We start from the raw sequence: 42475 nt of genomic DNA, 5'->3' as shown, positions 1-42475 counted from the left end.
ATTTTCGTACGTCTTCATGCAGATCGTCACGTACTCGTTCTTTGAGCAGGGGTAAGGTATCAGGATCATCTTTCCAATATTGGGAGATTGCCCACACTGCTAATGTTCGTACATTCTCATGCTGATCGTTACGTACCCGTTCTTTGACCATGGATACCGTATCAGGATCATCTTTCCAATTTTGAGTAATTGCTGTTACTGCGGCTCCCCTCACCTGACCATCCTGATCATTATTTACCCATTGTTTGAGCAGGGGTAAAGTATCAGGATCATCTTTCCAATTTTGAGCAATCGCTGTTACTGCGGCTCCCCGCACTTGACTATCCTGATCATTATTTACCCATTGTTTGAGCAGGGGTAAAGTATCAGGATCATCTTTCCAATTTTCAGCAATCGCTTCCACTGCAGCTCTCTGCACCTGACTATCCCGACCATTGTGCGCCCATTGTTTGAGTAGGGGTAAGGTCTCGGGATCATCTTTCCAACCCTGTGCCAACTCTCCCACTGCTACTTGCCTCACAATCCAGTTCTTGTCTGATCGCACTCGATCTTTGAGCCAGGGCAAGGTGCTGGGGGCATCTTTCCAAGTTTGGGCAATGGTCGTCACTGCGGATGCAGGAAAACAGGATTGCATCTTTCTCCCTAAGAGTGATTCAAACCAAGATTGGAGATTATCAGTATCTTGCCAAATTGCTGCAATTCGACTCAGTAAACTCTCGCCTGCTTCTCGATGAAAGTATCGATCATTTTGTTCGTTCGTTTCGGCTTGTAAGCGCTGCAAGAGATTCGCAAACACAGGTTCATTGAGATTAGGTTTGCGAATTTCCATTAAGCAATCAGCAGCCAATAAGAGGTTAACAATCGCTTCTTTAGTCAACCCTCTATTTTTCCAGCATTGCTGTCGATCGACCTCTACCGACAACAAAAACTCGATAATTTGCTCCACAAACTTTTGATCCAACTCCGACGCAATCAGCCGCAACACCTCATGCCACGACTCCTCCGCCCAATGCTTACCAAAGGTCTCCGCAATTAATGCCTCAATCGTCAGGGTTTGCGTTTCCTTGAAATCCCACAAAAACGACCCCGCACAGAAATATTCCAAAAACGTGCGATGCACAAAGGCATAGAGACCCGGCCCCACCAAACAGAGAATGAAATTGCGCTCCCGTAGTTGGCGGATCAGGCGCTTGGCGATCGCCCCAGCATTGTCCCGATCATTCGTTTTCAAATAGTCGCGAAATTCCCGCTCCAAATCCTCCTCGCGGATCAGGTTGCCGCGCAAACCATCGGGGCTGTCTTGCATCACCCGCGCCACCCGCCGCAACATCGCTTGCTTGTCGCGCAAATCTAGGGCCGCCTTGGCTAATTCCGGGTCACTTTCGAGCGCCCGTTCCACATCCCATTGATGCAACAACACCCGCGCCGCTTGTTCATACAGCGCAAATCGATCGCGCGGCAATTCCTGATGCAAATTCAAAATCGCCATCATCGTGAGCAACAACGGATTCCCGGCTAATTCGCGAATTTGCTTCGATTGTTGGACGGCACGGGCAAGGCGATCGTGCCGTAATTTCAAAAATTGTGCGTCCTTGCGCTTCACCAGTTGATGCCACTGGCTAATGAATTGATTGATCTGAGGTTCATCCAGATCTTGCAGCAGGAAATGGCGAAATTCTGCACCGCTGAGATCGTAGGGTTTGTAGCCAATCACGCGAGATGTGACGACGATTTTGGCTTGGGGATATTGTTCTGCCAGTCGGGCAATTTCGACCGTGATGGCTTGTCGTTCAGCCGGTTCAAACACCTCATCCAAACCATCTAAAAACAGCCAAGTACGACCCGTTTTTAAGCGCTGATCGATCGCCGATCGCGACAAATGCCCACAGAAACTGCCGGTTTCCATGAAGTCCAACAGGGTGTTACAGCGGCCATCCTGCCGATCATTGGCATATTGCTGTAACTCCACCACCAGGGGCACGATCGCCGCCTCCAACTCAGCGGGCGATCGCGTGTAGCCCTGCTCAAAGACCTCTTCCTCGGCCCATTCCAAGGCCAAGTAGCGCAACAGGGTGGACTTGCCCGCCCCCGGATCGCCCAAAATCACCAAATGCCGATCGTCCAGGCGATCGCTCCGTACCCACTCCAGCACTGGGCGCGGCGTTTGGTCTAAGTAGGCTTGGCGCAAACGTTCCAGCCGTTGTAAATCGCGCTCTGGCTCCTCCTCACCCAGTTCCGCCAGCCATTCCTTGGGCAGCTCCGCCTGTTGGGGCAAATAGTCCCGACATTCCCGCGCCGACGGCTCCACAAACACCGACCACAGCCGCAACCGATCTTCCTCGTAGGCGCGATCGTCCAGGGAAGTCAGGTTCAGGTGGCTGTAGCGATCGCGCAGTCGCTCGGCATAGGTGGCCAAGTCGCAACCCACGGCGGGCCCCAGGAGATCGACCAGCAAATCCGCCGTGGCCTGTTGCCCCTCCAGTAGTTGCGCTGTCAGTTCAAATTGGGCGATCGCCCGCAACTCAGGGGATTCCCGCACGATCGCTTGCACTGCCGATCGATATGCCGCCGCCACCGCCGCCCAGTCGAATCCCTCAGGCAGCGATCGCACGCCCAGCTCATCCCACAACGATTCCAGGGCGATCGGGTCGGGAGCCGTTTGCCGCAAGTTTAGCGCCATGCCCAGCAGCGCCACCCCGTCGCGATCCTTGATGAAGGTTTTCAGGGGCTTCACGTACTGCTCTGGCTGGCCACCCAGGCGATCGAGTTCCTGTTCCATGGCCGCCACAAAGGCCGCGAGCGATCGCCCCACGGTGCGCCCTTGGGCAGTAAAGGGCAACCGCTGCCAAGTGCTGAGGATCAGGTCGTCTTTGACGAAATCCTTCAGTAGGTCTTGAGCGATGTCCTGAGAAAAGTTGCCCAGCCACTCCCACAGGGGTTTCATCGCTGGACTCGTGGCTAAACTGACCAATCCCCACAACTCGATCGCCATGGCTCACATAACCCGTTTGTTGCCCTTGCTCGATTATGCGCGATCGCCCTGCAAGGAAACAGATGCGCGCCGCAGCCGATCGACCGTCAGGCCAAAAGGTTGGGGGATGGGTGGGTTTTGCAAGATTTTTGGACAGGGCAACATCAGCCCGATCGTTCCCAGCGGAACTTGCGATCGGCCTCGGCGATCGGCACATCGTTAATGCTGGCTTCCCGGCGCTGCATCAAGCCGTTGGGCGCAAATTCCCATTGCTCGTTGCCATAGGCGCGATACCACTGCCCCGAGTCCGTGTGGTACTCATACTCAAACTTCACGGAGATTCGGTTATCGGTGAAGCTCCAAAGTTCCTTCTTGAGGCGATAGTCCAGCTCATGACTCCACTTGCGGGTCAGGAACTCGCGGATTTTGTCCCGTCCCGCAAAGAATTCCGATCGATTGCGCCAAACTGAATCTTCCGTGTAAGCCAGCGATACGCGCTCCGGGTCGCGGGTGTTCCAAGCATCTTCGGCGGCTTGCACCTTGGCGATCGCGGTTTCGCGGGTAAACGGCGGCAGGGGCGGACGACTTTCCATGGCTGGAACCCTTATATGGTCACTTCGTAACGACAGTGGGAGCGGGTAGCGGCTCAAAAAATTCCCAAAAAAAATGCAGAGATCCGGCAGACGAATCTGCCAGGTCTCCGCAGCGGTGACACATCTCTCCACTACTCTTGCCTATATTGTTGCCTTGAAAGGGGAAAAAGTTCCAGCTTTTCTAAAAAATTTTTTTGCCCTGTCGAATTGCCCTGCCGAATTGCTCTGCCCGATCGCGCTGTGCATCACCCTTGATAGCCACTGAGAACGATTGTGCTTGGTATGATTTGCTTCATTGAGCAATCAAGCGCTTTTGACTGCTGATGCGAGAAAATGTTGTTTTAGCTTGAATTTTCCGTATTTTAGAGATTCTTTGCTGCTTCAAGCGATATGTATCTCTTGTTACTTGTGCCAGCAAAACACATTGATTGTTGCCGGATTTTTAACCGTCACATTTCCGGAATCAGAATTGAACAATCACGCTAAGGCTCTATTTCTCAGTGGAGGTTTCAGCGCAATTCTCCATGGGGTTGTTGCTAGCTGGGTGGGGCAAGATGGAGATGGGGATGAGAATTGGCCAGAATTTTGATCAAGATTGGCTCTAGCTGGTTTCCGGCCCTACGCTACGATTTGGGATCCCGGAATAGATTGCGACAGATGGGGGGGGAGCAACCATCGGGGAGCGATCGGGTGGCTTCGTTTGCAGGTTAGGTCATTTTTGGGCAACTTTAGGCGGATCGAATCCCGGATTGCTTGCAGTCTTGATTGCTTGCGGTGAAGTTTGCGGTGAAGTTTGTGGACAAGGGAAACTCTGGATTGCTATGGACAACTCAACTCGTCGATCGGATGCGTTAGGAACCAATGGGGCGGGAACGGCTCCCCTGTCGTTGCTGGAAGCCCAAAAGGTTTTGGCGGTGTTTAACTGTTTGGAAGAAGCGCCCAGTCTCTCGGAGAGTCAGCAGGCGATTATTCGATCGGCTCTGCGGACGGTGGTTCAGGAGGCGGACTGCGTGATTTTTGGAGTTTGTGCGGATTCGATCGCCCAAGGGTTGGCGGCCGTGCGGGCCTATGGGGCCGGTTTGGATCGTGAAGTGCCGCCGGAGCCGGAACGGCGGGGGGTGGCCAATCCGGAACAGCCGATTTATATCAAGTGCAACACCAACTCCCTGTTGTTTTATGCGGAACCCTACCAGGGTGAAAATCGAGGGGTTTTGGTGTCCTGTCAGTCCCATGTGGATGAGGAATTGAATGCGATGTATGGCCACCTACCCTTAGATTTGTTTGCCTAGGGCGATGGGGCGACGAAGGGGACGGTGGTTGAGCGATCGCGCCCGGGGGCTTGGCCGGTGGCAACGGATCCGGCAACTCCCGAAAATGGCGCGGGGCGGTGGCGTTTGGGGGCTGCTGTTGGTGTTGCTGGCGATCGGGGGGATGTTGGCGCTGAAAATGCCGCCCGTTCTGGGATCCGCAGCCCTGCACCCGCTTTCCCAGTGGTCGGCCCAGTTATCCGAGGGGGATGCTATGGAGCTTTTGACGGATCCGTTTTTGCAGTTGCCGGGGCCGGACTCGGTGCATGTGGTTTGGTTCACGGAATGGCCGGGCGATCGCCATTGGGTGGATTGGGGCGATCGGCTCGATCGGCAGGCCTTGGCTCAAACTCGCCGCTTGACTCGTACCCGTGAAGATGGCCAATCGCGACTGCCGGAGCGGGTGGCGGCCCAGCGGCCCGAGGGGGTGAAGGTTTGGGAGCGGCCCATTTGGCGACATGAGGCGATCGTTTCGGGGTTGCTGCCGGGCCAGTCGGTTCCCTATCGGGTGACGAGTCAAGGGGGCGATCGCGCCGTCAGTAGCGGAGTGTTTCGCCTGTCGCCCCAACCGCTGCCGGGCCAACCACTGCAACTGCTGTTGACTTCGGATCATCAACTGAAGCCAATGGTGGCGGCCAACTTGCAACAGGTGGTGGCCACGGTGGGCCGGGTGGATGGGGTGTTGTTTGCGGGGGACTTGGTGAATGTGCCCGATCGCGCTTCGGAATGGTTTGACGATGGGGGCGGTGGGGCGTTTTTTCCCTGTTTGCAAGGACGAGCCAATCGATCGCTCCAAGGTCACACCTACCAAGGCGGGGCTATTTTGCAGGAGGCTCCCCTGTTCGCGGCCCTAGGCAACCACGAGGTGATGGGTCGGGTGGGGCGGGCCCGAGATCTCAACCGGGAATTTTATGACACCGTGCCTCGCTGGGTCGCGCAACAGGGGGCCGCGCAAGCGCAACGGGGAGCGGGCGATCGGGTCTTAGATCCGGCCTCCGGCGAAGTTTCAGGGGCAACGTCGGGGGAAACACCAGGGGCTGCAATCAGCCTGGCCGCCTTGGCGGATCAATCGTTCAACACGCGCACCTATGAGGAAATTTGGACGTTGCCGACTAACGATCGGGGCGAGGGCAATTACTACGCCGTCAGCTTTGGGGATTTGCGGTTGGTGGTGTTGAACGTGACCCAAGCTTGGCGATCGCCCATTTTGACGGCGAAGTTTGGCGGCCGCTTCCACGAAGGCCAGCCCCAAAGTCCGATCGATTGGGGTTGGGGTCAGCATATTTTTGAATCGATCGCCCCGGGGAGTCCGCAATTTCAATGGCTCCAGGCGGAATTGGCCGGCGAGCCATTTCGCCAAGCCAAGTATCGCGTGGTTATGTTTCACCACCCGCCCCATACCTTGGGGGATAACAGCGTGCCGCCTTTCACGGATCCCATCCAGACGATCGAGCGGGATGACCTGGGCCAGGTGATGGCGGTGAAATATGCCTATCCGCGCGATCAAGATGTGATTGCCCAATATTTGTCCCCTCTGCTGGAATCGGCGGAGGTGGACTTGGTGTTGTATGGCCACTCGCACCTGTGGAATCGGTTCCGCCGTGGCCGCACCCACTACCTGGAAACGTCGAACGTGGGTAATAGCTATGGGGCGGCCTGGGGTGATCGGGGGCGATCGGGCATTCCGCCGGAGGGTAGCGGGTTTGAGCGATCGGACTATGTGGCGATCGGGGATCCCAATGGCTTGCCCCCAATTGTGCCCTCGATCGCTCCTTTGATTGATCCCTTGGATCAAACCCCTCAGCCCTACTTGGCCAGCAACGAAATCACCGCCTTCAGCATTTTGGATACGGCTGCCGGAACGGTCACTAGCTATGTTTTTGACCCCAGAAAGCCGGAGCAGCCCGCTCAACCGTTCGATCGGTTCACGATTGGGGCCCCGGCCAACGAGGGAGACCGTTGAGGAGCGAGTTGCTGCTCACGGGATCAACTTGATTCGCTCAGTCTGATTAATTCAACCTGATTAATTCAACCTGATTCGCTCAACCTGATTAACTCAGTCCGGTTAGCTCAGGTTGACTGGCTCAGTCCGGTTAGCGAGTACCAAACACCCGTTGCACACAGGTACGCGCAATTTGCATCATTTCCGGCGGCAGCTCATTGCTGTTCGATTGCTGCATCCGTTGGTAGAGATTCATGGTTTGCTGCAAGGTATAGCGCGACTGGAATTCCGCCAAGGAGCATTGGCAATATTGCGTAGCCTGCTGTTGGTTAAACTGGCCCGATTGTTGAGCCGATCGGGTGCAGCTTTGCAAAAAGGCGCGCGAAAATTCTGGCGGGTAAGCATTGCGCTGGGTCAGGCTCCCGATCGACTGGCGATCGGTCTCGATCGGCTCTGCGGCTTGGGCGCTCAAACCGGACGCAAGGCCCAGGGCCACAAAGCTTCCTACGATGGTCAACGATTGCAGCGCCTGGGTCGGAAAGTTACGTTTCATAGTGTCGTGGTTGTTTGAAATCAGCAGCCCACAGCCCACACCGTCAGCCCATCTCGCAAGACGGCACTAACGGGCCTGAGCAAAGCTACCCTCAGTCGATTTCAACCTTTGCATAGGTCAAGCCGAACGATCGGGAAAGTTGCGGGATCGTGATTGATCGCTCAAGCTCTCCAAATCAGTTCGGCTCATAATGGGAGCGGCGATCGCCCCCATGTGTTGATTGGCCCATGCACGGGTTGAGTTAACTGATTGAATTAAAAGACTCATCCCCGCACCCTTGGGTTGCAAGCTTTGAATGATTCAAGTCCTGGATGATTGCGAAGGCCCATCTGGAGTGCAGGTTGCAATTGACATCACAAACCCGCATAACCAACCCGCATAACCGGCCCGCACAACCAACCCGCACTCCGAACCTGCTTTGCAATCCCGATCGGGGATGGCGGTCTGTTTAATTCCTAGCTCAGTTCCTTAACGCTGGCCACCAGCTCAGACACTTTTTCTTTTGCGCTGCCAAACAGCATCATCGTTTTGTCTTCATAGAAGAGCGCATTATCCAAACCGGCAAATCCGGGGTTCATGCTGCGTTTAATCACGATCGTGTGTTTGGCGCGATCGACCTCCAGAATCGGCATTCCGTAGATCGGGCTTTGGGGATTGTCCCGGGCATCCGGGTTCACCACATCATTGGCCCCAATCACCAGCGCCACATCCACCCGTTCAAAGTCCGGGTTAATGTCGTCCAGGTCGCACAGTTGGGAATAGGGCACGTTGGCTTCCGCCAGCAACACGTTCATGTGGCCCGGCATCCGACCCGCCACCGGGTGAATGGCATAGCGCACATCAACACCCAACCGTTCGAGCTGATCGGCCAATTCCCGCACGGCGTGCTGGGCTTGGGCCACCGCCATGCCATAGCCGGGCACAATCGCCACCGATCGGGCATAGCCCAACATCATGGCGCATTCTTCCGGGTCGATCGAGCGCACCGTGTGGGAACCCGCATCGCTGCTGCCGCCGTCGCCCGTGGCCGTGCTGACGCTGCCAAATGCCCCAAAGAGCACATTGGTCAGCGATCGGTTCATGGCCTTGCACATGATTTGGGTCAAGATCAGCCCCGAAGCGCCCACCAGCGCCCCGGCAATCACCAGCATTTCATTGCCCAACACAAAACCCGCCGCACTGGCCGCCAGCCCGGACAGGGAGTTCAGCAGCGAAATCACGACCGGCGTATCAGCACCCCCGATCGGCAACACCACCAACACCCCCTGCACCAGGGAAATGCCCGTCAGCAGCCACAAAACCGTCAAATCGCCCGGGTGAATCAGCAAATAAGCACCGCTGGCCACAAAGCCCAGCAGCAAGCCGAAATTCACCGGTTGTTGCAGGGGGAAAGTGATGGGTGCGCCGGTTACCAGTCCCTGCAACTTGGCAAAGGCCATGAAACTGCCCGTGAGGGTCACGCCCCCAATCAGCAGCCCGGCAATGACGGTCACGGCCGTGTCGGTGGGAACCGGTGCGCCCGTGTTCACAATCCGCCAATATTCCGCCGCTGCCACCAGGGCCGAGGCCGCGCCGCCCAACCCGTTCAACAAGCCCACCATCTGGGGCATGTCGGTCATGGCAACGCGCTTGGCGGCAATCAGACCAATCACCGATCCCGCCACCAGGGTGGCCAACAGTGCGCCGTAGTTTACGGCGGAGCGATCGAGCAGGGTCACCCCGATCGCCATGGCCATGCCCACGGCCGCCAGCCAGTTGCCCCGGCGAGCGGTGGCGGGCGATCCCAACATTTTGATCCCCACAATGAACAGGGCCGCAGCGGCCAAGTTGCTTAGCCGGGCGATCGTTGTCCACCATTCAGCGGGCAAAACACCCGATACAAGTCCATCGATCATTCCTTATGTCCTCGCCCTTTGGTCTCAGGATGCTTCAAAATTCCAGCCTTTCATTGAGCCAAGCGTTGAATGAAGCGTTGAACGAACATTGAGTTAAGTCTTGAATCGAACCCCGAAATTGAACCCCGGAATTCAACCCCGGAATTCAACCTTTGGTGATCCCCTGCATCAAACCCTCAATTACATCCTGAATTTGTATCGGCTGACTTCGATTGGCCTTTGCTCCCGATCGCTTGCCCATTTTGAAGATGAAAAATAGCCATTGGGCGATGGAACAGTTGGACAATCGAGTCAGGCGATCGGTTTAGGAAAGGGTCATTGCTGGGGAATTTGGAGGTTGCTTCTCAGGTTGTTTTCAAGCCTTTTCAAGTTCAAGCCTTTTCAAGTTCAGGCCTTTTCAAGTTCAAGCCTTTTTCAGACCTTTTCAAGTGGCTGCTTCAAGTGGCTGCTTCAAGTGGCTGTCAGGCTATTTCTTAAACATTTGCAGCATTCGATCGGTCACCCAAAAGCCACCAACCACATTCACCATAGCCAGCACAATGGCCACCAAGCCCAGAATGGTGGGGCCGCTGAGTTGTGCTGCGCCGCCGGCCAAAATTGCCCCCACCACGGCAATTCCAGAAATGGCATTCGCACCGGACATCAAAGGGGTATGGAGCGTGGGAGGCACTTTGTTGATGATTTCAAACCCCACAAAGGAGGCCAAAACAAACACCACCAAACCCGTTACCAAGGTTTCACTCATGAGGCCAACACCATTGATTCAGCCGAAGGGGTTTCTGAGAGTGTGGCGACCAAATTTCGCACCCGATCGTTGCGAATTTCACCGCCGTGGGTGATGCAAACCGCATCCAAAATGTCATCGGCAAAGTTGAACACCGGTTGCCCATCTTTGATTAACCAGTCCAACAGGGCCGAACAGTTTTTGGCGTATTGCATACTGGTGTGGGTGGTGACCGTGCTGGCCAAGTGCATCGGGGCCAAAATTTGCACCCCATTCACCACATGGTCATGGCCCGGTTGACTGCATTCACAGTTACCGCCCTGTTCTGCGGCCAAGTCCACAATCACGGAACCGGGCTTCATTTGGGCCACGGTGTCGGCGGTGACCATGATCGGGGCACGGCGGCCGGGAATTTTGGCGGTGGTGATCACCACGTCAGCCCCGATCGCCCGTTCAGCCACGGTGGCTTGAATCCGAGCTTGCAAATTATCGGAAACCGCTTTGGCATAACCGTTTTGCCCGCTGGTTTCTTCCTCGATCATCATTTCCACAAACCGGGCCCCGAGGCTTTGCACCTCGTCGCGGGTTTCCGGGCGGATGTCAAAGGCTTCCACCACGGCCCCCAATCGGCGGGCGGTGGCAATCGCCTGCAACCCGGCCACACCCACACCCAACACCAGCACCTTGGCCGGCGGAATGGTTCCCGCCGCTGTGGTCAACATGGGGAAATATTTGGGCAGGGCCGCCGCCGCCAACAGCACAGCCTTGTAGCCGGCTGCGTTGGCCTGAGACGAAAGGGCATCCGCCACCTGAGCACGGGTGCTGCGGGGCACGAATTCTAGGGAAATCGCTGTGATGCCCCGTTCTGCCAGGGTTTTGATGGACTGAGGGCGATCGAGCGGCTCCAAAAAGCCCATCAACATCGATCCCGATTTCAGCCAACCCAGTTCCTCATCGGTGGGGGGCAAAACCTTCGTCACCAAATCCGACGTTTGCCACAGTTGAGCGCGATCGCTCGTCACTGTTGCGCCCGCCGCTTCATAGGCCGAATCCGTAAATCCTGCGCGTTCTCCCGCGCCGGTTTCCACGGCAATCGCTAGCCCTTTTTTGACCCAACGAGCTACCACGTCGGGAACCAGGGCCACGCGCCGTTCATCCAGCGCCACTTCTTTCACAACCGCAACTTTCATACGCGTTCGCTTCCGCGCAACTGCTTGCATCCTAGGCCGATCCCCCGGTTGCGATCGGAATTTTCAACTTGTCTTATCGATCGCGCGATCGAGTGATGACATTTATAACAACTTGCCTAAAGGAATTTGTTGCAATTTCACGAGCTTTCTCAAGAACGCTCATCGCCTTGAGAGATAAGCTTTTCCCTTTCTTTGAAGAAAAACAATCATCGTCAAAACCACTTCATTAGAGGAAAGGATTTTGCAGTGACTTTATTCCAGCAATTCTTAAGAACATCTTTAGGGAATTACTAGGTAAAAATAGGGATCAAATGCTCAAGGTGTTTGATTATACTGGAACTTGATTTTGAAAAACTCAAAATGAAGACAGAGCCGCTTTTTGATCCCATAGAAAACTTGATGAAGTTTCTGGGTTTCTTCATGAAGTTCTGCAACTAGCTTGTAACGAGCCAGGGAAAGTAACCCAGCCATCAGGGAGAGAATGGGTTGCCGACTGGCCCCAAATCGCCCCCGATCGCCTCGAATTCCCTCCAATTCACTCTGCCCTAACACGACTGAAGGGGAAATTCCCTGATCGCCCCGGGATCCGCCTTTGCGCGGTGGGAACGACCCGATCGGCTGTAAATTAAGGGGAGTCAGCGTTTAGCGCCGCCTTGCCATGACCTCCAAACCCAACCCCAAAACCAGCAAAACTACCCCCGAGACTCCCGCCAAGAAAATGCCCTCACCCCTGGATTGCCTGGGGGGGGCCGGGATTTCGGCGGCGATCGCGGTGGGAGCCGGCGCACTGACCTATAAAATTGCCCAAACCTTTGCCGCCCACCCCATCACCAGCACCAACCGCCTCACCCTCAGCATTGGCGGTGCGGTGCGTACCTTGGTGGTCGGGGTGGGAACCCTGGGAACCTTTGTCTTTAGCTTTGTGGCCCTGGGGTTGTTGGCGCTGATGGTGCAGCTTTGGGTGCAGGGGAACCGGGGCGATCGGCCCACCGATGCTTAGGAGCACTGGCTTAGGCGCACAAGCAGTAGAAATCGGTCGAGAATCCGTCAGAAATCGGTAGGGCGTAATGGGTGCGGAACTCCAGCAATTGAGCATCCCCATGAAAACGGGGGTGTGGATTTTGGGCGATCAACTGTGGCACGAGCAGGCGGCGTTGGTGGCCTGTGCGGGCGATCGGGCGCGGGTTCCGGTAATCGCGATCGAGTCCCTGGCCCACGTGCGCCAACGGCCCTACCATGCCCAAAAGTTGGTGTTGGTTTGGTCGGCCATGCGCCACTTTGTGCGGGAGTTGCAGGATATGGGCTGGCCCGCCACCTGGGCCGAGGCAGAAGATTTCGCCACGCCCCTGCGGGCCTGGGTGAGCAAACACCAAATCGATCGGCTGCTGGTGATGGCTCCGGTCGATCAGCCCTTTCAGCAAATTCTGAATCAGCTCGATTTGCCCTGCAAACTGGAGCAAATCCCCAATAACCAATTCCTCTGGAGCGAAGAAGAGCTAGCGGACTGGTTTGGCAGTCGCAAACGCTTCCTGATGGAAGATTTCTATCGGGAAGGGCGCAAACGATTCCAAATTTTGATGGAGGGTTCCAAGCCCGTCGGCGGCCAGTGGAACTTCGACAAAGACAACCGCCAACCACCCAAGGGGCCGCTACATCCACCCGCGCCGCTGGAATTTGCGCCCAATGAAATTGTGTTGACGGTGATCGAAAAGGTGCGATCGCTCGATTTGCCCACCTACGGATCGATCGACTCCTTCCGTTGGGCCACCACTCGATCGCGGGCCCTCGACGTACTCGACCACTTCATCGCCCACCGGCTCCGCACCTTTGGCCCCTACCAAGACGCGATGGTGACGGGCCAGGACACCCTGTGGCACGCCCTGCTCTCGCCCTACCTCAACATCGGGTTGCTGCACCCGCGTGAGGTGATCTTTGCCGCCGAAAAGGCCTGGCGCGATCGGGGTCTGCCGATCGCCAGCGTTGAAGGCTTCATTCGCCAAGTGCTGGGCTGGCGGGAATATATGCGCGGCATTTACCTGCAAGTGCTGAAGGCTGACGAGGAACCGCCCTACCCCGATCGCAACTGGTTTAACCACCAACATGCTCTGCCCCAGTGGTTTTGGAGCGGCAACACCGATTTGAACTGTCTGCGCCAGGTGCTGCAACAGGTCGATCGCACCGGCTATGCTCACCACATTCAGCGGTTGATGGTGTTGTCAAATTTTGCCTTGATTGCGGGTCTGAATCCCCAGGAAGTTGAGAACTGGTTCCACGCGGTTTTCATCGATGCTTACGATTGGGTGATGCAAACCAATGTGCTGGGGATGGGGCTATTTGCCGATGGTGGGGTGCTAGCTTCCAAGCCCTACGCCGCTTCAGCGAACTACATCAACCGCATGAGCGACTATTGCAAAGGTTGTCGCTATAATCCGCGCGATCGCACCGGCCCGAAAGCTTGCCCATTTAACTTTTTCTATTGGGATTTCCTGGCACGGCACGAGACCAAATTGCGATCGCAGGGGCGCATGAGCCTGATTTTGAAGCATCTGGAAAAAATCCCCGCCGAAGAAATGGCCGCAATCCGCGCCCTCTCCGTGGCCTGGCATCGCCAACAGCAATTATTGAATGAGTAGAGTATTGATATTGTTGATCTCCAAAGCTGGAAACTTGAGTTGAATGAAAGGTTAATCAGTCAACCATGACCGAACCAATATTGACCTTACCTAACAGCCCTCCCGATCGCGATCGCATCCTCGCCACGCTGCGGCAACTCGCTCCCGATCTTCACCAAAGATATGGTGTAACCCGGCTTGGTATTTTTGGTTCAGTGGCCCGCAACGAAGCCAAGCCTGATAGCGATATCGATATCGTCTTGGAATTGACCGTGCCTGACCTATTCACAATGGTGGATATCAAAGCAGATTTAGAGCAAATTTTCCAACGTTCGATCGACCTAATTCGTTATCGCCCGCGCATGAATCCCTATCTCAAACGCCGGATCGATCGCGATGCAATTTATATCTGAGGCTTAGGATATCAAGGCTCCAAGATCTTGACCAAAATTCGGAGCAAGCTCTCCAAATCATCAGGCACACGATAAAGAATTAGGCTTTGCTCCACTTGCTTCTGCGATCGATTCAAGCGGCCAAATTGCCAAACATCACCCGTAGACACCGCACCCAACAAATAATCTTGATCGCTATCTGTCCATTGATCCAGCGCAATTAACTCCACCGCCAACTGCGTAAACCCACGCGCTAAATCAGCATTCTTCGCCTCAATCACCAGCAGCTTTTGTGCCGCATAAAGATAATAATCAAGAGAGCCTTTCAGTTGCTCATTAACCATTAAGGGATATTCAATTCGCAGTTGCGCCCGCGTGTAATGCACCACATCCAACAACAATGGTGCAATTAACAATTCCCGCCGAGCCGCTTCACTGCTGAGGCTAATGTAAGGCAAGCTCTCTTGAATGCGTGTTTTTAGATCTTCCAGGCGATCGAGCGGTGCATTGCTGTGGGGCAAGACCAGGCGCGATCGCTGCAACGTATAACCAAACTCCGCCAAAATATCGTCTGGCTCATAGGCCATCTCAAAATATTCCTGGAAGTGATAGGACTGACCCGGACGCAGAATGCTTGGTCTAGTCATCGCAAGTCATCTCCAACCACAGCACTAAAAATGAAAAAGCCTTGCTCCTTCATGCAAACAAGCTGTTACCTGGGCCGAAACGCCTAAATTACGCATTCGCTCCAATGAACGGTAATTGTCATGTTGGCCGGAAGTAAAGTCCAGTGAAAATGACAACTCAGTGACACGACCGTTAGGGTTAATCAAAAATTGACGAGCGCTAGACATCTCACCAGACAAAAAAGATATATCACCCCAACCCCGATAAATTGTTGGGTCAGACATGTGCTCCAAACTATCAGCAGTTGCGCCAAGATAGCGTCGAACCGCTTCTTTCATAGATGCCGCTTGAGCCGCTGAACCCACATAAGCTTGGGAATTTTGGGGACAAGCTCGCCGCAATTGCTCCCAATTAACTGTTTGCGCTGACGTGGGAGTTGCAACCAAGGCTAATCCAACTAGAGCGATCGCCGATTGACGAAGGATGAATAATCCCAGCATAAATGACTGACTTCAAAATTATTTCTAGTGTATTTCTGGAAGCGATAGGATTGCCCTAAACGCAGGCTCTAACATTAGGCTAACTCTGATCCTATTAACCATGCTCATATAGATCGAATTTGGGATCTAGCCAAATTACATGAAACACGTCCCGAATACGGTATCCCACCATCGGCACTTTGCCAGAGAAACGCAGGGCAATGAAGAAATCCACATCTTCAGTGATGTGGTTGGGAATAGGAGCTCTGATGCTCTCTCGGGCAATTTTTTCGGCCCCTAAACCATGACGATCAGCTGCCCAAATGTCTCGCCAAGTCATTTGACTGTGTTTCCATAAGGCTTTGGCAAAGTCCGCTTGTTCACGCCGATCGCAAGCATCCAAATCAAACTCGGCTTGTAAGTGGCGCAGGCAGAAGATGGGGTGAGTCTGATCATAGTTCAGAATCTTTTCAACAGAGGGTTCAGCAATTCTCCCCCGTCCTGGTGATGATGGGATGGTGGGTGACTGGATGCGTTTTCTCTTACCCATTACCCTGCTACAAGCTGACTTTTAAAATAGTCGCGCATGAGATCGTGGGCGATCGCGCAATCTTTTTCTGTGCTTGTCCAGGGTTTTTCCTGGTGCGTTAAATTGGCCAGCACTGTTCCTGTGTACTTACCAAAAACACTATAAACTTCATCAATCAAATCACGAGTATCACTGTCAATTTTTTCAGGATTAAAGTCCTTATTTTCAGGTAGTGAATTGCGCCCAAAATCTTTGTACTGGACGTAAATTTCTGGAATCACTGGTCCATATTGCCAAGCCCTGATTTCGTCTGTGAAAAGTGGGCAATCTAGCAAGGCTAGGTGAAACCCCTGTGCGTAGTAGAGTAATTTTTGGAGTTTCATATTGGTAATGTTGCCATCCTCTTCAAGGTTGGCAAGATGAATAAAATAGCTTGCAATATCGGCAGCTTTATACATATGTTTACTCCAAACTCGTAACCAATTTTATTGATTACTATTGTCAATTACAGTATAGCAAATTCAGATTGCACTGATTGCTCGGGAATAGAGCACCACCCAAAAAAATCGGGCTAGTGGGACACACTAACCCGATCGCCCGGCCGCTCAAGTAGAGCAAGCAACTCTTAGGAAGGAAACTTAGCGGTAATCGCGATTTTGGATGTCGCGCAGGCGAGCTTCGGGGCGCTTGAAGCGATCCATTTGCGCCTCAAAGAATTTGCGGTTGGCCATCAGGTGTTCCGGGTTTTCGTCATCCAGCGGATAGAGCAGGGCTGCCCGCAGTGCTTGGATGACGGCGGAGGTGACACAATACATCGATCGCTGGAAGGTAATTCCAAGCTGGATCAACATATCGTCCTCGCCCCGGCAATGTTGGTGATAGTAATCCAACAGGTATTGCGGCAGGAAATGCAACATATCCTGCATCAACTGTGTGGGCGGAATTCCGGCGGTTCCGACGGGGAACACGTCGGCGTACAGAATGCCGTAATGGAAGTCCGCTTGCTCGCTGGGTACTTGACCTGCCTGGGCGTTGTAGGACTTAGTTCCCCGGAACGGAGCCGTGCGATAAAACACCGCTTCCACGTAGGGCAATGCGGCATCGTAGAGCCACATGAAGCCCTTATCTTTGGGAACCAAATCAAACCATTCACCGCGAATATTTACCCGGTGATAGATGGGACGACCGGAAATCGCAAAGATGCCATTAATCAGGAAGTTCATGGCATCGGGCACGCCCTTGAAGCCACCTTCATCGTAGATGTCCGACATTTCAAAGAACACCGGAGCCATGATTTCCCAGAACAGCCCCAAGTTGCTGTAGTAGGACATCATTCGGCATTGTTCAATGAAGGCTTCGGGGAAGAGTTTATACATCCCCAACATGATCGGATTGCCTTTGAAGTAGGCTTTGATGGCGCGATCGCAATTTTGGCGATATTCCTCGGTGTTCAGGAAGTCATCAAACCGATTCACGCCCGCATACATTTTGCGATGCCAGAGCATGGCCTGCATACAGGCTTCCGCGAATTCCATGTTCACCCGATCGTGCCACAGGTGATGGAACAGCTTCGGCATTTTGACCGTTTCACCCTTGCTCATGAATTCGAGCAATTCTGGGTGGGCTGTAGCAATGCCGCGCCAAATTCGCAGGTCGGCGGTGTCGCCTGCGTAGTGGTTCGGCAGGTCTAAATATTTCTGGGGTAGGAAATATTTAAAGAAGGGAAATGGATTCAGGAAAACTTCTTCGGCGATGTAGAGCAAGTCCCGCCAATAGAAGTCCATCGGCACCGCATAGGCCTTGTAGATCCCGATGATTTGCATCAGGTTTTCCGGCGTGTCGGGCAACATTGCGCCGCCCGCTTCCAGACGATGGATTACTTCCGCAAATTCATGCTGCGACGGGGGAATTTTGGGGGCGGTGTCCGGTTTGATTGGGGTCTGAACCATGATGTTGTGGGGAAATTTCCAAGGTTTCAGAGAAGTCTGGAGAGGGGCAATTACACCCGATCGATCGCTTAACGGTGGGTCAACCTGTGGGGGGCGCACGGCTGTGCGCCCCCACCCGGATCTGTCCTTAATCGATCGCGGGGGCCGACCGGGCTGGTTTGGTGGGGGCGATCGCCACCGGTTGGTTCACCGTGGGAATCGCGGCGATCATTGCGTCCGTGGTCGGCTCGATCCACTTCACCAGCCAGGTGGGTTGAATGCCCAGCCAGACGATCAGCGCGGTCAAAATCAGACCCGGCAAGTGCTCATCAAACCGCACGGCGGGATAGTAGGCGGTGGCGTTGTCCAGGCGGCCAAAGCAGGTGCGATTCAGCAAAATCACGAAGTACACTGCCGTCAGCCCGGAAGCCAGGATACAGAGCAGCGAAATCACGGGGTAGGTGGTGAAGCTGCCTTGGAACACCATGTATTCCGCCACGAAGCCGACCATGCCGGGGATGCCGGCGCTGGCCATGCCCGCCAGCACCAACAGGCCGCTGGTCAGGGGCAAGCCGCGAATCGGACTCATCAACCCGTTCAGCTTGTCCAGGTCGCGGGTGCCGACTTTCTTTTCAATCACACCCACCAGGTAGAACAGAATCGCCAGGATCAAGCCGTGGCTGACCATTTGGGCCACAGAACCCAGCAACGAGAGGGGGTTGAGGGCGGCGGCGGCCACGATGATGTAGCCCATGTGCCCGATCGAGCTGTAGGCCACCATCCGTTTGATGTCCTTTTGGGCGATCGCGGTTAATGCGCCATACATAACGCTGACCACACCCACCAGCGCCAGACCCGGGGCGATCGTCCCCCAAGCATCGGGCAGCAGACCCAAGCCGTAGCGCAACAGCCCGTAAGTACCCAACTTAGCCAGCACACCGCCCAGCAACACCGTGGTGGCCGGCGACGATTCCACGTAGGCATCGGGCAGCCAGGTATGCAGCGGCACGAGGGGAATCTTGATGCCGAAGCCAACGACCAACAGCAGCAGGCAAATCAGTTGAGCACTGTCAGACAGCTTTTTGATGTCGATTTGCCCAATGTCAAAGCTGGTGGAGCCACTGAGCCAGGTCAGGGCCAGGAAGCCTGCCAGGACAAGAATCCCGGAAATGGCGGTGTAGATCAGAAACTTGGTGGCCGCATAGCCGCGTTTCTGTTCGCTACCCCAAATCGCGATCAGCAGATAGAAAGGAATCAGCTCCAGTTCGTAGAACAGGATAAACAGCAGCAGGTTTTGGGCCAGGAATGCGCCGTTAATCCCGGCGATCGCCAGCAAAATCATGGCGTAGTAGAGCCGGGGCCGCTGCAAGTCCCGATCGCTGCTGCAAATGGCGATCCAAGCCAGCAGGGCGGTCAAGCCCACCAACGGCAGGGACAAGCCATCCACACCCAGGCTGTAGCTCAAGCCCAGTTGCGGAACCCAGGGCAAATATTCGGTCATTTGCGCCCCGATCGCATTCACATCGACCTGGGCAAATAAATACAACGTCCACAGGGCGATCGCGCTGGCCACGGCCAGGCTCACCTTTTTCAGTAGGGCGGAGTTGGGCTGACCGGGCCACAGACCCACCAGGGCCGCCCCGATCGCCGGAATTAAAATCAATGCGCTCAACATAGGCTTTTACTGTGACATTGCTGTGATTTACGGCTGTAGTCAAACGACGCGCTAACGCTGAATCACTGGGGTAGCAAGGGGCTTAAGCCCCTTGTCTGGTCTGGGTTCCGGGTAGGGGCGCACCGCCGTGCGCCCTTACGAGTTGACCCCATGACAATCGAGAACGATCGGAACCTAGGGAACCGCCGGGGCCAAAATCGGCCAAGCGACCAGCGCCCCAAACAGCACCACCCCCAACAGAATCGACAGGGCATAGAACTGCACTTGGCCCGTGGTGTTGTAGCGCAAGCCTTGGCCACCCACCACCGTCAGCGCCCCGACCGCATTCACAAAGCCATCGACAATGAACCGATCGATCCAGAACAGCACGCCGGACACAGCGCCCACCACCAGCACGATCGTGTTGCGATAGAGCTTCGCCGTATAGAGGTCATAGGCAAAGAAATCGCGAATCGGAGCCGGAATCGAATGCACCGGCTTGGCCACCTGCGGATTCAGGTACAGGGCCGCCGCTGAACCCAAGCCCACCAGGGACGAGGTTGCCAGGGCGATCGCCTCCGTGGCCCCTAGGCTCGGCAACACCTGCCATTGAATCAACAGCAACGGCAGGTGCAATACCACGCCCACCATCACCAGCGTTGAGAAACTCATGGGCCAGAGCACTTCCGGGGCCCGCTCGGTCATGGGGGACTCGGAGCCAAAGAACACCAATCCAAAGGTACGCATCAGGCTAAAGCCCGTCATGCCGTTGATCAGCAGCAGGGCCGCAAAGATCAACGGTTGATTGGCATCCAGCAGCGCACCGCCCAAGGCCGCCAACGACCAGAAGCAGCCCAGGGGCGGCACGGCCACCAAGCCCAGCATCCCTACCAGGAAACCGGGGCCCGCTGCCGGGCGCTTGGGCCACAGGCCGCCCAACTGAGTGATGTCTTGGGTGACGCAGTTGGCAATCACGCAACCGGCGCTCATGGTCAACAGCACCATGGCCACGGAATAGGTCAAGCAGAGCAGCAGAGCCAAATTCAACTGACCAAAGCCGATCGCCACGAACACCAAGCCCATGTAGGCACTGGTGGCGTAGGACAGCACGCGCTTAATGTCGATTTGGGCGATCGCGATCGCGCTGCACAGCAGGGCCGTCACCAAGCCCACTGACCATTCCACCGTCACCGCCACGGGCGACAGGGCAATCACCGGCTGGAATTTCACCAACACCCAAGCCCCGATCGGAACAACCACCGCATTTCGCAAAATCGATGCGGGCAGCGGCCCTTCCATCGCTTCATCCAGCCACAGGTGCAGCGGAATTTGGGCGCATTTCCCGATCGGCCCAGCCACCAGGGCCAAGCCCAGCAGAGTCGCCACGGTGGGGTCAAGTTCCGCCGTCTTGGCCCACTCGGTCAAGTCCGTAAAGTTCCAAGTCCCGGCGATCGGCAGCAGGGCCACCACGCCCATCAGCAACACCAAGTCCCCCACCCGCTTGGTCAAGAACGCATCGCGCGCCCCCGTCACCACCAGCGGCTGGCTGAACCACAGGCCCACCAGTAGGTAAGTGCCCAGGGTCAGGATTTCTAGAACGATGTAGCTGAAGAATGCCGAGTCGCACAGCACCAGCAGGCACATGCCGCCTTCAAACAAGCCCAGCAAGGAATAGAACCGGGCCCAACCCCAGTCCATTTCCATGTAGCCCACGGCGAACAATTGCGCCAGGAAGGTAATCCCGGAAATCAGGGCCATCGTGCCCACGTTCACCACGGAAGCCTTGAGGTCAAGATCCACATTCAGCCCCGCCGCATCCAGCCAGTTAAAGGAAATGGTGGCTTCCGGCTGGTTCCAAATCAGGGGCAGGGCGATCGCGCTATGTAAAAACGCTAGGCCCGTAGACAGAATGTTGAAATAGCCCGCCGGTCGCGGGCCGGTGCGCCGAATGAAGGCCGGCGACCAAAGCAGGGCCAACAGCCCGCCAAAGAGGGCGTAGGTCGGCACCAGCCAAAGGTTATCGATAATCCAGCGATCCATAGGCGGTTTCCATGGGAATCAGGGTACGAATAGCAGGTTTCGGGCGCAGAATTTTGGGCCGCAGAGTCTGAAACAGACAATGCAGCAACGCAGTCCTGTTATGCAAGTTTAAGAATGCTTTAGTTGTTTTTAAGATTACTGGGTTCAAAAGGGAAAATCTATAAGCAAATGCTTGGAAACTCCGATGAAGGGTCTAAGTGTGGCTTATTGCTAATCCCTGACATTTAGGATCCCTGTGAGGGCCGATCGCCAGGGCCAATCAAGAGTTTTGGGTCAATGATCCGGATGACGATCGCGCTGTGGGGCTGTAAAGGACTATGAGACGGACGGCAACGGGCGATCGTGACTGATCAGAACTGATCAAAATAGTTGATCAGCAATCTGACATTGCTAAGTATTTATTACTAAGTATTGATCGCTAGACCATGATCCTGGATCTGAGCCACAGATTCGATTAATGGATTTAACTGAAGGATTCGATTTGAAGATTCGATATCCCATTCCCTCAAAATTCAATCCCCTCAAATCCCAAGTGATTGAATAGGCATCAACTGGGCAACGAATCTCATCAGCATTGAACAAGTCAGCAAATATGGGGATTGAATCATGGTGCACCACCCACTGGCGCAATCATCGGTAAAAACTGGTTCGCAAATGAGTTCGCAGATGGACTCAGAGATGAATTCAGAGATGAATTCGCACAATCATTCCCCAACTTGGATCCAGCAGCGAATCCAACGATCGGCCCCCGGATGGTTGGGGCTATGGCTCTTGGGGGCGATCGCTGGGATGGGAATGGTTGTTGGGGTGGGGGTTTTGCCCGCTGCGGCCCAGGCTCAGGATTGCCGGGATCCGCAAGATCAAACCACCATGAACCGCTGCGCCTATGAAAGCTGGGAACGGGTCGATCGCACCTTAAATCAAACCTACCAACGGGCGATCGTCCGGCTCAGTGCCCCCCAACAGCAACAACTGGTGAGTGCCCAGCAAGCTTGGATCACTTTCCGCGATCGGCACTGTGCTTTTGCGTCTGGTGAGTTTGAAGGCGGCTCCATGCAACCGTTGATCGAATGGAGTTGCAAGGAGATCGTGACCCAGGAGCGGCTGAACGATTTGCAGGCCTATCGCCGAGGCACAACTCCTCCCGCCGGTCGCCTCAGCCAACCCGCTGCGGATGCGGCTTTAAATCGCGCCTACCAAGCCCTGTTGCAAGCCCAGTCAGGCAGCCAGCGATCGCGCCTGATTGCGGCTGAGGAGGCCTGGATTCGGTTTCGAGATCGCGCCTGTGCCTTTGAACAAAGCCTGCAATCAACGGGCGATCGCTGTGTGATTCGCTTATCCGATCAGCGCACCGTTGCCCTGGAAGAAGCCTTGAGCAACCGTTGACCCCAGGGAACTGGTCTGGGGGATGGTGATCAAACTTGAATTGATCAAACTTGAATTGACCGAACTTGAGTTGAGTGAACTAATTTGGGGAATTTCGACTGTTTTTGTAAATTTTTTTGTATCAATTCAACTTTGTAGAGTGAGCCGTCAACCAATTGCTCCCGGCGCAGGGAGTGGCGGCGGCCCCCGATTTTTCAAATTTGGTCTATCGTAATCTTGAGGAACTCTAAAGACTCTTGCGGAATTCTTATCTGAGAAAAATTGATTTTCTCAAGACTTGCTTTGCAGAAATCGCCAAAAACAAACCGAAATTCACAATAATTTCAAAAAAATTGCGATTTCTGAGCATAATTCACACTTTTGAAAATACTTAGACAAACAATGAATGAAAAACCTTGATCAGGGTGGATTATTCTCAAAGAAATTAGCCCACAGGAACCCCGCGATCGAGCGATCGGGGCCTGAAACCCTGATTGCTGAGTCAGTTTAGATCAATCACAAATCACTAAAATGACAGGGTTCAGATAATCGATCACTCGCGGTCAGTTCCGTTGTGCAGCAAAATTCGGTCAATCGCCAGGTGGGAATAGATAGCTATCGCTAGGGGCTGTTTTATTTGTCGTGAACCGTTGCTGGGGTTGGGATGGGATCGAGGTTGAGTTTGGTCGCTGCTTGGCAAGCCTAGATGATGCCGCAACCTCAATTGAGCAGAAATTGAGCAGAAAACCTTGATCAGAAAACAGTTTTCATGATTCAGCAGTTGCGACGTTTGCCACTCCCGATCGTGTTGGTTGTGCCATTCATGGCGCAAATCTTGGTCATCGTGAGCTTGGTGGGATATTTGTCCTATGCTGGCGGCAAATCGTCCATTTTGGGTGTGTTGGCGCAAATGCAGCGGGATACGGCCGATCGCGCCGATGACCTGTTGCAGGAAATTTTGCGCGGGTTACAAGACGCGAACCAACGAAATGCGAATAATTTGCGCCCGATCGTGGGCCAGCAGATTCAACAAACCAACACCATGCCCCAAGGGGGGCAACTCGATCGCCACCTGTGGAATCAGGTGATTACCAGTGATGATGTGGACTTGGTGGGGTTCGCAACGGCCACCGGGGAGTTCACGGGGGTTGAGCGTAACAGTCGGGGCAAGCTGCTGATTCGCAGCACCACTGATAACGGGGAACTTTGTCGCTATCTCGTGAACCATCAGGGCGATCGCCAGGCCCAGGTTGATTGTTTGCCCAACGTTCCCAATCCAGACTTTCGACAGCAGCCTTGGTATCGAATGGCGGTTGGGACAGGGGAACCCACTTGGAGCATTATTGATCCCCCTTTTCAGAAAATCACGACTTATTTAAGTGTGACTCAACCGTTGTGGGGCGATCGGGGCCGCCCATCGGGCGTGTTGATGGCGGGGCTGCGGCTTTCGCATCTGGGGCAACGGTTGGCCACAATGCAAGCGGGAAAACCAGGGCAACTCCTGATCTTGGAACGGAGTGGCCATTTAATTGCTGCCTCCACGGGGGAAAAACCGGCGGTGCTGCCCTTGTCTGGGGGAGGTCGCCAGCGCCTGACGGCCACCAGCAGCGAGAACCCCGTGACGGCGGAGGCTGCCCGAGTCACAATGCGGTTAATTCAGGGCCAGGAACCGCTTCAGGATCGCCAAGCCACGATCACGGTGAACGAGGAACAGTACGCCGTTTTTTTGCGGCCGTTCAACGATGCCAGCGGTTTGGACTGGTGGTTGGTGGTGGTGACTCCCCATCAGGTCTATAGCAGCCCCCTGGAGCAAAATCGATGGCTGATTTTGGGGTTGTGTGGCGGTGCAATGGTGCTGGCGGGGTTAACGGGTTGGGGGTTGGCCCATTGGGTGACGCGGCCGTTGATGGAGGTGCATGAGGCAGCCCAGGCGTTGGCCAGTGGCCAGTGGCAGCGACGGGTGACGGGGGACGATCGCCCCGATCGCCTGGGGGAACTAGCCCGGGCCTTTAACTTCATGGCCAATTGCGTGGAGGGGGCTTTTATTCAACTGACGGCCCAAAATCAGGAGCTACGGCGGATCGATCGGCTCAAGGATGAGTTCTTGGCCAGTACTTCCCATGCCCTGCGATCGCCCTTGGCGGGGATGATTGCCATTGTGGAGTCTCTGTTGCGGGGGACGGGCGGCCCGCTGACTTCCCTGCAAAAAACAAATTTGGAACTGTTGTTGACCAGCAATCAGCGCCTGCAAAACTTGGTGAATGATTTGCTGGATGTGGCGCGGTTGCGCTACGGGGATGTGCGTTTGGATCCGCAGGCGATCGATTTGCGATCGGCGGTGCAGGTGGCGATCACGATGTTGCAGCCCCTGGCCGATCGACGACACCTGACCCTGGTGATGCAAATTCCTGACCAGTTGCCGCCGGTGATGGTTGACCCCGATCGGTTCCAGCAGATTTTGCTGAATCTATTGGACTATGCCATTCAACAAGCTGCCGGCCAACAGATTCTGATTACGGCTGAGTTTTTGTCTGAACAGGATATGGTGCGGGTTTCAACGCTCGATCGGGGCCCGGAACCGGCGATCGGGTCTTGGGGGCAAGAGTCGGCCCTTGCTCAGGAGGGTTCGGTGCTGCCCCTGATCGCTGATTCTCCCTCGTCCCTAGTCCTAGAGCCAGCTCAGTTAGATTCCATTGGTGGCCTGAGTGTAACCATTACCAAGCGCCTGGTGGAATTACATGGGGGAACGTTGGCTTTGGGCGATGCTTGCGGCCATGGCTGGGGGAATCACTTGGGAAATCATCCGGAGAATGCCCCGGGAAATCAGGCAACGACTGCTGCTCCCACAATCCGCGAGCGCATCAGTTTCACAATCCCGATCGCCTGGACAGGGGAACCTCCCACCCTCCAGATTGCCCCCAGCGACCATTGGACAGCGCCCCAGCCCCAGCCCCCAACCACCGCCGATCCCGATTTGCTGCCGTCTCACATCCTGGTGGTGGACGATGATCCACTGATTTTGCAAGGGCTGGCCAATTGGTTGGCGCTGGAACCGGGGTTTCGGGTGTCTGTGGCCCTCAGCGGGCGATCGGCCCTGGCTCAAATTCAGCAAGGCCCAGTACCTGACTTGCTGTTGCTGGATTTGCGAATGCCCGACCTCACGGGCTACGAGGTGATTGCCCAGTTGCGCCAAACCTGGTCACCTCAGGCCTTGCCGATCGTCCTGTTAAGCGAGCGAGCCTGTCCCCAGGAAATTGTGGCCGGCTTGGCGGCGGGAGCCAACGATCACCTCACCAAGCCGGTGACGGCCAGCGAACTGATTGCCCGCACCCGGGCCCATTTGCAAGTGCGCCAACTGCAACTGCAACAACAGCGAGCGGCCGCCGAGCATGAGCGCAAAATTGCCCTGTTTCTGGATGCGTTGCCCGCGGGGGTGGCGGTCTATCAAGCGGGGGGTGACTTGCTTTACCTGAACAGCTTGGGGCGACAACTGCTGAATTTAGATCCGAACTTAGACCCAAGTTTGGACCCAAGTTTAAATTCGGCTGCGCCCTTGTCCGTGTCGCTGGCCGATCGCCTGTATCGGGCCGGAACCGATCAACCGATTGAGCTGGCCCAGATCCCGGTGCAGTTGGGCGCAACGGGCCAAGCCGCCGTGACGGAAACCATTGAACTCGATCGGGGCAGCAGGCGCATTCCCTTTGAAATGCGGGCTGTGCCCATTACCGATGAAGCGGGGCAGGTGACCTATGCGGTGGTCACCTTTCAAGACATTACCGAGCGCCAAAAAACCGCCACCATTCTGGCCAACTATTCCCGATCGCTGGAAGCGGAAGTGGCCAATCGCACCGCAGCCCTGATTGAGTCGAATCGTCAGCTCGAAATTCAAATTTTGGAGCGGCAACGGGCTGAACAGGCACTGCAACGGGCCAACCAAGAACTGACCCGCTTGGCGCAACTGGATGGGCTAACCCAAGTGGCCAATCGACGTGGGTTCGATGAGCACCTGGCGCGGGAGTGGGCCCGCTTGGCGCGATCGGGCCGTCCCCTGAGCCTGTTGCTGTTGGATGTGGACTGCTTCAAGGCCTACAACGATTGCTATGGCCATCCCTCCGGTGATGACTGCCTGATTCAAGTGGCACGGGTGTTGGCAGACATGATTTGCCGGCCGGCGGATCTGGTGGCTCGCTATGGGGGAGAGGAGTTTGCCATTATTTTGCCGGAAACCCCCTTGGAAGGGGCGATCGCCATTGCCCACCAAGTCCGCACCCGGATCCGTGGTCGTCAATTGCCCCATGAGCGATCGATTGTGGCCCCCTTTGTGACGGTCAGCATTGGCGTGTCTTGTCTCGTGCCTAGCAGTGACTGCAAACCTGCGACCCTGATTGCCATGGCCGATTCAGCGCTCTACTGTGCAAAACAGGCCGGGCGTGATCGCTATTGTGTGCGAGCCAATCACCCCTCGATCGGGCAAGCGGCGGTCTAGCCACGGTGGAAATTAGAAACTAATTAGAAACTCACTAGAAATTTTTGGAAACTTTTGGAAATTTGATGAGCACCCCGGAGTTGGCTAACCTGGTTTGGCTACTGGTTTGGCTAAAACCTCCATGTCCTCCGTAATTTCTGCCATTGAGCTGTATTTAATTCGCCATGGCATCGCCGCCGAACGCGGCACTTATGCTAACGATGACGATCGCCCCCTTACCCCCGTGGGCCAAACCAAAACCCGCGCCATGGCCGATCGGCTGCGGGAACAGAAGCTGTGCTTTGACACCCTGGTCACCAGCCCCCTCGTGCGGGCCCGGGAAACCGCCGCCATTCTGCAAGGGGTGGGTTTGGCCGCCCAAGTGGAGACTTGGCCCGAACTGACACCCGATCGGGCGATCGACCCCTGGTTAGAGCGCTACGATCAGTGGCGAACCCAGCACCTGGCCCAAGCCGCCTTTCCCGCCAAGCCCTCTTCCCGGCTGCGGCTGGCCCTGGTGGGCCACGAACCCACCCTCAGCCAGTGGGCCAACCAACTAATCTGGGGCGATGGAAACCCGATCAATGATGCACGGGACACAATCGTGCTGAAAAAAGCAGGTATTATTGGTTTGATTTTGCCCCCCATGGGTTCTCCTCTTGGTTGCAGCCAGCTCTTTTGGCTGACCCCTCCCCGATTATTCCTATAGTTTTCTGCCCTTGCCCTATGGCTACACCAGCGACTTCCGATCGCGTCAACGAAAGCACTGGCGATTCAGCCAAAACGGCTGCCCCTGCCTGTGAATTCCGGCCGGGTCTCGAAGGTGTTCCCGCAACCCAATCGGCCATCAGTTATGTGGATGGCAAAAACGGCATCTTGGAATATCGAGGGATGGCGATCGAGGAGTTGGCGCGGCATAGCACCTTCCTGGAAACCACCTTTCTGTTGATTTGGGGCTGTTTGCCCACCCGGGAAGAACTGGAAGAATTTGAGCATGACATTCGCTATCACCGGCGGGTGAAGTTCCGGATTCGGGACATGATGAAATGCTTCCCGGAAAGCGGCCACCCGATGGACGCGCTGCAAGCTTCGGCGGCGGCCCTGGGGCTGTTTTATTCGCGGCGGGCCCTGCCCAACCCGGCCTACATCCGCCAAGCGGCCATTCGGTTGCTGGCGAAGATTCCAACGATGGTGGCGGCCTTCCAATCGATCCGCAAGGGCAATGACCCGATTCAACCCCGGGATGATTTGGGCTATGCGGCCAACTTCCTGTACATGCTCAATGAGCGCGAGCCGGCTCCCCTGGCAGCCCGGGTGTTTGACACCTGCTTGATCCTCCATGCGGAACACACGATCAACGCATCCACCTTCTCAGCCATGGTGACCGCTTCCACCATGACTGACCCTTACGCGGTGGTGGCTTCGGCGGTGGGCACGCTGGCGGGGCCGCTCCACGGCGGGGCCAATGAGGAAGTGATCGATATGCTGGAGGCGATCGGCTCGATCGAGAATGTGGTTCCCTACATCGATCGCTGTATCGCGGAAAAGCAAAAAATCATGGGCTTTGGTCACCGGGTTTATAAGGTCAAAGACCCAAGGGCTACGGTGCTGCAAAGCCTTGCGGAAGAACTGTTTGACAACTTGGGCCGCGACCAATATTACGACTTGGCCTTGGAAGTGGAGCGCGTCGTGTCCGATCGCCTGGGCCACAAGGGCATTTACCCCAACGTGGACTTCTACTCGGGCTTGGTTTATCGTCGCCTGGGCATCCCGACGGATCTGTTCACGCCGGTTTTTGCGATCGCCCGCGTGGCCGGGTGGTTAGCCCACTGGCGCGAACAACTGTCCACCAATCGCATCTTCCGACCCACCCAAATCTACACGGGTGAGCATGGGGCATCGTACCAGCCGATCGAGCAGCGCCAATCTCTCGTGCGGTTTGATACGCTCGCCAACTAGCGCTGCCCTTAGGCGCTGCCGTTCATGGACTTAATGCGATCGCTCCCCTTGGGGCTGTACCTTGAACAACCAGTCACTTGGCTCCATCGCCTGGATTCTCGGGTGAAGCTGGGTTGGCTGCTGGCTTTCCTGCTGATGCCCGTTTTGGCCAGCGGGGTGGCCCGGTTGGGGTTGGTGGCCCTGTTGGTGCTGTTGACCGTGGGGGCCGGAATTCCCTGGCGAGTTTGGCGACAGCAGTTGGTTTGGTTGTTGCTGGTGGGCTTTTTTGCCACCTTGCTCACGGCCCTGTCTCCCGATGGCTATGGCCTGAAATATCAACCCCGATCTCCTGCGGACTTGAATTGGTCAAGTTTGAATTCGTCAAATAATCAAGACCCGGCCAGCGGTTCAGCCCCAGCGGGCCAGGCGATCGCCTCTGAATCCTTGCCCCAGCCCACTGCATATCGATACTGGTTGGTACAACAGGGCTGGTTGAAGGTGTCCCGGCGATCGCTGGGTTTGGGCGTGCGGGTTGGCAGCTTAGTCTTCATTTTGATTTACAGCACCACGCTGTTTTTGTTGACCACGGCTCCCGAGGAAATTGCAGCGGGTTTAGAGAGCTTGATGGCTCCTTTGGGACGTTTGGGCCTGCCCGTGGCAGAAGTGACCCTGACGTTGACCCTTTCCCTGCGGTTCATTCCGCTGGTGTTGGAAGAGGTGCAAAATCTGGTGCGATCGATTCGTACCCGTGCCATCAACTGGCGGCGGCTGGGCTGGCGCGGCACGATCAAGATTTGGCTGATTTTGGCAGAACGCTTGCTGGAAAATCTGCTGATGCGGGCGGAACAGATGGCCACTGCCATGCAAGTACGCGGGTTCACCAGTCCCGATCGTCATTCTTTGCCCCTGTCTGTGCCTCGGCTGCGGGCCCGGGATGGGGTGGCGATCGGGGTGCTGTTGTTGATTGTTGGGGCGCGGCTCTGGTGGGGGTGGCAACCTTAAAATCAGGGGGCAAATTAGGGAGCGGCCCATTATTAATCCCGTCATCAAAACGTCAGATTAGCGTTTTGGGGATTGCACTCCAGAAAAAATTGCACTCCAGAAAATTGTATGCGTTACTGAGAAAGCCACCCTTTTTTGGGACGCTTGCGAAACGGCCCGAGCAGCGACTATGGATTTAACGCCCCCTTGCCCTGATTCTGACCAAGACTGGACGACGGTTAATTTTCCGGGAGCACTGTCTTTGGAAGCATTGGTTGAGGATGGAGCGGATGGCGGAGCGGATGCGGCCCTGGATCACCTGGCCGATCGGGGCGATCGCATGGAAGCGGGGGCGAACCCGGGTTCGGAGGTGAGCAACTCCCCAATCACCCATCCGACCAGCACCAACCCAGCAGCAACGGGGCCGGCGCGATCGGGCACGGACGTTTTGCAGCCCTATTGGTCAGGCAATCGGCCAGCCCGATCGCCTGCGGAGTTACCATTCCAGCGCGAGGAACCCAACCACGGCGGCTCTCGGTTGAGGGGGTCTCGGCCCAATGATGCCGCCTTAAATGGTTCCCGATTGGGTGACTCTCGACTCCGGGGCGATCGATCCTCAGGCGGTTTGCCTGCCGGGCCCACCGATGTGGCCCAGTTGGTGGCGGTGGCGGAGACTCTGAACCAAGAAAACGAGCAATTGCGGCAACAAGTGACCCGGCTGGAAACGGCGGTGGCGGAATGTCGGGCCACGCTGGATTTGCAACAAATGCGGGCCCAAACCCAACAGGCCCTCTACGACGCGCGATCGCGAGATTTTGAGAGCACCAAACAGGAAGCAACGCGCTTGGCCGAAGCCTTGGCAGCGGCCCAAACCCAGTTGGCCCAACAGGATCAGGAGCGGGCGGAATGGGTGCAGCAGGAAGCCTGCGATCGGGGACGCATTGCCCAACTGGAACGGGCCTGTGCATTGCTGCAAGAGCAGTGCTTGAAGCAAGCCGATGAGCTGATGCAACTGCAAGGGCGGCAACAGGACTTGCAGGAACGACTCAAGCGCCAACAACGGCAAACCCTGCAACTGCGAACCGCCTTGGAACAATGCCTGGAGCAGGAATATGGGCGATCGGTGTTGCCGCCCCTGAACGAAACGGAACCCCGATCACTGGCGCATCCGTTGGCCCTGGCGCAATCTGAGCCGTCTTCCTTGGGCAGTGATGCTTTGACTGATGATCAAGGTGACTTGACTAATGATCAAGAGGATCAATGGGTTGATCAGGACTGGACTGATCAGGACTGGGCTGATCAAGATTGGGCAGCAGTGGCAACCCCGCCCCAAACACCGGAGCCATCTGCGGAACAGCCGGCCGACCCGATCGATGCTATTCGGACTGAGGAAATTTTGGCCTTGCTGAATTGGGACTTAGAGCAAACCGCTCCCAATTTGTCCTATCAAATTCGGCAGCGATCGCAATTGGCGGCGATCGATCAAGCAACAGCCGATCGCGCACTAACCAATCAGGCACAAGCCATTACGCCCAAGGTTTTGCCCCCGATCGAGTCCAATGGGGCGGTCTCCGAGTGGGAATCCCTGCCGGACGCGGTTACAACCGATGACCTTGCTAGCCTGGATCGCGATGGCCTCGATGATCTAGCGGATGCCCTGTGGTTGAGTGATTGGCCCCGCCCCCTCAGTCCTACGGAACAAAGCGATGTGTTGGCCCGGTTGATGGCCTTGGCGGAAACAGAGGAAGCGGATTTGCCCAGCCCTATTTCTTCCACGCCGGCCCCCGCTCCGAAGCGATCGATCCAACTACCCTTGACCGAACCGCACCACAGCAGCTCGCCCCGATCGCTGGCGAATTTAGGGATGATCAAAGCCGAATCGGCCCAGCTCGATCGCCCGGCCCGCCCTTTGATTGACTTGTATCCCATTGACTCCCATTCGCCGGACTTCGATCCGCTGTCGGAGCCTGATCGATCGGATCGGAGCGATCGATCTCGGCAACCGGATTCGCTTGAATCTATTGATCTTGTTGATCTTGAACCCATTGATCTTGAACCCATTGATGGGGAAGATTTAGCAACACCTTTGGCGGAGGTGCTGTCCCTAGAAGCGGAGTTGATGGATTGGCCGGCGCGATCGACTCCGGTGGCGACCTCGGAACCGTTGCCCCAATGGCCCGCGCCCACCTTGGCCAAACCTCGCAAGCGGCGCGATTCGCTGGCCGCCGTTGAGTTGCCCAAGTTCTAGGCAATAGTCCTAGAGTGCTCGGTGATAGTCCTAGGCGATTCCACTCCTTGAGGTGTAGGGGGAACAGCAAGGGTGGCGGAACCCTGGAGTGATCAACATGCCCGTTTTCATCAGACCCTGCGATCGCGCGGCTTACTCCCGATCGGAACCAGGGTGCTGGTGGCGGTTTCCGGTGGCCAAGATTCGATCGGCCTGTTGCGGTTGTTGGTGGATTTACGCCGCCTTTGGCACTGGGAATTGGTGGTGGGGCACTGCAACCACGGTTGGCGCTCCGATGCGACCGCCAATGGGGACTTCGTGATTCAATTAGCCAACGATTGGGGGTTGCCCGCCGCCCTGGCCATTTGGGACGCACCCCAAGCCAACGAGGCGGCCGCCCGCGCCTGGCGGTACGATGCCTTGAGCAGCTTGGCCCAACAGCACCGTTGCAGCACGATCGTGACGGGACACACGGCCAGCGATCGGGCAGAAACCTTGTTGCATCACTTAATTCGCGGCAGTGGGGGCGATGGGTTGGGGTCTTTGGATTGGCAACGATCGCTCGGGTCGCTGCAATTGGTGCGCCCGCTGCTGGATTGGACCAGGGCAGAAACGGCGGAATTTTGCCAAACTTGGCAGTTACCCCGCTGGGAAGACAGCACGAATCAGGATCAGCGTTATTTTCGGAACCGGTTGCGATCGCAGGTGTTGCCCCTGTTGCGAGCAGCGTTTAATCCCCAGGTGGAACGCCACTTGGCCCAAACGGCGGAACTGTTGGCGGATGAGGCCCAATGGTTGGAACAGCTCACCGCCCAATGGCTGGAGACCCATGGGCACGATCGCGCTGGGCCCGGTCGGGGCAATGGGGGCGATCGGCTCGATCGTGCTCAACTGCAACGGGAGCCGATCGCCCTTCAGCGGCGGGTGTTGCGTCGTTGGTTAACCCAACAAACCGCCCGATCGCCCACCTACGCCCAAGTGGCGGCGGTGTTGGCTTTGGTGAACGCTCCCCAGGGCAGCCAAACCCGTTCCCTGCCTCAGGGGGCTGTGGTGCGGGTGCTTGATCGTTGGCTGATTTGGTTGCCGGCCGAGTCTTCCAGCGGTCGAACTGAGCAGGGCGATCGGTCACTGGGCTGATCAGTTGATCATGTCGATTGATCATGTCGATTATCAAGGAGCGATCGAGGAGCCGATCAAAAACTGATCAAAAACCAATCGAGAACCGATCAAGGGCTGGGGAAAGTTCTGCGCTCCTGAACCCGTTAGCTGCCACCCGATCGCTCGCCGTCTTCGCCAACGAATGCTAAAAACGAATGGATGCAAGAGCAGCTTGCCGCCAAACGACCGCGCCAAGAACGAATTTCCACTCGAATTTCAGCCAGCATTTCAACAATATTTCCCTGCCATGTCCGCGATCGAATCCCACTTCCGCAATCGTTCCCTGGCCATTGCTGCCGTTTCCGCCGTTGGCCGCTGGGGGTTAGCTGGCTCGATCGCCGCCCTGGCCATGGGATTTGCCACTCCCGCCCAGGCCAGCGACTTTAACCAAACCACCTTCAACCGGCGCAACTTGGTGCAAAGCAACCAATGCCCCAGTTGCAACCTTCAGGGCAATGATTTGAATGGGTTGGATCTGCGAGGGGCCAACCTGCGAGGGGCCAACCTACGCGAAACGCTGATCATTCGGGCCAACTTGCGGGGAGCCGACCTGAGCGGCGCAGATCTGCGGGGCGCTTACCTGTGGGGCACGGATTTAACCGGAGCACGCCTCGATGGGGCGAACCTTTGCGGGGCGATCGTTCCCAGTGGTGCGCGATCGAACGTGGGCTGTGTGGACTTTTCCAGCTCTGATTTTCGGCCCTCGCCCCCAACGGCCAGTGGCCCGCAAGTGCTGTCTTTGAATGCGGCCGGGACGGCCGGCCTGGTCACCGGCACGGTCACGAGCGATCGCAGTGATGTGTGGTTGGTGAATGGGCGGCCCGGGCGAATGCAGGTGCTGATTTCCTCCCGCAATAGCAATGCTCGCTTTGATGTGTTGGGGCCCGATGGATCTCGGTTGGCCACCAATACGGGCGAAGCATTCATTGAAATTCCCAGCGAAGGCCAATACCAAGTGGTGGTCAGCAGTTTACGCGGCCCGGAAACCTATGAACTGTCGGTGGAACTGTCCCCGATCGAGCAGCGGGCCCAAGCCACCAACCGCGACGAGAGCAATCCTTGGGAGCGCGAGGTGGTGACTCGTCCTTTCCAGGCGGGCCCCACCCTGGCCAATCGCTCCAACACCTACGCCCTGTCGATCGACCCCCTCAGCCGCTACGGTACGGCCCAAGGAGAGGTGACCAGTGGCGAGCAAGATATCTGGCAGGTGGATTTACCGGCCGGGTCGGTTGAAATCCGGCTTGATTCTTACAATGGCCGCGCCAGGTTCGACTTAACCAACGATGACGGCCGCGTTCTGGCCCGCCAGGTCAGCAAAACGCGCTTCCGGGCCCTGGAAGACGCTCGCTATGACATTTCCGTGGGCACGATGGGCGGCTTTACCAATTACCGACTCTGGGTCAGCTTCGATCAATAATTCGATCAATAACTTGATCAATCAGCTCCACCAGATCCGCAGGAAAATCCATAGGTGCAAGATGCACAAATTGGCTCCTTGAGGCACATTGAAAGAGGCACGTTGACAGGCTGTTGACAGGATTCAGTTTCAGGGATCGATATTCGGTTCGGTATCGATATCGATCGATAGTGCTTGTCGGTATTGATCATTCGGTATCGATCATTGGGACTCATCATCATGACCGATCGCCACTGATCAGCAACGCAGTTGTTTCCTCAGGGCCGAAATTCCCCGTGAGGCTGGGAAAACTATACAAAACAAGCTCTAATTGCCCGAGCTAATTGCTGCCCGCCACCATAGCCCTGAATTGCTAAACAATTGCCCATGGAGCCTCTGCTGAGTCCCGTTTTTGGGATGTATGACTGGTCGTTGGTTAGTGCTTCGCTGGCGATCGCGATCGTCGCATCCTACACGGCCCTCGATGTGGCGGGCCGGTTGCGCCTGGCCCAAACCGTGCGCCAACAGACGCTGTGGTTGGTCAGTGGCAGCCTGGCCATGGGGGTGGGCATTTGGTCCATGCACTTTGTGGGCATGTTGGCCTTTCAGTTGCCCATGGCCGTTCACTACGACCTCAACACCACGTTGCTGTCCTTGTTTTGGGCCCTGATCGCCTCGGGGATTGGCCTGTATGTCATGAGCCGCAGCACAGTGCGTTTTTCACTGTTGGTGGGGGGGCTGTGCATGGGGCTGGCGATCGTGGCGATGCACTATACCGGCATGGCAGCGATGCAGTTGCCTGGCGAGGTTCACTATTCCTGGCTGGGGGTTGGTGCTTCTGTGGTGATTGCCCTGGTGTCTGCCTATGGGGCGGCTTGGCTGTCGCTGCGGTTGGGGCGATCGGGCATGGAAGCGGCTGGCAGTGGCGTTCCCTTTACCTGGCAGTCCCTCAGCAGCGCCATCATCATGGGTTGCGGAATTGGGGGGATGCACTACACCGCCATGACCAGCACGCAGTTTTGGATGGTGAATCACTCGGTTTTTGGGGTTTCGGAACAGACCCCGGATTTCCCGATCGGGAGCGGGGGTCTCAATCAGCCCTCCAACTTACCCAGCATCACTTCAGCGGGGTTGGCGGTGGATGTGGCCTTGGGGGCGATCGTCATTTTGGTGATTGCTCTGGCCATTTCAACGTTTGAGCGGATGCTCGATCGACAGCGAGTGCGGGAGCAAACCCTCAGCGAAAGTGAGATGCGGTTTCGACTGCTGATTGATCGCCTGCCAACGGGGGTGTTGCTGGTGGACGCGGGTGGGCGCATTTTGTCTTGTAATCCCATGGCGGCCAAGCTGTTGGGCACTTCTGTGGAGGCCCTTCAGGGGCAAATTTTCCATGCGGGGTTGCCCACCCTCAATCCAAATGATTTCACCCTTGGCCAAGATCTGATGCCGCTTCAGCAGATTTTGGCGTTGGGGGAGCCGGATGCCACCGTGCCCGATCGCCCGATGGTGAACCGAGGCGTGGGCAACCTGCTGAAAGCCAATTTCACCGGCTTCAGTTCCAGCTTCAGCGCCAGCTTGGGTTGGGATGGGGGAGAAACCGGCAGCGGTGGGGCCACCAATCGATCGGCGGGGCAATCTTGGACAACCGATCGCACCACCAATCCCCAATGGCGCTTGGCCAACACCATCTTGAGCTTGAACGAAGGCGAACAGCGGCGCTGGTTGTTGGTGAACGCGGATCCAATTCTGAATGAAGATCAGCAGGTGGAGCGGGTGGTTTGTTCCCTGACGGACATTACCGATCGCCGGCTGGCCGAGTTAGCCCTCCAAAAAACTGCCCGCCGCGAAACCACCATCGCCCGCGTGATTCAGCGAATGCGGCGCACCCTGGAGCTGCAAACCATCCTGGACACCACCACCAGCGAGCTTCAGCAAATTATTGAGTGCGATCGTGTGTTGGTCTACCGCTTTGAGCTGAACTGGAGCGGGCGAGTGGTTTCGGAGGCCGTGGTTCCCGGTTGGACACCGGTTTATAACAACACCACCATTGAGCGAATTGCGGTCGATCGCCCGGAATGCATTATCAAAACGATCGATAGCCAAAACCTGTTGATTCAAGACACCTACCTCCAGGACACCCAAGGGGGCAGCTACCAAACCACCCGCAGTTGTCGCTGCGTCAGTGATATTTATGCCTACGGTTTTGATGATTGCTATCTCCGATTGTTAGAGGCCTTGGAAGCCAGGGCCTATATCATCGTGCCGATTTTCTGTCGGGAACAGTTGTGGGGCCTGTTGGCTTGCTACCAAAATGGCCAGCCGCGCAGTTGGACGGAGGTGGAAGTGGCCAGCGTGGTGCGGATTGCTGAGCAATTTGGCGTGGCCGTGCAACAGGCCGAACTGCTCGCCAAAACCCAACAGCAAACGACCGAACTGTTGGCCGCCAAGGAAGAGGCCGATCGAGCCAACCGGGCCAAAAGTCACTTTTTAGCCCAAATGAGCCACGAACTCCGCACCCCCTTGAATGCGATTTTGGGCTTTACCCAACTGATGGCGCGTGATCCGTCCCTTTCCCTGACCCACCGCCAGCAGACCAATATTGTGAACCGCAGCGGCGAGCATCTCCTGGGCCTGATCAATAGCATTTTGGATATGTCCAAAATCGAAGCGGCCCAAATGACGCTGCAACTGGAACGGTTTGATCTGCACCGGTTGCTAGACACCTTGCAAGACCTGTTGACCGTGAAGGCGGAAAGCAAGGGGTTGGTGTTGCTTTTTGAGCGATCGGCCACCCTGCCGCAATTTGTGATCACAGATCAGAACCGATTGCGGCAAATTTTGCTGAATCTGTTGGGCAATGCGTTGAAATTTACCGATCGGGGGCGGGTGATTTTGACGGCGCGGGAACTGTCAACCACCCCGATCGAGGAGCGATCGTCACTGATCGCCGAGACCCCGCCCACCCGCGAGACCGACCCCGCCGCCATTGGCCTGGAGTTCAACATCAGCGACACGGGGCCGGGCCTATCTACCGAAGAAATTGCCCAACTGTTTCGGCCCTTTGAGCAAACAGCCGTTGGCCAGCGATCGGGTCAAGGAACCGGGTTGGGCCTGTCCATTTCTCGGGAATTTGCCCGTTTGTTGGGCGGCGACATCTCGGTTTATAGTCAACCGCAAACGGGAGCCACCTTCACGGTCACGATCCAAGCCCAGCGGGCAGAAATCAGCGGCACGATCGACTCCGCTTCCCAGCAACCCATCCTGCGGCTGGCTCCGGGGCAACCGGCCTATGTGATTTTGGTGGCCGATGACCATGCGGACAGCCGCGCCCTGCTCACGGACTTGCTGAATCAAGTGGGCTTTCAGACCATCACCGCCATCAATGGTCAAATGGCCGTTGAACTGTGGCAACAGCACCACCCCCAGGCCATCTTTATGGATATGAAAATGCCTGGTTTGGATGGTTACGCGGCTAGCCGCCTGATCAAATCCCAGCCCGGCGGCCACCAAACTCTGATCATTGCCTTAACGGCCAGTGCTTTTGACCAAGATCGAGCGGCAATTTTGGCGGCCGGCTGTGATGATTTGATTTGTAAGCCTTTTAACTTCACCGATTTGCTGGAGTTGCTGGGTCAAAAATTAGGAGTGCAATACCTCTACCAAGCGCCTGCGGAACCGGAACCCAACACCGCCCCGATCGATGCGGATCCCCATACCTTGCTGGCCCAACTGGCGAGCTTGCCTGATCCTTGGCAACAACAATTCCGATCGGCCGTCACCCGAGGCAGTGACAGCCAAGCCTTGCAGCTTTTGGAGGCGCTGCCGGACAGTGCCAACGCCTTGCGGCAAGTCTTCAGCCAATGGATTGACGGTTTGCGGTTCGATCGGGTGTTGGAATTACTGGATGAAGCGCAATCCGCCCCCTAGATCAGTCCGTTTGTCTCAACATGCCGCCTGAGTTGTTGCCCGCCATGTCACATCCCCCATCTGACCAGCCACCACCGGACTCGCCTGCCGCCACTCACACACCTCTTGCGGGGCACTTGCCCAGGGGCGTGAGTGAATTCCAGGAGCCTGGCCTGGATCGATCGAGCGGCTGGCCCCACGCCGACCAACCGCTCGATCGACCCGTGGCCGCTGCGGTGATCGCTCCCGATCGGGCTGCGACCTCGGCAATGGCTGACATTAGTGCTGACATTAACGCTGACACCCATATCGAGCCAGCTAGTTTTCAACAGGTGGATCTCCAGCCGGCCGATATCTTGATTGTGGATGATACCCCCGAAAACCTGAAGCTCTTGGCAGCCCTCTTAGCTAGTGAGCACTATCAAATCCGCAAGGCGATCAACGGTTCCATGGCCTTGCGGGCCGTGGCCGCCGACCCGCCAGATTTGATCTTGCTCGATATCATGATGCCGGACATGGACGGCTACAGCGTTTGCCAGGCCTTGAAGGCGGATCCCAGCACGGCCGACATTCCCGTCATTTTTCTCAGTGGCCTCAGCGATGCCTTTGACAAAGTGCGGGCCTTTGAAACGGGCGGCTCAGACTACATCACCAAGCCCTTTCATGGCCAGGAAGTGCTGGCCCGGGTGCGCACCCACTTGCAGGCGCGATCGGCTCAGCAGCGAATGGCCGAGCTGAACTTGGACTTGGAACGGCGTGTGCGGGAGCGCACTTGGGCCCTGGAGCAGGCGAATGCGGCCCTACATACGGAAATTCAAGAGCGCCAACGGCTACAAGAACAACTGATGGATCTGGTGCTGCGGGATGACCTCACGGGGTTGCCCAACCGGACTGCTTTTACGCGGGAGTTGGCGGAACGGTTTCAAGCCGCTCGCCAAGCCCAAGCCGATCGGGTGGCAGTGCTGTTTGTTGACTGCGATCGCTTCAAAGTGGTGAACGATTCCTTGGGGCACTTTGTGGGCGATCAATTGCTAATTAGCCTGGCTCAACGGCTTCAGGGCTTACTGGAGCCGCCCCACCTCATGGCGCGATTCGGAGGCGATGAATTCACTCTGCTGCTACAGGGGCCCGATCCCCTCGCCTTGGCCCAAACCTATGCCGATCGGGTCATGGAAGCCTTGCAGCGATCGTTTAAGCTCCAGGGCCATGAAATTTTCACCAACGCCAGCATTGGCATTGCCGTAGACTCCGACAACTACAGCCATCCGGAACACTTGCTGCGGGATGCCGATGCGGCCATGTACCAAGCCAAAACCATGGGCCGGGGTCAATACCAACAGTTCAACAAGGCCATGCATCGCTACGCCCTCCAGACCCTGGAGATGGAAACCGAGCTGCGCCATGCCCTCCAAAACCAGGCGCTGCAAGTGGCCTATCAACCCATTGTTTGCGTGGCCACGGGGGAGTTGGTCGGTTGCGAAGCCCTGGTGCGCTGGCCCCATCCCGTTCATGGTTATGTGCCCCCTTCGATGTTTATTCCCGTCGCAGAAGAGACAGGATTAATTGTGGCGATCGGGGAATTTGTGTTAACCGAAGCGCTGAAACAGATCCAACAGTGGAATCGCGATCGCCCGGGCGATCGACCTTTATTTGTGAGCGTGAATCTTTCCGTTCGCCAAATTAACCAACAGGATTTTTTGGAAAAATTCAATCAAATTGTTCAAGATTTGGCCGCAGATCTCTCCTGTCTCAAGCTAGAAATTACCGAAGGGGTATTTATGGGTCACACCCCTCAAAACATTGCCGTTTTGAATAATTTACGCGATCGACAAATTCAAATTTGCGTCGATGATTTTGGAACGGGTTACTCATCCCTGAGTTATTTACAGAAACTGCCCGTGGATATTCTCAAGATCGATCGCTCCTTCATCACGCCCCTGGATGAGTCCCACGAACGGGGCGAACTCGTGGCCGCCATTATCCACATTGCCCAAACCATGCAAAAACAGATTGTGGCGGAAGGTGTTGAAACGATCGCTCAACTCCAAAAATTACAAGAATTTAAATGTGACTTCATTCAAGGCTATTGGGTGGCTAAACCCCTCACGGTTGCCGAAATGGAGAATTTTTTGAGCGACTATCCCATTAAATCCTGGTCTCGTCAGGGTTGATATTTATTTCCTGAGTTTTGCCGATGAATGCCACGGTTGCACCCGCGATGTCTACCCAATCGGACACAAAAGAAGACATTCTAATTGTTGACGACACGATCGCCAACATCCAGTTCCTATCGTCCCTCTTAGTAGAACAGGGTTACTTGGTTCGCAAGGCCCTAAATGGCCCCATGGCTTTGCAATCAATCCATGCCGATCCGCCCAGCCTGATTCTGTTGGATATCAACATGCCGGGCATGAATGGCTATGAAGTTTGTCGAGTCCTCAAGGAAAATGAGCAGCTTAAAAAGATTCCAATTATTTTCTTGAGTGCCCTGGATAGTGCCCAGGATAAAGTGCAAGCCTTTCAAATGGGCGGCGCTGACTACATCACCAAGCCTTTTCAGTTAGAAGAAGTCATTGCCCGCATTGAAAATCAGCTTGCTCTGAAGCGGGCCCAAGAGAGTCTTCTTGCCCAAAACTTAACCCTGCAAAGGGTTTTGGAAGAATTGCGCCAAACCCATTTGCGACTATTGCAGCAGGAAAAAATGGCCAGCATTGGTCAGTTGGCTGCGGGAATGGCCCATGAAATTAATAATCCCCTGAGTTTTATTGCGGGTAATTTGTCGCCTGCAAGGGAGTATTTGGCTACGCTGTTTGAGTTGCTGGATCAGTATCAAGCGGCTTGTCCTAATCCGCCGGAGTCGGTGCAAAGGATTCTGAAAGAAATTGATTTAGAGTTCATTGCCCGTGACTTTAAATCACTGGTGGATGCGATGCAAAATGGGGTCGATCGCATTCAGTCAATTATTTTGGCTTTGCGCATTTTTTCGCGATTAGGAGAAGCCGAAATTAAGTCGGTGAACTTGCATGATGGGCTGGATAGCACTTTGCTGTTGCTGAATCAACCCTTAGCCGATTTAAAAATCCGCGTGATTAAAACCTATGGAGATTTGCCGCCTGTGAAGTGCCATGCGGGCCAGGTGAATCAGGTTTTTTTGAATATTCTGAATAATGCGATCGAGGCGTTGAGTTCTGCGGTGCAAAAACAGCAACTTCAAGAAGATCCAACGATTTGGATTTGTACCGAACGCACCAGCCCCACCACCATTCAGGTGCGAATTCGGGACAACGGGGTGGGAATTTCCCCAGAAGTTCAGCGCCAATTATTTGATCCCTTCTTCACCACAAAACCGATCGGGCAAGGGGTGGGCTTAAATTTAGCCAGTAGCTATCAAATCATCGTGAATCATCACCACGGGCAACTAACTGTTGAGTCAGCCAAGGGAGTGGGGGCTGAATTCTGCATTGAGTTGCCGATCGCCCTGCGTGCCGAGGCCGTTTAAACCAATAAACTGTGGTTTGGCTAGCAAGGCGATCGGTTACTGACGAGTATCGATGATCAACATCAATTCTGCATTTTCTACATTTATAGTCATTTCAAATAAGA

29 protein-coding genes are annotated in these 42475 nt (G+C 55.8%); 16 read left to right on the top strand and 13 right to left on the bottom strand.

Annotated elements, in window-relative coordinates:
- A partial coding sequence (locus AMR42_RS20730) for an NACHT domain-containing NTPase (RefSeq protein ID WP_158234542.1) occupies positions 1-2944 on the bottom strand: 2944 nt, incomplete at its 3' end.
- A 191-nt stretch (positions 2945-3135) separates the two neighbouring features.
- The gene (locus AMR42_RS18270) at positions 3136-3564 is read right to left on the bottom strand and encodes a nuclear transport factor 2 family protein (RefSeq protein ID WP_099535104.1); all 429 of its coding nucleotides are present in this window, start codon (positions 3562-3564) and stop codon (positions 3136-3138) included.
- An 821-nt stretch (positions 3565-4385) separates the two neighbouring features.
- Between AMR42_RS18270 and AMR42_RS18265 the strand changes: the two genes are divergently transcribed.
- Together AMR42_RS18265 and AMR42_RS18260 are read left to right on the top strand one after the other, a co-directional pair.
- On the top strand, positions 4386-4853 hold the full coding sequence (locus AMR42_RS18265) for a DUF1824 family protein (protein ID WP_099535102.1): 468 nt from the start codon (positions 4386-4388) through the stop codon (positions 4851-4853).
- Between the two features lie 4 nt (positions 4854-4857).
- Positions 4858-6834 carry a metallophosphoesterase gene (locus tag AMR42_RS18260; protein WP_234407096.1) on the top strand — a complete coding sequence of 659 codons (1977 nt, stop codon included), beginning with the start codon at positions 4858-4860 and terminating at the stop codon, positions 6832-6834.
- Positions 6835-6964: 130 nt separating this feature from the next.
- Here the strand turns inward: AMR42_RS18260 and AMR42_RS18255 are convergent, their stop codons facing one another.
- From AMR42_RS18255 to AMR42_RS18240, 4 genes are all read right to left on the bottom strand, one after another.
- Positions 6965-7366 (bottom strand): hypothetical protein, encoded by a 402-nt coding sequence (locus AMR42_RS18255; protein WP_099535100.1) that lies wholly within the window; start codon positions 7364-7366, stop codon positions 6965-6967.
- 455 nt (positions 7367-7821) lie between these two features.
- Positions 7822-9261: an NAD(P)(+) transhydrogenase (Re/Si-specific) subunit beta gene (locus AMR42_RS18250; protein WP_099535098.1), complete on the bottom strand. Its 1440-nt coding sequence runs from the start codon at positions 9259-9261 to the stop codon at positions 7822-7824.
- 466 nt (positions 9262-9727) lie between these two features.
- Complete coding sequence (locus AMR42_RS18245; RefSeq protein ID WP_099535096.1) at positions 9728-10006, bottom strand: NAD(P) transhydrogenase subunit alpha; 279 nt, start codon at positions 10004-10006, stop codon at positions 9728-9730.
- Positions 10003-11175, bottom strand: a complete 1173-nt coding sequence (locus AMR42_RS18240; protein WP_099535094.1) for a Re/Si-specific NAD(P)(+) transhydrogenase subunit alpha — start codon at positions 11173-11175, stop codon at positions 10003-10005. The genes AMR42_RS18245 and AMR42_RS18240 overlap by 4 nt, the downstream gene beginning before the upstream one ends.
- Before the next feature lie 658 nt (positions 11176-11833).
- Here AMR42_RS18240 and AMR42_RS18230 point away from each other — a divergent pair.
- The 3 genes from AMR42_RS18230 (at position 11834) to AMR42_RS18220 (ending at position 14200) form a co-directional block, all read left to right on the top strand.
- The gene (locus AMR42_RS18230) at positions 11834-12175 is read left to right on the top strand and encodes a DUF3082 domain-containing protein (protein ID WP_099535090.1); all 342 of its coding nucleotides are present in this window, start codon (positions 11834-11836) and stop codon (positions 12173-12175) included.
- Between the two features lie 100 nt (positions 12176-12275).
- Entirely contained in the window at positions 12276-13808 is a 1533-nt protein-coding gene (locus AMR42_RS18225) for a cryptochrome/photolyase family protein (protein WP_099535117.1), read from the top strand.
- A gap of 65 nt (positions 13809-13873) precedes the next feature.
- Positions 13874-14200, top strand: coding sequence for a nucleotidyltransferase family protein (locus tag AMR42_RS18220; RefSeq protein ID WP_099535088.1), 327 nt, complete (start codon positions 13874-13876; stop codon positions 14198-14200).
- An 11-nt stretch (positions 14201-14211) separates the two neighbouring features.
- Here AMR42_RS18220 and AMR42_RS18215 read toward each other — a convergent pair whose 3' ends face one another.
- From AMR42_RS18215 to AMR42_RS18190, 7 genes are all read right to left on the bottom strand, one after another.
- The gene (locus tag AMR42_RS18215) at positions 14212-14826 is read right to left on the bottom strand and encodes a hypothetical protein (RefSeq protein WP_099535086.1); all 615 of its coding nucleotides are present in this window, start codon (positions 14824-14826) and stop codon (positions 14212-14214) included.
- 24 nt (positions 14827-14850) lie between these two features.
- Positions 14851-15306 carry a hypothetical protein gene (locus tag AMR42_RS20075; RefSeq protein ID WP_143473175.1) on the bottom strand — a complete coding sequence of 152 codons (456 nt, stop codon included), beginning with the start codon at positions 15304-15306 and terminating at the stop codon, positions 14851-14853.
- Positions 15307-15400: 94 nt separating this feature from the next.
- On the bottom strand, positions 15401-15835 hold the full coding sequence (locus tag AMR42_RS20950) for a hypothetical protein (RefSeq protein WP_199858241.1): 435 nt from the start codon (positions 15833-15835) through the stop codon (positions 15401-15403).
- Entirely contained in the window at positions 15835-16272 is a 438-nt protein-coding gene (locus tag AMR42_RS18205) for a Panacea domain-containing protein (RefSeq protein ID WP_099535084.1), read from the bottom strand. The genes AMR42_RS20950 and AMR42_RS18205 overlap by 1 nt, the downstream gene beginning before the upstream one ends.
- 180 nt (positions 16273-16452) lie before the next feature.
- The gene (locus AMR42_RS18200; RefSeq protein WP_099535082.1) at positions 16453-17763 is read right to left on the bottom strand and encodes a CO2 hydration protein; all 1311 of its coding nucleotides are present in this window, start codon (positions 17761-17763) and stop codon (positions 16453-16455) included.
- A 127-nt stretch (positions 17764-17890) separates the two neighbouring features.
- Complete coding sequence (locus tag AMR42_RS18195; protein WP_099535080.1) at positions 17891-19417, bottom strand: NADH-quinone oxidoreductase subunit M; 1527 nt, start codon at positions 19415-19417, stop codon at positions 17891-17893.
- A 174-nt stretch (positions 19418-19591) separates the two neighbouring features.
- On the bottom strand, positions 19592-21436 hold the full coding sequence (locus AMR42_RS18190; protein ID WP_099535078.1) for an NAD(P)H-quinone oxidoreductase subunit F: 1845 nt from the start codon (positions 21434-21436) through the stop codon (positions 19592-19594).
- Positions 21437-22126: 690 nt separating this feature from the next.
- Between AMR42_RS18190 and AMR42_RS18185 the strand changes: the two genes are divergently transcribed.
- From AMR42_RS18185 to AMR42_RS18130, 11 genes are all read left to right on the top strand, one after another.
- Positions 22127-22822, top strand: a complete 696-nt coding sequence (locus tag AMR42_RS18185) for a lysozyme inhibitor LprI family protein (RefSeq protein WP_158234541.1) — start codon at positions 22127-22129, stop codon at positions 22820-22822.
- A gap of 748 nt (positions 22823-23570) precedes the next feature.
- Positions 23571-27287, top strand: coding sequence for a diguanylate cyclase (locus AMR42_RS18175; protein WP_099535072.1), 3717 nt, complete (start codon positions 23571-23573; stop codon positions 27285-27287).
- 106 nt (positions 27288-27393) lie between these two features.
- A complete protein-coding gene (sixA, locus tag AMR42_RS18170; RefSeq protein ID WP_234407094.1) occupies positions 27394-27975 on the top strand; it encodes a phosphohistidine phosphatase SixA in 582 nt (193 codons plus the stop codon).
- A gap of 17 nt (positions 27976-27992) precedes the next feature.
- The gene (locus tag AMR42_RS18165; RefSeq protein WP_099535070.1) at positions 27993-29225 is read left to right on the top strand and encodes a citrate synthase; all 1233 of its coding nucleotides are present in this window, start codon (positions 27993-27995) and stop codon (positions 29223-29225) included.
- 24 nt (positions 29226-29249) lie between these two features.
- Positions 29250-30206 carry an energy-coupling factor transporter transmembrane protein EcfT gene (locus AMR42_RS18160; protein ID WP_099535068.1) on the top strand — a complete coding sequence of 319 codons (957 nt, stop codon included), beginning with the start codon at positions 29250-29252 and terminating at the stop codon, positions 30204-30206.
- A 169-nt stretch (positions 30207-30375) separates the two neighbouring features.
- The gene (locus tag AMR42_RS18155) at positions 30376-32433 is read left to right on the top strand and encodes a hypothetical protein (RefSeq protein WP_099535066.1); all 2058 of its coding nucleotides are present in this window, start codon (positions 30376-30378) and stop codon (positions 32431-32433) included.
- A 72-nt stretch (positions 32434-32505) separates the two neighbouring features.
- A complete protein-coding gene (tilS, locus tag AMR42_RS18150; protein WP_099535064.1) occupies positions 32506-33549 on the top strand; it encodes a tRNA lysidine(34) synthetase TilS in 1044 nt (347 codons plus the stop codon).
- A gap of 268 nt (positions 33550-33817) precedes the next feature.
- Positions 33818-34987, top strand: coding sequence for a pentapeptide repeat-containing protein (locus AMR42_RS18145; RefSeq protein WP_234407093.1), 1170 nt, complete (start codon positions 33818-33820; stop codon positions 34985-34987).
- Positions 34988-35353: 366 nt separating this feature from the next.
- A complete protein-coding gene (locus AMR42_RS18140) occupies positions 35354-38893 on the top strand; it encodes an MHYT domain-containing protein (RefSeq protein WP_099535060.1) in 3540 nt (1179 codons plus the stop codon).
- 44 nt (positions 38894-38937) lie between these two features.
- Positions 38938-41043 (top strand): bifunctional diguanylate cyclase/phosphodiesterase, encoded by a 2106-nt coding sequence (locus tag AMR42_RS18135; protein ID WP_199858240.1) that lies wholly within the window; start codon positions 38938-38940, stop codon positions 41041-41043.
- A gap of 23 nt (positions 41044-41066) precedes the next feature.
- Positions 41067-42371 carry a response regulator gene (locus AMR42_RS18130; RefSeq protein WP_199858239.1) on the top strand — a complete coding sequence of 435 codons (1305 nt, stop codon included), beginning with the start codon at positions 41067-41069 and terminating at the stop codon, positions 42369-42371.
- Positions 42372-42475: the final 104 nt, after the last annotated feature.

The sequence above is a fragment of the Limnothrix sp. PR1529 genome (assembly GCF_002742025.1).
Lineage (GTDB): Bacteria > Cyanobacteriota > Cyanobacteriia > CACIAM-69d > CACIAM-69d > CACIAM-69d.
The sequence above is the reverse complement of the archived record's forward strand: the minus strand, read 5'-3'. Positions and strand labels throughout refer to the sequence as shown.

Bases quoted from the DNA above. Each gene is read 5' to 3' on its own strand.
- AMR42_RS18270 (WP_099535104.1), bottom strand. From the start codon at position 3,564: ATGGAAAGTCGTCCGCCCCTGCCGCCGTTTACCCGCGAAACCGCGATC.
- AMR42_RS18265 (WP_099535102.1), top strand. From the start codon at position 4,386: ATGGACAACTCAACTCGTCGATCGGATGCGTTAGGAACCAATGGGGCG.
- AMR42_RS18260 (WP_234407096.1), top strand. From the start codon at position 4,858: ATGGGGCGACGAAGGGGACGGTGGTTGAGCGATCGCGCCCGGGGGCTT.
- AMR42_RS18255 (WP_099535100.1), bottom strand. From the start codon at position 7,366: ATGAAACGTAACTTTCCGACCCAGGCGCTGCAATCGTTGACCATCGTA.
- AMR42_RS18250 (WP_099535098.1), bottom strand. From the start codon at position 9,261: ATGATCGATGGACTTGTATCGGGTGTTTTGCCCGCTGAATGGTGGACA.
- AMR42_RS18245 (WP_099535096.1), bottom strand. From the start codon at position 10,006: ATGAGTGAAACCTTGGTAACGGGTTTGGTGGTGTTTGTTTTGGCCTCC.
- AMR42_RS18240 (WP_099535094.1), bottom strand. From the start codon at position 11,175: ATGAAAGTTGCGGTTGTGAAAGAAGTGGCGCTGGATGAACGGCGCGTG.
- AMR42_RS18230 (WP_099535090.1), top strand. From the start codon at position 11,834: ATGACCTCCAAACCCAACCCCAAAACCAGCAAAACTACCCCCGAGACT.
- AMR42_RS18225 (WP_099535117.1), top strand. From the start codon at position 12,276: ATGAAAACGGGGGTGTGGATTTTGGGCGATCAACTGTGGCACGAGCAG.
- AMR42_RS18220 (WP_099535088.1), top strand. From the start codon at position 13,874: ATGACCGAACCAATATTGACCTTACCTAACAGCCCTCCCGATCGCGAT.
- AMR42_RS18215 (WP_099535086.1), bottom strand. From the start codon at position 14,826: ATGACTAGACCAAGCATTCTGCGTCCGGGTCAGTCCTATCACTTCCAG.
- AMR42_RS20075 (WP_143473175.1), bottom strand. From the start codon at position 15,306: ATGCTGGGATTATTCATCCTTCGTCAATCGGCGATCGCTCTAGTTGGA.
- AMR42_RS20950 (WP_199858241.1), bottom strand. From the start codon at position 15,835: ATGGGTAAGAGAAAACGCATCCAGTCACCCACCATCCCATCATCACCA.
- AMR42_RS18205 (WP_099535084.1), bottom strand. From the start codon at position 16,272: ATGTATAAAGCTGCCGATATTGCAAGCTATTTTATTCATCTTGCCAAC.
- AMR42_RS18200 (WP_099535082.1), bottom strand. From the start codon at position 17,763: ATGGTTCAGACCCCAATCAAACCGGACACCGCCCCCAAAATTCCCCCG.
- AMR42_RS18195 (WP_099535080.1), bottom strand. From the start codon at position 19,417: ATGTTGAGCGCATTGATTTTAATTCCGGCGATCGGGGCGGCCCTGGTG.
- AMR42_RS18190 (WP_099535078.1), bottom strand. From the start codon at position 21,436: ATGGATCGCTGGATTATCGATAACCTTTGGCTGGTGCCGACCTACGCC.
- AMR42_RS18185 (WP_158234541.1), top strand. From the start codon at position 22,127: ATGAATTCGCACAATCATTCCCCAACTTGGATCCAGCAGCGAATCCAA.
- AMR42_RS18175 (WP_099535072.1), top strand. From the start codon at position 23,571: ATGATTCAGCAGTTGCGACGTTTGCCACTCCCGATCGTGTTGGTTGTG.
- AMR42_RS18165 (WP_099535070.1), top strand. From the start codon at position 27,993: ATGGCTACACCAGCGACTTCCGATCGCGTCAACGAAAGCACTGGCGAT.
- AMR42_RS18160 (WP_099535068.1), top strand. From the start codon at position 29,250: ATGGACTTAATGCGATCGCTCCCCTTGGGGCTGTACCTTGAACAACCA.
- AMR42_RS18155 (WP_099535066.1), top strand. From the start codon at position 30,376: ATGGATTTAACGCCCCCTTGCCCTGATTCTGACCAAGACTGGACGACG.
- AMR42_RS18145 (WP_234407093.1), top strand. From the start codon at position 33,818: ATGTCCGCGATCGAATCCCACTTCCGCAATCGTTCCCTGGCCATTGCT.
- AMR42_RS18140 (WP_099535060.1), top strand. From the start codon at position 35,354: ATGGAGCCTCTGCTGAGTCCCGTTTTTGGGATGTATGACTGGTCGTTG.
- AMR42_RS18135 (WP_199858240.1), top strand. From the start codon at position 38,938: ATGTCACATCCCCCATCTGACCAGCCACCACCGGACTCGCCTGCCGCC.
- AMR42_RS18130 (WP_199858239.1), top strand. From the start codon at position 41,067: ATGAATGCCACGGTTGCACCCGCGATGTCTACCCAATCGGACACAAAA.